This window comes from Advenella kashmirensis WT001 (genome assembly GCF_000219915.2).
Lineage (GTDB): Bacteria > Pseudomonadota > Gammaproteobacteria > Burkholderiales > Burkholderiaceae_B > Advenella > Advenella kashmirensis.
Genome location: NC_017964.1, coordinates 2418074 through 2475744, shown reverse-complemented (window position 1 = coordinate 2475744; position 57671 = coordinate 2418074). Strand labels below are relative to the sequence as shown.

Below are 57671 nucleotides of genomic sequence, written 5' to 3'. Positions count from 1 at the left end.
ACAGAGTTACCGGCAAGCCGATCAAGCGGGTAACGACCGGCGAGATCTACAAGGGTTCCATCCCGTTCATTGTCATTCAGTTGCTGATGGTGGCATCGGTCATGGCATTCCCGGGCATGGTCATGCATTACAAGGGCACCGGTACCGGTATTGATCCGAGTCAGGTTACGTTTGACACCGGCAACTCCTACGGTACTGACCTTACGGGTCCGATAGCGGCGCTGACAAGAGTGAAGGCAGTTCCAGCGACGCATACGACGATCCGGCTAACGCATTCAAATAAGGGCTTGCCGGGGCAGGGGCGATTTTTTCCTGCTCGGGCGCGCCGGTAACGGTATTTTCAGGGTATTGTTCCTGAAATTTCGTTAAACTCAAAACCCTGGCATCTTTTTTGCCGGGGTTTTTTTATGGGACTGAAAATGAGAACCCGCGTTAAATTCTGTGGACTATCATCAGAAAAAGATATACACGATGCGGTTGCCGCCGGAGCTGATGCCATCGGACTGGTGCTCTACGAGAAGAGCAAACGTTATGTGCCCCTGGCACAGGCGGCGGCGTTGCGTCGCACGGTGCCTGCGTTTGTCAATGCCGTCACCCTGACCGTCAATGCCGATGTGCAATCCATCGAACAAATCATGGGTACGGTGGCCCCGGATTTCATACAGTTTCACGGTGATGAGACGGGCGCTTTCTGTGAGCAGTTTTCCTATCCCTATATCCGGGCCATCAGAGTTGGTGCTCCAGGGCTGACCTCCCCAGAGGAGATCGCCACGGCGGTCAGTGACTATCCGAGCGCCCGGGCGTTTCTATTTGATGCCTATTCGCCCGCTTATGGTGGCGCGGGTATTTCGTTTGATATTGGTTTGCTGTCGCAAGCCAGGCAGATCCTGCCGGCGCACAAAATAATCATTGCCGGCGGCCTGAACGCATCCAATATTGCAGCGCTGGTGAGCAGCTATCGTCCTTACGCGGTAGATTTGAGTAGCGGCATTGAAATTGCGCCTGGCGAAAAAAGCGCCGGAAAAATGCGTTCTTTTATGCTGGCGCTGTCCGAAGTAGACAAGCTGCACTGGCCAGTGCAGCTCTAAAGCACTCAACTACAGTTGTCGGCGGAGCCGGCAATGGCTGGTGTCAGGCAACGGGTAGCGTTTGCCCGACCGAGTGTCCTGCCTAGGTTCGCTATTCGATTTGCGCCTGAGTTGTCAGCGCTTCAATCGACTCATGCAATTGCAGCCATTCTTCTTCCAGCGTTTCGGCCGTCGCAGTCAGTTCGCCATGTTCAGCCAGCACGGCGACACGTTCATCTCGGCGCGCATCGGAATAAAAATTTTCGTCGGCAATCAGCACATTAATCTGGGCAATTCTGGCCTGCGCAGCTTCCATGGCCTTTTCAACTTGCGCAAGCCGTTTGTCCAGCGGTTTACGCAGTTGTGCAACGCGCTGGCGTTCTTCAGCCTGCTGGCGTCGCACTGCCTTGCGATCGGGTGCGGCGCTCAATCCATCGGCCGCAAGTGAGGCATCGCGCTCTTCCTGGCGCATGGACAGGGCACGCTGGGCAAGCCAGTCGCGATAGTCGTCCAGATCTCCATCAAATTCAATGACCTGACCGTCTGCCACAATCCAGAAACTGTCCACGGTAGTGCGCAGCAGATGCCGATCGTGCGAAACCATGAGCATGCTGCCGTCGAATTCGGCCAGTGCGGTGGCCAACGCCTCGCGGGTATCAACATCCAGGTGATTACTGGGTTCGTCAAGCAACAGCAAATTGGGCTTTTGCCAAACGATCAGCGAGAGGGCCAGCCTGGCTTTTTCGCCACCGGAAAAGGGCGCCACTTTGTCATTGACCTTATCACCACCAAAGCCGAAGCCGCCCAGATAATTGCGCAATTCCTGTTCGCGTGCTTCGGGCGCAATACGCTGCAAATGCTGCAGCGGGCTCGCGTCCACATCCAGCATATCAAGCTGGTGCTGCGCAAAATAGCCAATTTCCAGGCCCTTTGATGGTTTGTAATTGCCCGCCAGAGGCGCCAGTTCGCGCGCAATGGTTTTGATCAGGGTACTTTTACCGGCGCCATTGACCCCCAGTACGCCAATCCGCGCGCCAGAGCGAATCATCAACTCTATATTGCTCAGAATGACGGTCTGATTGGCCTGCTCGTCAATATAGCCGTAGCCACCTTATCCAGACGAAGCAGCGGATCCGGCATGGAAGGCGGCGAGGGGATATGAATATAGATGCCAGACTCGGCTTGCAGCGGCGCCAGTTTCTCCATACGAGCCAGCGCCTTGACCCGACTTTGCGCCTGCTTGGCCTTAGTGGCTTTGGCCTTGAAGCGGTCAATGAACGACTGCAGCCTGGCAGATTCCCGGCTTTGGCGATCAATTGCGACCTGAAGTTGTCGCACCCGTTCGGCACGCTGGGTCAGAAAATCATCGTAGCCGCCCTTATAGCGCACGAGTTTTTGATGATCCACATGCAAAATGGTTCGGGCAACCGCATTCAGAAATTCGGTATCGTGGGAAATCAGAATAACCGTTCCCTCATAAGCGGCCAGCCATTTTTCCAGCCAAAGCATGGCATCCAGGTCCAGGTGGTTGGTCGGCTCGTCCAGGAGCAACAATTCCGACGGGGCCATCAGGCGCGGGCCAGCGCCAGGCGCATTTGCCAGCCTCCGGAGAAACTGTTGACCGGCTGGGTCCATTGTTCGGGCGTAAAGCCCAGCCCGGCGAGCAGTTGCTCGGCTCGTGACGGTGCGCTCCAGGCGTCAGCCTCTACCAGCGCCGCTTCCAGCTCTGCAATGCGAGTGCCGTCTGTATCGGGGGTGGTAGCGCGCGCCTGCTGCAGCTCACGCAGATGCCTGTCGCCGTCGATGACAAATTCCCGGGCCGGCTGGGTAGTGGCGTGGATTTCCTGTTCAACGGTGGCTATTCGCCATGAATCGGGAATGAACAGATCGCCGGCGTCGGCATCGATCCGGCCTTGCAGCAGGGCAAATAGCGTCGTTTTGCCTGAGCCGTTTTTGCCGACAACGCCAACACGCTCTTTGGGATGCACCACGAAGTCGGCATTTTCCAGCAGCACCTTGGTGCCGCGACGTAAAGTAAGGCCAGAAGAACGAATCAAAGCGAAAAATCCGAGGAAAAATAATAATTAGAACATGAAGGGCGGTGCCAGTCAGAATATGACAAGTGATACCAATTATCAAGCGCCGACACCCATCAGCCCCCAGGTATGCAGGCCGCACCCAGGTGCTTATTCATCATGGTTGCCGGCGCATTGTATGCGCCAGCCTGGCGCCAGGCAGTGGCGCTCAATGGTGCGATGTTGCAGTCGTCCTGAAGGCCAGGGTTGGTGCGCTTGCCTGCCGGATTGCGCAACAAGCCTTTGACGGTCTGCAGGATAACGTCAGCGTGGCTGCAACTGCTCCCGCGTCAATAGCAGGACGGAGTCGTCGCCCTCGGCCGTTTCAAGAAATACCGGATTCAGTGCGGGGAAGGCATTCATGAAATTCTCATATTCGTTACCGATTTCAAGAATGATAAAACCGTCGTCGCTCAGATGGGCGGCAGCCTGATCCAGAATCGTTCGAATAATGTCCATGCCATCGTCCCCGCCAGCGAGGGCCAGCGCCGGCTCGTGCTGGTACTCACTGGGCAGTTGCGCCATGGTGGTGCTATTGACGTAAGGTGGATTGCATACGATGACATCGTACCGCTGCTTTTCCAGCGGCGCGTACAGATCGCCCTGCAACACATTTACGCGTTCGCCCAGTTGGTACATGTCCACATTTCTTTGCGCCAGGCGAATGGCATGATCAGACAGATCGACGGCGTCAACCTGCGCATTCGGAAAAGCCAGCGCGGCAAGAATGGCCAGGCAGCCCGAGCCGGTACACAGATCTAGTACGTTCTGCACGTTCTCAGGATCGTCTACCCATGGCTCAAGATGTTCAGCCAGCAGTTCTGAAATGGGCGAGCGCGGCACAATCACCCGCTTGTCTGTCAGGAAACGATGACCCTGCAGCCAGGCTTCGCCAGTCAGGTATGCCAGGGGGACGCGTTTTTTGACCCGCAGTTCGATCAGGCTGACGCACTTCTTTTTCTCGTCCTCCAGCAATCGGGCATCCAGAAATGGATCCAGCGTATCCAGCGGCAAATGCAGTGTCGAGAGGACCAGATAGACGGCTTCGTCCCAGGCATTGTCACTGCCGTGGCCAAAGGCTAGCTGTGCGTCATTGAAGCGGGAAACTGCGTAGCGAATCACATCGCGCACTGTTTTGAGCTCATTGTGGATTTTTGAAGCCATAAAGTATCCGATATTGAATGTTTGATATGCAGCTGCGTTGTGGCAGTTTATAGCAGAAGGTTTTCAAGTGTTTTACGATAAATGGCGGCCAGCGGCTCCAGGCTGTCGACCTCGATGTGCTCGTTAATCTGATGGATAGTGGCATTGATCGGCCCAAATTCAATCACTTGCGGACAGATTTTCGCAATGAACCGACCGTCCGACGTTCCACCCGTAGTCGACAGTGCTGTTTGCACACCCGTCACATCCTTGATCGCGGCCGACAAGGCTTCTGATAGTTCGCCTCGTGGCGTCAGAAATGGTTCGCCGCCAAGCGTCCATTCAATGCTGCTGTCCAGCTGGTGTGCATCCAAAATGGCCTGCACACGCGACTTGAGCGATTCAACGGTACTGGCTGTCGAAAACCGGATATTGAACAGAAATTGCGCGCTGCCAGGGACAACGTTGGTAGCGCCCGTACCCGCATGGAAATTGGAAATCTGGAAAGTGGTGGGCGGAAAGTACTCATTGCCCTGATCCCATTCGGTGCTCGCCAGTTCATGTAAGGCCGGCGCACACAAATGAATCGGATTGCGGGCAAGATGGGGGTAGGCCACATGGCCCTGCAAGCCTTTGACCACAACCTTGCCTGATAGCGACCCCCGTCGGCCATTCTTGATGACATCACCCAATACGGCTGTCGACGTGGGTTCGCCCACGATACAGTAATCCGGCTGCACGCCCTGTTGCTTCAGGTATTCGCATACCTTGACGGTACCATTGACGGAGGGGCCTTCTTCGTCTGAGGTGATCAGCATGGCGATGGAACCCCGATGCTCGGGATGCGCCTGCACGAACGCTTTGGCGGCAACAGTAAACGCGGCGATGGAGCTTTTCATATCAGCAGCACCACGGCCATACAGCTTGCCGTCGCGAATCGTGGGTACAAAAGGATCGCTGTCCCACTGTTCCAGCGGACCAGTGGGGACCACATCCGTATGACCGGCAAAAATAAGCAGCGGCGACGCGGTGTTGCGTCGCAGCCAGAGGTTTTGCACTTCTTCGAAAGGCAGATGCTCTGCAACAAAGCCCGAATCGGCCAGTTCAGCGGCCAGCGTCTGCTGGCAATCCCGGTCGTCTGGCGTGACCGACTGGCGGGCGATCAGCGTTTGTGTCAGGGCCAGCACCGGTGAAGAAATTGCATCACTCATGATCAGGCACGCAGCAGATCGTTGATGCTGGTCTTGGCGCGGGTTTTCGCATCCACGCGTTTGACGATGACAGCGCACGCCAGGCTGTGTGAGCCATCAGCAGCGGGCAGGGAGCCGGGAACCACGACTGAACCGGAAGGCACGCGACCATAGGTCACTTCGCCGGTTTCGCGATTATAGATTTTGGTACTTTGGGAAATGAAGACGCCCATGGCGAGAACTGAGTTTTCTTCAACGATCACGCCTTCGACCACTTCAGAGCGCGCGCCAATAAAGCAATTGTCTTCAATAATTGTCGGGTTGGCCTGCAGCGGTTCCAGCACGCCGCCAATACCCACACCACCGGACAGATGAACATTTTTGCCGATCTGGGCGCAGGAGCCGACGGTCGCCCAGGTATCGACCATGGTGTTTTCATCTACATAGGCGCCAATATTGACGTAGGAAGGCATCAGCACCACGTTCTTACCGATAAAAGCGCCACGACGCGCGACGGCGTTTGGCACGACACGATAGCCGCCAGCCTTGAATTCTGCTTCGGTAAAGTCCTGAAATTTGAGCGGTACTTTATCGAAAAACTGCATCGGTGCGTTGTTCATGACCACGTTATCATTCAGGCGGAAAGACAACAGCACTGCTTTTTTTAACCACTGGTACACTACCCAGTCTCCGTCCTTTTTCTCGGCAACACGCAGCGTGCCATTGTCCAGTCCGGCCAGGGCGGTGCCTACGGCATCGCGCACTTGGGCTGAAACAGTAGAGGAAGACAAATTGGCGCGGTCATCCCACGCTTTTTCCAGAACGGTTTGAAGGTCAGTAGTCATAAGATTTGGATAGTTTTAAAAAATAAACACAATTGTGAAAGTTAGGCCATCTTCCGGATGGGACGCGCCCATGGCCGGCTAATGCGCTTTTCCTTCTCGGGATACCGAAGCTTAACAAAATCCCCGGCGTTACAGTGAAACTGGACGCTTGCGCGGCCCTTTACCTGGGCTGCTGAAGGGTCCGGATCGCGAACGACCCGGGTTGCAGTCAGCTAGGGTAGCGATCGCGGACAAACCGGGCGATACGCTGGGCACCTTCCACACACTGATCCAGCGGTGCGACCAGCGCCAGTCTGATGCGGTTGGCGCCCGGATTGATCCCATGCGCCTCACGCGCCAGATAACTGCCAGGCAGCACCGTTACATGCTGTGCGCCAAATAAATCACGAACGAAATCAGGATCGGAGACCGGCGTTCCGGCCCAGAGATAGAACGAAGCATCGGGCATTCTTACGTCCAGCACCTCGGCCAGAATCGGGTAGACCGCATCAAACTTGGCTTTATACAGGGCACGGTTTTGTTCAACATGGGTTTCATCGTTCCATGCTGCTGTGCTGGCGGCGCTAAAGACCGGACTCATGGCGCTGCCGTGATACGTCCGATAAAGGAGAAACGATTCAAGCAGGCTTGCATCGCCGGCGACAAAACCCGAGCGCATGCCGGGCACATTCGAGCGCTTGGACAGGCTGGAGAAGCAGACGCAGTTTTTGAAATCGGTCCGACCCAGCCTGTATGCAGCCTGCAAGACACCTACCGGCGGGTGCGCATCGTCGAAATAGATTTCGGAATAACACTCATCGGAGGCAATCACAAAGCCGTAGCGATCTGACAGTTCGAACAATAATGCCCACTCGGCTTCGGGCATGACATTGCCTGCCGGATTGCCGGGAGAACACACAAATAGCAATTGTGTTTTCTCCCAAACGTATGCGGGTACGGCCGACCAATCAGGACTGAAGTTGCGTTCAGGCACTGCGTTGACGTAGTAGGGCTGTGCGCCTCCCAGCAGCGTAGCACCTTCATATATCTGATAAAACGGATTGGGGCAGATGACCAGGCTGTCGCTTGCGCCGTCGAGCACCGTTTGGGCAAAGGCAAACAGCGCTTCGCGGGACCCCAGGCAAGGCAGCACCTGGCTTTGTGGATCTGGCGCGGGCATGTCATAACGGCGGCCGATCCAGGCGGCAATCGTTTCGCGCAGCAGGGCATCACCCTTGGTCGGCGGATAGGCGGACAGGCCGGACAAGTGCTCGGCGATTGCCTCATTAACCAGTGCCGGCGTGGCATGCTTGGGCTCACCGATAGACAGATTTACATGGGTTAGTCCCGCAGCAGGGGTAGGGGCAGTGGCAAGAAGTGCCCGTAATTTTTCAAACGGATAGGGTTGCAGCAGACGTAGTTTAGGATTCATGACAGACCTTGCGTAGATGCGCAAGTTTACCATTTATAGGGCGCGATCAGCGTTGACGCGCCGCCCAGTCGCTCTATGGCGGGGCAGCTTATTTCAGGTGGTGGTTATTGAGCAAATCGGAGGTTGTCTTGAGCAAATCGAAGGTGATCTCGCACGCGATGGGCTATTTGTTTGATAATGGTTTTTTGGGTAATCTGGGTACAAATGGGCGCAGACCGGCATCATTTTACGTGGGGAGTTTGTCAGTGCAGACTTATTACATTACATAGAGATCCAGCACGCCAGTACGTGACCTCCAAACTGGGGCACTTTTGGACTGACGATAAGACGTTTTGTAGGTTTTTTATCGCTATTTACGGTTATTTCAACGGTAATAATCATCGAATTGACATAATTTCTTTACGCGGGACGTCAATCCCTACTATAATCCCCGTTCTTTGATGCGAGCGTGGCGGAATTGGTAGACGCACTGGATTTAGGTTCCAGCGCCGAAAGGTGTAAGAGTTCGAGTCTCTTCGCTCGCACCACAGTATTTAAACCTGTTGATTATATAGAATCAATAATCATCAAAATCAACAGGTTATCGGGTACACTTGCAATTGTTTGATCGCATAGAATCAAATAATTTCAACAAAACTCCCCAGAAATTCCCCAGGTACTCCCCACAAATGGCAAGTATCCAGAAAACCAAAAATGGCTATCGAGTTCAGGTCTCTGTCAAGGGCGTGCGCACGTCCGCAAGCTTCCCAACCAAGCGAGAATGCGTCGAATGGGCAGGCAATCAGGTAAATGCGGTTGTGGCGCCGGCCGCACACAAAACGTTTCGCGATTTGCTGGAGAAATACCGGGACGAAGTGAGCGCTAAGAAAAAGGGCGCTCGATGGGAAGAGATTCGGATCAACAAGTTATTGGCCGAGGAGGCCGATGGACTTGCTGGGAAGATGGTGGGGAGTATTGGGAAGGCTGATATTGCACAATGGCGTGACAAGAAAATCCAGTCAGGGCTGTCCGGAGCGTCAATCGTCAGGGAATGGGCGATTATTTCCAATGCTTTCAATGTTGCTATCAGAGAATGGGATTGGCTCACCGTCAATCCCATGGCACAGGTCAAGAAGCCCCCAGGCAATCCGCCCAGGGAACGCCTGATAACCGACAAGGAAATTGAGCTGCTGGACCACGTGACTGGGTACAGCCCGGAATCAAGCTTGGAAACCGTGACTCAAAGAGTAGGGGCCGCGCTGCACTTTGCCCTTGAAACGGCCATGCGTGCGCAGGAAATCTGCCTGTTGCGATGGGATGATATCTCTGGCCGGGTGGCCAAGGTGAATACGTCAAAGACCAGATCTGGTATCCGGCAGGTGCCTTTATCACGCACCGCGGCTGGTATTGTCGAGCGCTTGGCCAAGGTGAACGGGAAGAAGGAAACGGTTTTTGAGGTGAGCACCACTCAGCTGGATGCGCTGTTCCGAAAAGCCAGGGCAGCTGCGGGCCTGGAAGGTTTCACCTTTCACGATAGCAGGCGACGGCCATTACCAGGCTTGCCAAGAAACTCGATATTCTGGATCTGGCCAAGATGATAGGGCACAAGAACCTGTCCATGCTGATGGTGTATTACCGAGAAGGTGCGGAAGAACTCGCTGCAAAATTGGATTGACACCTAAGCGTCGATTCTAAGCGTTACGTCGGTAGGGTAACTTTTGCTCTGGAACCATTTCCGACTTTAACTTCTTTTCGCACATACCAATCAAAATAGAACCACTTCACAATCATTCCCCACTCTTGACCGTTCCGGGTTTGGTTCGGAGCAGCGTATAAATTGCCGTCGTAATTTAGCAGAAAATTCCGCTCGGCGATCTGCTCCATTTTGTCTATCTAAAGCTGCCAAGCATCGATACCACCGTCACATTTGCCATAGTTTGTCAGGTATGGCAATACTGATTCTAGTTGCCGCGAGCATAAGGAAACTCAACGAGACATGTTAGTAGTAGCCAATAAAACACCAAACCCCACTAGCACCCCTCCAAATAGCCAGTCTATCCAGTGCCATACGGCCAAAAGCCGGACGCGTACTGATCCACTGGAGAAAAGCAACGCCACTAACGAAAACCAGAGTATGTGAGCTGCAGAAATAATAGCTCCATAACCGATCTGTACTGATAATGGAGTCATCGGCTGCACCACTTGCATAAACAGGCTTACTATAAAAATTGTTGTTTTGGGATTGAGCGCATTGGTGAAAAATCCCACCCGTAGCGCCGAGAAATCAGACGCTGCGGCAGGGCTAGATGTCTCGACTGTGTCACTTGGTTTTGTGCGAAGCATCTTGATGCCAAGATAAATCAAATATGCTGCGCCAGCAAGCTTGATGCTGTTGAACAGCAAGAGCGACTGCTGAATGAGCATACCCACGCCTAAAATTGTATAGGTTACGTGAAACAACACGCCTAAACCTATGCCCAGTGCGGTTAGGACGCCTGCCCGACGCGACAGTAGCAGACTGTTGCGCGTAACCATGGCAAAATCGGGGCCAGGGCTGATGGCAGCAAGGATGGATATAGTAATTACAGCTAGCAGTTCTGTCATGTTAGTAATCTTCGGTATTAGAATATCGCTAAGTATATTGAAAATGAAGAGAACTGAATAACGATGAGTTCTGACAATGACAGTGAGGTCTACTCACAGATATTGACCAACCGTCTCCCTTCGTTGGTGGCATTGCGTTGCTTTGAAGCTGCAGCGCGATCGGAGAATTTTAGTCGCGCGGCAGCGGAGCTGTATGTGACTCACGGTGCGATCAGTCGGGCAGTGCGAGTCTTGGAAGACGACTTGGGTCTTGAGCTATTTGAAAGGCGTAATCGGCGCGTCTTTTTGACGGATGCTGGTCGTAGACTATTTAGCGCCGTTCATGACGGCCTGGGTATGATTCAACAGGCAGTAAGCGATCTACGTATTAGTGTCCGACAAACCCCGTTAGTCCTTTCGTGTGAGCCAACTTTGCTTATGCGCTGGTTAATTCCGCGGTGGCCGTTGTTCCAGGCATTGCACCCTGATATCCCGGTGCATCTTGTTGCGGGAGGCGGCCCGATCTTGTTTGACAGCGGCATTGATTTGGCTATACGCCGCAACGACTTCGAATGGCCATCCAATGTGAACGCCGAGCATTTATTCACCGAAAAGACCGGACCGGTGTGCCGCCCAGGCCAGGAGGGCACTTATTTCGAACTGGCTGAAGACACCAATAGTATCCGCCGCGGTTCGATGCGACTGCAAACCAAGACCCGGATTCAAGCCTGGCAAGAATGGGCTAAAGCCAGTGGTAAATCGTTACCTTCGGGTAAAGAGCAGCTATTTGAACATTTTTATTTCAGCTTGCAAGCTGCCGTTGCAGGACTCGGAGTTGCCATTGGTCCATGGCATCTGGTTCGTGATGATATCAACAATGGGGTACTGAGTGCGCCATTGGGTTTTGTTGAAGATGGCTCAAGCTATTATCTGCTGTCGTCACAGGTTCGTAACATGGGCGAGCCATATTCATTGTTGGTGGCATGGCTACGTTCTATGGATGAAAACTGAGTTTGATGTGAATTTGAAGTCTTCATGAAGGTGTGAAATTTGGTGCGCTTGGCCGTCTCCAATTGCTATCCCATAAGTTCTTGAGCGGTCTGTCCGTCAATGTCGGCTCGTGTCGTTCAATTGTCCACGCTGGCGGTTTTGGCGTCTTTGGCGGTATAAACGGGCTGCTTGCCATGGATGGACAACGGCGCCACTGTGCTGGTGGGCATATTCGGGCAAGTGGTGTTGGAATTGGGCGGGGAAGTTGAAGTGTGGGGGCAGGATATGTACGTTAATGTCCCGCCTGGCAGTAAGCCGCTTGTCATTCACGCGCTAACCGGTGAGCCAGATATATCGCGCTGGCACTGGCAATACCTGCCACACTGGGCTGAACGGAAATTTGTCAGCCCGAATGCCACGATCAAGAAGATCCTGTCCGGCGATAACTGGTGGGCGGGTCCGCTCAAGCATGGCCGCATGATCGTTCCGGCGGACGGTTGGTACGAGTGGACCGGGGAAAAGCCCAATAAGCAGCCCTGGTACATCAGGCCGCATGGCCAGAAACCGCTATGGATGGCCGCCGTGTCTGGCTGGCGTCCCGATCTCAACTGGAAAGAGTCCGAAATGACGACCGGCTTTGCGATTGTGACTGACGCAGCGGCGAAGGGCATGGTGGATGTGCACGACCGCCGGCCCATCATCTTGACCGCCGAGCACGCCCGAGAATGGCTGGATCCGGCTACCACGGTCGACCAGGCTATGGAATTATTGTCTGTGGCCCGGCCAGAATCGGCGTTTGAGTGGTATGAGGTGACGAAGAAGGTGGGGAATTCGGGATATCAGGGCGAGGATTGGACGGCGCAACTGAAAAGGTAAGGGATGTTGCTTTTTATAACATTTATCGTGTATAAGTAACTAAATATATTTTCTTACAACTAAATGAATTGGGAATTTTATGGCGACCTATACCACAGGATATTGGTATTTTTTAACTCCGCAAGATCCAGAACTCAAAACGTTTAGTGTCGATCCTGCGGCGAGTGGGGAAGTGCAACCTTTTATTGCAAGAGAATCAGTTAACGACGGCGTGCTCAAAGTCGGTGAGACTATCGAAATTGAGTATGTTGGCGATGACCCAGGTGGACCGCCAGCGTCATATAAAATCGAAGGGTTCTTCGGAGACGGATATGTGCTCAACCAAAGTTTTGGGTATGCCCTTTATTCAAATACCCGTGATATAAAAGGGCCGATCACTTTGGAAACTGAAGAGACGGGTTATCCAGGCCTTCCGATTGTGCCGCCAGTATGCTTCACAAAAGGGACTTTAATAGAAACAGCTGAGGGGCACACACCCATCGAGAATCTGAAAGCGGGGGACATGGTTGTTGGTTCGAAAGGGTTGGGACGTGTGAAATGGGTTGGTTGGCGCAACTTTACGCTGAGCTCATTCAGAGCATCGGTGGCGATGCACAAACAATCGGCCCCCGTTCGAATTAAGCGGGGTGCTCTAGATGAAGGTATACCACACGCTGACCTGATAGTTTCCCCTTGGCACCATATTTTTATTGACGGTGTGTTAGTGCGGGCAAATAACCTCATCAATGGTCAAACTATTGTCCAAGACCTTAATGTGAAACACGTCGAGTACTTTCATGTTGAACTAGATCAATTTGACGTTATTCGCACGCATGGCGTTTTTTCTGAATCTTGGGCAGATGGGGGAAACCGCAGTTTCTTTGAGAATGTCGAAATAACTTCTTTACGTCCCGAGGAGACTCAACGAAAAATGGCTGAGCGTCCTGGATTTGCAGTTCTTAGGGATCGAAACGAAATCAACGCAATAAAGATCCGTATGTTGCTGCGTGCGAATTCCTTGATCGCCGAGGAAAAAGCTGCGTAATCTAGATTGACGAGCAATTGTCCGGGAAAACCGGATAGTTGCCCACCCCACTCGGCAATTATTAAATATCAAAGCTTTGGGTTACTCACCACCCGAAGGCGGTATGCGAAACTTCCCAAAACGACAGACCCAGTGCGAGTTTCGTAAAACGGGAATTTTCCTTAAAAAAGTTTCGTTTTGCACAAATCGATTGAGCTCTGGAAGAGTTTGTCAAAATCGACAGTCTGCGAAATTTGGCTAACTATGGTCATTTTTTGATCACCACTGCTTGACCACAAAGTCGTGCTTCACTTTGCACTCATAGAATCGGGTGATTGCATCCCCCAGCGCCATAGCCACCGAATCATAAGCGGCATCGCTCGGCGGCTTTGGCGCAGTGGAAAAGTAATTACTACCCAACTCGCTTCTGGGGTTGTGGAGCCTGCATCCAATTGGCGCGCTCAAGCAGCTTGGCGCGGATAGCTTCTAGTACTGGCCCCTTTTTAACGACTGTAATGCCTGGAATGTCAGGACGACCTTCGGCGGGTCCGAAATCCGGATTCATGGCTACCTCATGTGCGTTCTGGAACATGTTGCGATTGCCGGTATCGACATACGATTCTGCCGGCACCCCTTCGGCCAGAAGAATATCGAACTGCTCAAGCTCCACATGGAAATACTGAAATGACGGAAGGTCGAATAACTGTACGATGGATTTTCCATTGACTAGATTCATGGCCGAAACCAGATTGCCATCAAAGCTGACATGGTGACCCGGAGACATGAACAGGTCACGATGAGGCACGTTGTCGGCGACACATCCTTTCTTAAATAGGATTGGGAAAGCTCGTTTAGCATCTTTTTCCGGAATGCGCTTTTTGAACAGTGTGCGGTAACCTAGCCATTTGACGTTGACAGTGCCACCGCTAGCAGTAAGAACTTTATCGCCTGCTTTTAAGTCCTCGACCTTGGTTTCACCATCAGGGGTGGCAATGTGCGTACCCTTTAAATAACATGCGTAGTAGGATACAGTGCCCGCTCCGAATTGAAAATGAGAAAAGTTATCTCTATCTATATAAGTACGTACTCTACCAACAATCTCTCCTGCATCATTTTTGAAAACCAAGTTACTATACCAAGTATTGGCATATAGGGGATCTACTTCCGTACCATATTCGCTAGTTGTTGCGCCCACGAATGTTATTTCCCCTCCATCAATTGGGGTATATTCTATTCTTCCTCCTTTTAAATCTTCGGCATTAAGACCTGTAGTATCTACAATAACATCTCCAGCGCCCTTAATCACCAGCAGTCCAGTGAGACGATAGTCTTCATATCGATTCGGGTTAATTGGAATTTCTTTATTGTTAATATTTTGGGAAACAAACTCGGGCGTAAGTTCTAGAGTTGAACCTTCGTTCACCGTAATGTTGTATTGTTCAAATAGATTCACAGGATTTTGTGAAGCTATTAACTTTACATGTGTGCCACTATTTAATTCCATGCCGAGATATGGGTGCATATCAGGCTCAGTATTAATGGGATGGGTAAACTGCATCTCTAATGCGTCCGTTTTAGAAGTAACATTCGAGACTTCAATAGATCCCCCTGTTACTGCCGGGTGAGTTTGAGCGGTAACAATATTTAGAACAGTGTCACCTTCGTACGCTTGTTGATCTATCGGAACCACTACTTCTGGTCCGACTTCTATATCTACTATAGACATGTGTCACCTATCTTGTTAATTGATTTTTCTATGGTAGGTGAGCCATCAGATTCACCCTCACTTTGTAATAATTTAATATGTTTTTGTAGAATGGTTTTTAATACAAATTCCACTATAGATCAAGATGTTTTTGACAGATGCACGCACTTATAAGATAAAACTATTAGGGCCAGAGAGATCGAATCATATGCAGCATCGGTCTGAGGCTCTGGCGCTGAAAAATATCCACTACCCAACACGTTCTCGGGCTTCTGGCGCCTGCATCCAATTGGCGCGTTCAAGCAGCTTGGCGCGGACAGCTTCAAGTATGGGACCTTTGCGTACCACCGTAATACCCGGGATATTCGGCCTGCCTTCAGCCGGCCCAAAGTCAGGATTCATTGCTACTTCGTGTGCATTCTGGAACATATTTCGGTTGCCAGTATCCACGTACGATTCTGCCGGAATACCTTCGGCCAGCAGGATATCGAACTGCTCAAGCTCTACATGGAAGTACTGGAAAGAAGACATATCAAAAAGTTGCACGATTGATTTGCCATTGACCAGATTCATAGCGGAGACTAAATTGCCGCCAAAGCTGACGTGATGGCCAGGGGACAAAATCAGGTCGCGGTGCGGCAAGTTGTCCGCAATGCAGCCCTTCTTGAACAAGATCGGAAACGCACGCTTGGCGTCTTTTTTTGGGATGCGGTTCTTATAGAGGGTCCGGTAGCCAAGCCATTTGACCTTGGCGATGCCGCCTGATGCTGTTAGAACCTTGTCACCTGCTTTCAGGTCTTCTACTTTTGTTTCGCCTTCAGGTGTGGCGATGCGCGTACCTTTCAAATAGCAGGCATAGCTAACCCGATCTCCGTCGATTTGAAGCTTAGCGGGATCAATGTCCGCACCAACTTTAAACCGCGCTACGACATTGTCCTGGCCATCAGTTACGAATTGCAGCTCTCTGTTTACCGGATCATATTTACCAATAAAAAATTCGTTGTTATATGAACTATCAAATACTTGAATGAAGCTGTTGGCCGACATAGACGTTATTGTCGGGATGTTATCTAGATTAGAAATATCAGCCGAATAGTTTGAAACGCCATACCCAAAGCTAGCACCGTCTTCTAAGCTCAAATTAATTTGCAAATTGTCATGTGCATAAAGTTCAGTGTCATAAATATTCAGTTTGCTCTCGTTCTTTAAATTTATGTTATAGATTTGCGATGATGCCTCATCCTGTGACAGGAAACGTGCGCCATCAACGCTAATATCGTTTTCTAAGTTCAGCGTGGTAGTACTTGCGCCAGACACTTCATTGTTTAATGTCAGATTGACAAAGTACGGATAGTTATCATAAGTTGTTAGTGTCAGCTCGGAATTAGCAGCTTTGGAGTTGGCTAACACATCGAACGGCAGACCATCTTCTACCGGAACATGCTCATCTCTATTTAAAGCCACGACCTCGGGGTCTGCATTCAAATCGATGCTTATTGACATAGTTCTCTCCTATTTAAGAGCCGAAGAATGAACTATGATTAGATTACATTTCCCTTAATTTGTAAACAATTCATAACGTTATGCACGTTTCACGATTGGCGGGAACTGGTGAGCGGGTATTTTTGAGATTGGCCTACGTTGGTTTTTTTTCGGTCTTCCACACCAGTTTGCCTGCATACTAGCTTCGAATGCGATTATTAGCATAATGGAACAGACCTGCTTCATATTTGTGTTGTTTTCATTTTGCTATTAATTCCGCCCAGTCCTGCAGCGCATTGAGCTGCAGGATCGCCTGGTCTCCCTCAATAACTATTCCGATAAGATCTTGAGCATCCTGTCCGTCAATGTCGGCTCGTGCCGTTCCATTGTCCAGGCGGGAGGCTTCGGCGTCTTTGGAGGCACATATGGGCTGCTTGACACGGATTGACAACCGGCGCTTGCCATCAGCAACGTCAGTGCGCAGCTGAGCAATAGTTTTCTGAGCATTTTGATATTCCTGATAGTGTTTGGTGTCCAGATCATTGACCTGCGCCTGCAATGCCTGCTCTTTCTGTCTTGCGGCCTCATTCAGTATGGCAGTCTGAAGTTTGGCAAACGTCTCATGATCCCGGTATCCCTGCCGGTACTCGCTCCAGCCATAGAGCAGCCCCGCAGATACCGCGACGAGCGCCAGGATCAGATAACCCCGGATGCCATTGATAAATGAAAGGATGGCAGTCATGGGCATGGGTCCCCGTAAATATCCTTGCCACGGCAGCGGAGCTTGGCTGGCTTTGATGGCACCATGCGTATTGCACTGATCGGCTCGCGCGATTTGCGTACGGCTTGGCCAGCCTGTGTCGCAGCTTTGCTGGCAGTAGTGGCCGCATGCTTTGTCTTGGTAGCTACACTATCCACTGCAACAGCCAATTGTCCGAGCTGATCGGTGTTCTGGTCCTGTTGGGCCACGATCAGAGGTAGGCGTTTCTCAATTGTGTCTGTCAAACGCGTAACCTGGGCCCGGCTCGTGTCTAGTTCTTTCTGCTTGTCCTGTAGCTGTTTTTCGTATTTTTTCTCCTGGGTGACCAGATAGCCCTCGTATTTATTGACAATTCCATTCACTCGATCATTTGCTGAACTGTTGGCGTTGTTAAGTAGAATCTGGAAATAGAACGAAACAGCACCGCCAGCGACGAGCGCCCCACACAAAACAAGGGCAGCGAAGGCCAAACCGACTTTGAACCGATCAATAAATGAATAAATGTACTTTGTCATTTTGCCCCCTTGAGCAGTTTGATTTCAGCGGTTAGCTCTGCTATGCGTTCGTTCGCCTGTTTTAGCTGGTATTCGATGAGTTCCATTTTTCCCGCCATCTTGATGTATCCTGCTTCGCGCGCTCGATACCCGTCGTTTTCAGCTTGCAGTCGCGCGATCTCACCTTGTTGGCGTTCGATCATGTCTTTTTCGGCGCGGTTGTTGGCGGTTGCCGATTCCCAAGCAGACTTCAGCGCGGGGAGCACGGGCTTTGCCAACGCATACACTCCGCCAGCGCCCAGCAAAGTGACAATCCCGGACAACACCATTTGCCATGGATTCATTTCGGGCATCATTTACCCCTGAACGAATTTCAGGGCTTGCTGGTAGAACTTCGGCCAGGTCTCCGGATGGGGTTGTCCCGGCCGCCAGTTCCAGTCATAACAATCCCAAGCACCTGACTGGTCACCCAGCGCAGGAAGGCGGCGAGCGTCAGTCCACAACAGTAGCCGAGCAAAGGCACAGGCAAACACCTGGTCGGTCTCGATCGCATCAAAGATAGCCGGGCGCTCCCATGGCACGCTCAGGGCATTACAAACGCTTCTGGCGTGCTCACGGCTGGCCGGATGGGTCATAACGCCTTGGTGCCTCCACCCGATTCGAATTGCCAGTAACCGTGGGCTGGCCCGCCGATCTGGTGCGTATGCGTGAAACGGCTTTCCTGCAAACCGATGGCCAGGAGCATCACTCGAGCCTGAGCGCTGTCCATCCGGGCAGGCAATAGTTGCATCGACGTGTCGATCAGTTGATCTGATACCTGTTGTAAATTCATCTTTGCTCCGTGCAAAAGAAAACCCCAGCCAAGGGCCGGGGTCGTTAAGATTTGTGAACTGGTTAAATACTTCATTTTGCTGTCAGCAATATGACACTACACTGTAAAAGTACGAATGATATTCACCTATCCAACGTACGTTTCGCCTCGGCTGTAATGGCCGGGGCTTTTTTATGAATACGTTGTTCGTGCGTGTTTCCCCTTATAAGCAATCCGGTAACAAACGGGTAATATTTCAATACGCAATGATATAAGAGAAGTGCAAAAATACGGGATAGGTGAATCCATTGCGTCGCCTGGCTTCGGTCGGGGCGTTTTCATTTCGTGGGAGTCAAAATCCAGACTAACCCGGGGTTAGAATATTTTTTTGTACTAAACCACAATCGCGAATATAGTCATTGCAATTATTTAAGGTAGGCGTAATATTGGAATCGCAATCTGACGACAAATGAAAATTATGCGCAGATCGCAGGGCAAAACAATTATTAAAATCTTCCCGGAAATATAGGTGAATCAAGATAGTCTGGCACAAATGGTTGTGCGAGGCGTTTGCGAAGATACTCATTACATCGTCCCCTTAGTGCGCTTTCGGGACGATTCTTTACCTGCCGCTGCCGACTGCACCAAGGGTTTTCCCGTATTGGTCGTTTACTGCTCAGTTTTATAAAATTTCATTCGCAAGCAAGTTATTTCGAGTAACGATCTTGCAACGCCCCTGCCCAATTCATCCAGGGGCGTTCCACATCCGGGTTATCCATAAATATTATTGAATTGACCCGCTCAAACTTGGCCTGTTAATGTTCAGTCGTGCCTGCGAGGACCCTCAAGAGCACCGCCCCGATAATGTCCTTTTCGGGGCGTTTTTGTTTCTAGGTTATGGTTTCGCCATCGGGCAATGGTTCCTCATTTGCCGGAATTTCTGCAGCGCGAATTGCCTCCTCGCTGATTTCAGGCCTTGTGTCGATTTCGTCCGCGATCTGTTTCATAGCATCAGCTCCTTGCTTTTCCAACCGTGCAATGTCTGCATCCCGCGCTGCTTGCTCCTCCGGTGTAACAATGGGCGGCTCGGGCTGCCTGGCGTCATGCTGAGGGTACTGCTCATAGAATGCAGATTCTGGCGACTGACCATTCATCCACGCTTCTTTCCAAGGCTCCGTGTCATTAGCAATTTCGCCAACCGCGCGGGCCAGGCATTGGATTTCGATAAACCAATTTGAAAAGTCAAAATTATTCATTTCATAATCCTTATGATTTTTCTACAGTGACATATGTGCCAGTTGGCTTAACCAGGGCGTAGACCATGCTGGTTTCCTGCACCGTATCGTTACCAGCGGTGATGGTCGGCATACCCCAGTAGTAGCCACCGCGCCATTTATAAGATTCTCCTTTGGCAAAGGGGATACCGCTGCCATCAGGGACACTGAACAGTCGCGGATAGATCTTTGCGCCGTTGACGTTTGAATGATCCCAAAGCGTCCTGGTAGGATCAACATAGCGTCGATCGCCGATGCCGTAATTCAGATCAACCCAGGCAGAGAACTCTCCGGCAACGACATGACGAATGCTGACGCCCAGGACATTTGGATATTGCGATTTTGGTCCGCTGGTAAACTGACCTTCTGGCATTGTTACGCGGGCCGGGGTGTTACCACCCCAGAAAATATAGCTATTGACCGTGATCGGCGTGAATCCGGCCATATACGTCTGTACCGCATTATCGGCATACATCAGCACATCTTCTTGCGGATCGTTTACGCACGTAATGACAAACCCATTTGCAGACAAGTCATAAACGTAGTTCTGATGCATGGCGATGCGCTTCTGCTTGATCGTGTTGGACGCCATGGCGCCGATCGCTCCAACGGCGCGAACAGAACTTTTCCGGTACCGCTGGGAGAGTGCCTTCGTCAGGTCAAGATGCACATCATCGATCAGAATAAGCAGTTCAAGCTGTTGCGCAGTGGCTTCGCCACCGCCCAGGCTATCTGATCCATGAGATCCGGATGTATATTGCCGGTTCGGCGCAGATACCACATAGTCAGCAATTGCAGTTGAACCTACCTGTACCTGCAATGTGTCGCCAATAACAGCAAAGCCATTCACACCGACTGCCCAGCCACCCACCGGATTGACGGTATCGCTTGCTATTGCGTCGCCATTCTGGAATACAGTAACGATGTCCCCGGCGGTAGCCCCAGAGCCTTTGACGACGACGTCAGGATTATTTACGACCTCGAACGTCAGGGGCGCATGGAAATCGCTGTCGGCCAACGCCTGAGCGTCCAATCATTGACCTTATCCAGCGGGATCAGCTCGTTCAGAGCTGAATAGGCAGGCGCATAACTGAATCCGAGTGGGGTAAATGTTTGGTTCACCGCCTTCTTGGAGGCATGCATGCGATACCATTTTGACCCAGACTTATACGCAACCATCAGCATGTTTGGGTAAGTGCGAGTACCATCAGTCCAAGACGGGATATATTCGACCTGAACGTCACCGTCATCCCATTCGTAGGGATCGGCATATTCATATAGTTCGGGGCGAATTATGGCGTTGTAGCCGTAAGTCACATTGGATGTGATACTAAAAGCCGTGCCAGCTGGCGGCATCTTATCAACATCGAAAGTCAGTTCGACAGTGGTCTGAGGGTCCAGTGAACATCGAATTTCGAAAGTTTGAATTCCACCCTTTACCCTGTCTGGGATCAGCGTTACATCGGTATTCAAGTACGTTACGACGTTCTGCTCGTATCCTTCGGCCAGGCGCGCAACGGGGATTCGGGTAATAGACACGCCATTATTGGGATTCTGGCCGCCGGCATTCGAACCATTGCCAATAAATGCGATGCGGTAGTAGTAGCCTTTCCTTGCTCCCTTTACCCTTGCCAGAAGCAGAGAATTATCCAGATAGGGGTGTGTTCGCATTGGCGCTGCAGGATCACGCAGTATCACCACGTTCGGATAGGACTTGTATGCGTTGATGCTCAATGAATCGATTCCATCAAGAGTCGGGACTTTGGACGTGTCGGGGTAAGGCTCGGTCCTATACTCGACAGGATCAGTTACCCAGTTGTAGCCAAGCGATGAATTGGTTGCTGCCGCTATGCCAGTAATCACCCGGACGCTCAACACGTATGCCAGGACTTACACCAAGCCGACTGGACGCAGGTGCCGGCGCACGACCTTTTAATGGCTTCGCCTGCCTGCCAAGGGCATACTCACGCCCGAGGTAAGGAGCGGTCGCACCACGACGCAACCAGATCCACAGCCTGGGCGGTGGTATCCGCTGCCGAATATCATCGGCCTGCGTACGTCATGGTTGAAAACGTCCCTGAATTTGCACGGTGGGCACTATATCCGGCATGGTGCGCGGCAATGTCTGCACTTGGCTATGCTTTGTCTCCGATAATTCTGGATGCTGCCGATCTTGGAGTTCCACAGCATCGCAAACGATTGTTTATCGTCGGCACACGCAGCAAGCACCCAGTCGAACTGGCCCTACCTGTGTTCGCGCACGTGCCTGCTTTGTCATTCGTAGACTTCGGTGCAGGCAAGTGGGCGCCGGTCAATCGTCCGGGCCGAAGCCCGCGCACGTTAACTAGGGTTGCGGCAGGTCGCCGTCAGTATGGTTCCCGGTTCCTGGCTCCTTATTACGGTAGTGGCAGCGGCGAAACCGGACGTTGCCTGTCTCGTCCTATAGGAACGATCACCACGCGCGACCGCTGGTCAGTAATCGATGGTGATTGCATGCGAATGCTGACAGCTGACGAAAACCGAGCCGCAATGGCATTCCCGGCAGAATATCGACTCCCCGAAAATCACAGGTTAGCTGTGCATATGCTTGGAAATGCTGTTCCGCCACCTATGACACGGGAAGTGATCAACGCATTGAGGAAAGCAGCATGACCGAAGTAATGACAATCGACGCAGTCGTGTTGCAGGAGATCCGGCGCAAGTGGCCACGCCACACGCTGGACACGATCCTGGACGATCGCACAGGCCTGGCGCCAGTGCTGGAGCACATCGGGCAGCGCTGCGGCGTTGCTGTTTATGGGAAATTTTATACGGGCCGCTGCATTGTGCGGGCTGTGGAAGGGGCGAGGGGATGACACTACCCTACGAAAACGCGACCAGCGGCGGCAAGGCGCTGTCAGACCTGAACGCCATTCTCACCAAATTCGGCTGCACTCGTTTCGGCACCATGACGGATATAGAAAAGGGCGAGCTGCTGGTTCAGTTCTCATATAAAGGTCGGGATGTTAGCGCCCGGGCCAGCTATCGGGGCTACGCGGCCGCATGGCTCAAAGAGCACCCCTACACGGTCCGCACGCGGATCACCCGCCAGAAGCATGAGGAGAAGGCGCTACGGCAGGCCGAAATTAGCGTGTGCTCGATCCTGCGGGATTGGATCAAGGGTCAAGTCATGGCCATTGAAACAGGCATTCTGACGTTCGAGGGTGCTTTCCTTGGGCAGATCATGCTGGGCAATGGACGCACGTTATTAGAGGCCGTACAAGATCAGAACTTATTGCCGGCGCCGGAGGCAGTCAAATGACCGACGCCATCCGTCACATGCTGGAAAAGACAGCTATTTATTGGGATCTGCCAGGCGCAGCGTCCAAATTGTTGGAGAAATAAAAATGGTAGTGACACTTGAGAAAACCGAACTTCAGGCAATGCTGGACCAGGCAGGAAAGAATGGCGCCATGCAGATGTTTAACGACATCACGCTGTACCACTTGAAGGATGCCGCCAATTTGTTGGGTATCAGCTACAATACTTTGCAGCAGCGGATCCGCGAAGGCAAGATCAAGCCGGTGGACGGACGCATCACAGGGGCGGAGATATCCCGGTACCTGAAAGTAAAATAAATCTCCCCATTCTTTACCCACAATGCGGCTATAGGCCGCATAAATACGTTATGTTCGAGTCTCTTCGCTCGCACCACAGTATTTAAACCTGTTGATTGCATAGAATCAATAATCATCAAAATCAACAGCTTATCGGGTGTAGGTGCACACATGTGACCTTATAAGGTCAATTGGGGGTGCGCACGGCGATAGAGCTCCCATTCTTCGATTTCCAGTCCATCGGGAAATACGCAAATGCCAATCTGACCATTGTCGCCGTCTTTGAGGGTGATTTTTCCGCCCAATTGTTCACAATACAACGACGCCGGATTGGGCATGTTTACGGATTGATGGGCGCAGGCTGCAAGAAAGATGCCGGGAATCAGCAATACAAGTAGTCGTTTCATTTAGACCTCCAAAATCACGGATTCTGAGCGTACAGACACTCATTTCAATCAGAAACAGTATCTTTGACTGACGCAATTGGACAAGTTCCACATATGGTGTGCAGCAGCAGAACCACTAAATGGCATTTGCATTTTCGCAAAATGGGCCTGAAAATTACTCGTCCCACACCGCGCCAGCCGGGAGCACACCTATCGCAGCGTGACAGCTTTTAGATTCGCACGTGACAATTGCAATATCTTTGCCTGCATTGACTATCGCATTCTCGCGAAGCACGATAAATCCGCGATGGCCGCATCTCGGGCATATTGGGCGGATTCCTGCAGAAAAGAATTTGTCAAAAAATTGCGTTTGGGTTCTTCATTCATTGCACGCTCCTTTTTCGCAACTGAATTTATTTTCTAATCGTTCTTGAACCGATATATGGGGTGCGCGTGCAACCGTATTTGAGAAGTGTCAAAAATGGCATATCGCTACAAAAACTGAGTCCCGGGTAAACCCGATATTGTTAACAAACGTTAACTTTTGTAATATTCAGGATGCATGCGTTTCATCCTAAGTGTCGTATGCATTTTCGCCTATCGGCACACCTGCCTGGGCGTTTTTTTACGCTGCATCTAGCCGTCGTACTGCGCTATGCCGCATCAAGCCGCATTTGTCATTACACCTTTGCCAATGTTGCATTTGAACATCTGGTTTATTAACTACGGCCGTCGCCTGCAATTTCGATATGGTTCATTTGGAATTTAAGCCGTTCTCATTGTCGTATGGGGACGTCACTATTGATTGCCTTACGGCCTGCAGTGGCACATTCCTTACATTTCAAGCTCCCCTGCGTTATCACAATCGTTATACTTAAGAGCAATAACATTTGAATCAGAAGTTCGTTCAAATTATATAAGGCCTTTTATACACTGGGTCATTTGGGAGACATATATTGAAGCGTTCGACATTCATGGCAATGACGTTGTGCCTGGCGTGTACGCCGACGCTGGCCGCTTATCCGGAACGGCCAATGACATGGGTCATTCCCAGCCCGCCGGGCGACGGTTCTGATTCTATCGGTCGCCTGCTGGCCGATAAGGTAGGAAAGGCGCTTGGGCAAACAATTGTGATACAGAACAAACCGGGAGCAGGGGGAGTGATTGGGTCGGAGTCGGTTGCCAATGCCAAACCCGATGGTTATACCATGATTGTTGGTAATGCCGGCTCACATGGAATTAATGCTGCCATCTATAGCAAGTTGCGCTATGACGTTGTCAAGAGCTTCCGGCCCGTGGGTCTGTTCTGCACGGCAGCTAATGTGCTGGCGGTTCGGCAGGATCTGCCGGTTAGCAATCTGAAAGAATTTGTGACCTACATAAAAAACAGCAAAACCTCGCTCAATTATGCCTCGGGTGGTATCGGCAGTTCAGCTCACCTTTCTGCAGAGTTGTTCAAGAGTCTTGCCAACGTGCCGCTGGTGCATATTCCTTACCGGGGTGCTACGCCGGCAGTGCAGGCCGTGCTCTCTGATGAAGTGGTTACCATGATCGGCAATTTGCCGCCGTGGCTAAGCCAGATCAAGTCAGGCAAGGCAAAGGCGTTGGCAGTAACCACAAGGGAGCGTGTACCGGAGTTGCCCGATGTACCGACACTTGCAGAAACCTATCCGGGATTTGAAACGGTTGCGTGGTTTGGCTTGCTGGCGCCGGCTGGAACTCCAAATGAAATAATAGAAAGCGTGAACAAGCAAATCAACGTCGCACTGGCCTCTGCGGAAATTCAGGAGCGGCTCAAGGCAGTCAGTTGCGCGCCGGCTGGCGGCACGCCCGAGGAGTTTGCAGCGCGCATCCGCAATGATGTCAGCCGTTGGACAAAACTGGCTCAGGAAAAGAATATCAAGGCAGATTGAGACGATGCAGGCGGTCTGCCAGCCATCGTGTGTCTAGACTGCCAGCAGGGTTTCTATTCCAAAAGGCACGGGCTTGAAAGGATGGCGTTCATCAATTGTCTGTCTGGCTCTACACCCAGGCCGGTGCGATTGGGAACATGGTACTTGCCTTTTTCCAGTGTCGGGTGCTGTTGCCCGACCAGCGCATCATAGAGCGGACTTTCTTCAAATTGCAATTCGAGCATATGTGCCTTGCTGGCAACGCACGCCACATGCAGTGACGCGACGGTGCACACCGGACCGGTCGGGTTGTGTGGGGCGAACAGGATATCGTGCGCAGCGGCCATTTCGGCAATCGCCAGCATATGGGCCGGGCCACCACAATACTTGATATCCGGCATGATCACATCAAGCAGTTTTTCACGAATCTGCATCTCGAAGGAAGTGACGCCAACCTGGGTTTCCGCTGCTGCAATAAGCACGTTCTGTTCGTTGGCGTGAGCCTTGATTTTACGCAGGGAATCCCAGTTGTCATAGGTTTCCGCCAGCGGACACTCCAACCAGTGCAGATCAACCTGCTGCAGTTGATCCAGCACATTAAGTGCGCGTTTCTCGTCAAAACGCCAATGACAATCCACCATTAACCTGGCTTGCGGTCCAACCACTTCACGGATGGCATACAGGCATTCGACACCGTGTCGGATCAACTGGTCAGCTTCTCCGGCAGCGCACGCAGCGGGTGTGACGCCGTCAAAAGGCGCTGCCTTAAATCCCAGGAATCCCGCCGCGGCCGCACGTTGGGCTGTGGCGGCAAAGCCTGCCGGAGTTCGATCCACCGTAGCGCGATTAATGTTTGCGTAGACTGAAATGGCTTTTCTTTGCAGAGGGGCAAGTACGGTATGTAGTGGCACCGCCTCCTGCCCGGCGCGAATGGTCCAGAGCGCCTGGGCCAGGGCGCTGAGAACTGCCATTGGACACCAGCCCACCGGGTAGCGAGGCAGAGGGCGCAATTGTGCAATGGCCGCTTCTGCCGTCAGGCCAACCAGCGGCTGGCCATGCAGCAGGGTCGCTGTCTGAAGAGCGGTTTCCCAGCCATTGAGCGATGCTTCTCCCCAGGCCTGACTGCCATCGCTCATTTGAACGAGAATGAAAAACCAGTTTGTCTTCGGGGAAACGTTGAACGGAACAGCAGTAACGGAGGCGATCGTACTCATATTTGCTCAGGCAGGCCAGTAGGGTGGATTTGAATCTTCAGTGGGTACCAGGACAGGATATTTTCGGGAACTTGTTATTTCAAATGTTATCAACGTGGACGTCCTGGATGCATAATCATAATGCAGTTCGACGTGCGATGGCGCAGGATTATAAGTATGTCAATGTGAAACATCAGGGTTGTGATTTTCCGGTAAGCTATGATTCAGTAGCGATGCACCGTTAATATAAAAAGGAGTATTCAAATGAAAATGATGACATATGTGGCAGGCGCAATTTGCGCCGTGGCATCCTTGCAAGCTTATGCGGCAGAACCGGTCAAACCGGCGCATAAGCATGCCGCTTCAGTATGCACGCAAGTTCAGGACATGGCAGAGGCGACATTGCAGGCGCGCAAGGGTGGTCACAATGACAGGGCCGGGGACAAGGCCAAGCTGGGTAGCAAGCGTAATGATCCGATGTTTACGTATGCCATTGACGTTGCGTACGATAGCGACATTAACAAAACCGGTATCGGCAAGGAAGCATACGACTATTGCATGTTGCACAAGGCCGGCGCCTGATGGGCTGCGGCTTGCAGATATGCGAAAGCTCTGACTCTGGCATTTGTTGTAGAGGTCAGTAGTGCTGCGGGTCCTTCAATGGCGCTTCGGTTTGGTGCGGATGTCGCACCAAACAGGTGCCGCCATTTCATTTTCTCCTTGCCGTTCATGTAGCGGCCTTGATCCTGTCGCGAGTCCTGACCCATTGGCGTGTCACGATCCTTCAATACGCCGCCGGTGCGGGTCTGCAGTGGTACCGGCGCGGGCCCGCTGTCTGCCTTCTGGATCCATATCGCCGTTTAAACAACAGCAGCCAGAACAATAACGCTAACGCAGTAACCGTGTTGGCTAGCGAATTCTGTAATTGACTTTTTAACGGCCATACAGCGCTTTTACCCTTGCACAAACTCATTGCCTGCAGTCTTTGGCGTTCTGTCAATGAAACGGGCACAAGTTTTGCTATATCACAGGTGAGATACGTCCAGCACTGCGCCCGCGTGCGAGCAGGCTGGTCGATCCCGGACACAGGTGTTTAACACATATGTGAATGCTTTGGGCGCCGCCGCAAAGCCTGTCTGTAACTGGAGAAATAAGTATGAACAAGAGTCTGTTGTCGGGATTGGTGCTGACCGCTTTCGCGGGCCTGGCGCAAGCCGAAACATCGGTGCAACTGTACGGATTGGTTGATGCCGGTGTGGGATATTCACAAAGGAAGGTCAGCTATGGTGACAGTTGGGTCAAGACCCGTGACATCGGCCTGGTCGATGGCATTGGCGGCACCAATAACTGGGGCTTGAAAGGCAATGAAGATCTGGGCAATGGCACCAGCGCCATTTTTCAGTTGGAAAGCGGCTTTAGCCTTGGGACAGGCCGTTCTCTATCTGAAGATACGCTGTTTAGCAGGCGCGCGCTGGTGGGGTTAACAGGATCAGACTGGGGTACCGTGACCCTGGGCCGCCAGTTTAACGTGGCCGATGATCTGCTATCCCCCCTGGATCCCTTTGGTACCAATTTCGGACAGGCCGGTGTCACAGGCGGTGCGTTTGGTGATGCTGTCTCGGCCAACATGTCCGATTCGGTAAAATACATGAGCCCGGTATGGAGCGGCTTTCAATTCGGACTGGGATTTTCCGGGCGTAATCAAAAAACGGAGTACAGCAGCGGCGCCGGGCGCAGCGTGGATAGAGACACTTCTAACTGGATTACCGCGGGGCTGTCCTATACTAATGGTCCCTTGACCGCAGCCGCAGCTTATGACCGGTTTCGCAGCGACCTGACATTGGGGGATCAACACGAAAAATCAACCACCAACATGTGGAATGTGGGTCTTACCTATGATTTCAATGTACTCAAGGCACACTTGATGTATGGGCAGACTCGTGGTGTACTGCCGGCAACGGGCTTGTCCTCGGGATTGATCTATTCGCTGGATACGGCTCTTGCCGATAGCGGTTATCCTGCGCTGCTCAGCAGCACCAGTGGTTATCGCCAGCAGGCGTGGCTGGCCGGGCTGACCATTCCGGTTGGTGACGCTGGTAAATTCATGTTGTCCTATCAGGGCAATCATGTGAAAAACTCGGACAGTGTGTTCGATAAGGCGCGCGGCAGCCTGCATATTGGCAGCATTGGGTACAGCCAGGATTTGTCCAAACGGACTACGCTCTATGCAGTAGCGTCTTACGGCAGTGGCAGTGTGCGGTTTGATGCGCTGGACGATAAGATCAAGCTTAAATCCACACTAATTGCTGCAGGAATGCAACACCGCTTCTAAACGTCCATCCAAAATGTCGTAAAAATGCCTGATTGATGCGTAAAAGCGACATCTTTCAGGCTTTTGCTATTGCCGTATTTTCTTGGCGTCACAGGCCGTTTCTACACTGAGTGCGGCGTCATGCCTGCTATCGCGCCAGTTGCGCGCGACAACTCCATATACATGTTTTCCAAGCTTTTTTCCTTTACATGGATCAAGGCGATGAACAGCCCCTCAAAAATACAATACTCCTCAAGCTGCTTCCGTAACCCTTTGATTCGAAAAGATAAGCGGGCCCGTATGCAGTGGTTTGTCAACATGGTTGGCGTGTTTGCTCTTTACGTACAGGCAAACCCGACAATCATGGTGTCGAGCTACCGGTTAATCCGGTGAAGCTGGCCGGTGTCATACCGCTAGCCCAAAGGTGTTGAAGTAATCCGGTACGCCGGAATGAAATTTGTAAATGGAGTATTCAATATGAAAAAGGCATTGCAATCTATCGTGCTGCTCGGTGCAGCTACCGGTGTGGCGCAAGCTGCAACTTCTGTCACGCTGTACGGTCTGGTTGACGGCGGTATCGGTTATACCAAGACCAAAATTACGCAAGACGCAACCAAGTTCAAAGGTGAAAGCTGGAAAGAAAAACGCACCGTTGGCATGATTAACGGTATTCTGAATGGCAACCGTTGGGGCCTGAAAGGTACTGAAGACCTGGGTAACGGCACTAGCGCCATTTTCCAGCTGGAAAGCGGCTTTGATCTGGGTACGGGCGAATCTAAACAAAGTAAACGTCTGTTCGGTCGCAAAGCCATTATCGGTCTGACCGGAGATAGTTGGGGTACCTTGACCCTGGGGCGCCAGTACAACGTGGCCGACGACGTGGTTTCTGGAATTGATCCTTTCGGCACCGGTGTTCTTCAGGCTGGTGTTGTTAACGGTGCATTCGGTGATTCTCCTTCTGCTCGTATGGACAACTCCTTTAAGTATATGTCCCCTGATTTCGGCGGCTTCAAATTCGGTATTGCTTATTCCGGCTCTCACGAAAAATCGTCATCTGAAATAGACGAGAAAGAGACTGAAAAGCGTGACACCTCCAATTGGTTATCAATGGGCCTGGGCTTTGACAATGGTCCGGTTTCAGTCGGACTTGCCTATGACCGTTTCCGCACCGATGTTCGTAATCGCGGCTACAATCTTGATAAAAAAACGGGTGAAGAGGTACCTTTCGATACAACAACCAAAGGCACCACTCACATGTGGAACCTGTTTGGCGCCTATGACTTTGACGTCGTCAAACTGCACCTTGGCTATGGTCAGATCCGCGGTGCAGTTACCAATGCGAAAGATGTGAGTGGCGTTGGCTTGAACGGGAATCTGGCTGACTATACTAGCGTATATATTCCAGGCGACGCTGGCAAGCCTGGAGCCAACTGGGACTACACACAAACCAACGGCTTCCGTCAACAGTCCTGGATGGTTGGTCTGAGTGCACCTGTGAGCGACACTGGTACCGTCCTGTTCTCATACCAGGGCAATACGTCTAAAAATAAAGCTGACGCATTTGATGGTATGAAAGGCAAGCTGAATATTTTCAGCGTGGGCTATGTACAAGGCCTGTCCAAGCGTACCCGCGTTTATGCTGCCGCCTCTTATGGTGTAGGCAAAATGAAGTTTGACGAATCACTCCACAGGGGTAACGTTAAACTGAAATCCACACTGATTGGCGTTGGTCTGCAACACCGCTTCTAATGACATGCATCGCCTGGCGATGTTTTCATAGAGCAGAAAAAACACCCTTTGGGGTGGTTTTTTTGTTGTTGTTACGCGAAATGTGGAGTTTCCTGCTCCAATGAATCCGCATCGTCATCCATTATCCTTTGGGCTTGTCTTTTGATGACGCTGCTGGCTTTGAAGATGCGCCTTCAGAGGACGGCTTGCCAGTCTGTTGATCTGCCGAGCCTTTCAGTTTTGTAAATGCCTCGTCCAGCGTTTTGTCTGCCTGCGCCAGTTTGTCTCGCGTCGACTGCATCCAGGCCTTATCGTCACTCAAGCGTTTGTTGCTTTCGGTTAGCATGCGTTCCACTTCTGCCGGTTGCGGCCCGCCAGTACCCACTCTGGTCTTGACCATGAACTCGGGCGACAGTACTTCCCGGAAATGGGCTTCATTGATAGGAAATGTGGCCTCAGGCAATTTATATTTCTGTAGTGCCTTCGTATACAGTTCAGCGGCTTGGCATACGGAAAGTCTTTGGGCTTGAAGCCGTTGGCGCGCGCTTCGGTCACAATGGCTGAAGCAAAGCTGTGGCCTACACGGAAGGGGATCTGATGTTCCTTTTGCAGGGCTTCAGCCAGTTCCATGGACGTCGTCCAGTCGTCTTCCAGTTCCTCAAGAGACCGTTTTGCGTTCACATTGAGGGCGTTCAGCACGGTATTGACATTGTCGACCATTTTGATCGCCTGTGGAAAAAGGCTCAGGTCGTCCCATGACGATTTATAGTCGGTCATGCCCGTGGTTACGTTGTGCGCCCGGAATATGACAGTTTGCGCCAGGCCGACCACATTGGATGCCGCTTCGCGGGCACGCATGATCACGCCGGGATTGCGTTTTTGCGGCATGGCGCTACTGGTATAGGTGCTGCCTTCATCCAGCAACAGCCATGGGCGAGTCTGGTGGTACTGTGTATGAATGTCCTGCAGCAGGACGCCCAGGCGAATGGCCGAAGACGACGGAATGCTCGTAGCTTCCAGGGATACATCGGAAGGGGCGACCTGACTGGAGTCCAGGGAATTTTCAATAATGCCGTCAAAGCCCAGCAGGGCAGCCATACGTTCACGGTTCAGCGGCCAGCTCGAATTGGCAAGCACAGCGGTGCCCATGGCAGACAGGTTCATGCGTTTGTACAGTTCGTGAATACGTTGCGCGTCCCTGGCAAAAGAGGCCTCGTAAGCCAGCAGGTAATGCGCATAGCTAATGGGCATGGCCTGCACACCATTGGTATAGGCCGGCACAATGGTGTTGACGTTTTTGGCTGCGGCCGCAAGCAACGCGGTCCGTAATTTGTTCAGCGCGTCCGAATAGTCCAGCACCTGATTGCGCAGTTTGGCCATCCGGTAGGTTGCGTACATATCCTGGCGACTGCGCCCGGTATGGATCAGAGAGGCATCCGGGCCGATTTCATCTGTGATGATTTTTTCAATTTGCAGCACATCTTTGGGCCGCTTGCCGTCAGACTTTTCTGATTGCGCCAGCGAATAGGCAACGCCGCTGGCAAGCTTTGCGCCCATTTCAGGCTCAACAATTTTCTCCTCGGTCAGCATCACAGCGGAGGCCTTGTTGATCTTGCCAATCCAGTAGAACTGGTCTTCCTTTTCATCATTCTTGCTGGTCGCCTTGCTGGAAATCGGCTTGGCTATGGCGCCTGCCTTGATGGCCTGCTGCTCGCATTCGGCCGTTGTCTTGCAGGGCAGTTCGCCCGTATTGGCCGCATGGGCCAGCGTGGCAGCCAGGCTGAGCGCCACGATCGCCAGTGCATGGGGCTTTAAACGAAATAGGTCATGATTCACTCTACTGTCTCCTTGTTTTGATATTGATTGCTACTGGCTCTTGTGGCCATTGTGAAACGCTTGCCCGGGTATCGGCAGACAGAACTAGAGATTGCACTTGTCATTCTGTCCAGCCTTGTCCAGGGCCTTGCATCGCTTGCCTGTTGTTACTCAGGCAAAAAACCGTTGACCGAAAGATACCGCTCGCCGGTATCATAATTGATCCCCATTATTTTGGCGTTGGCGGGCAAGCTGGGTAAGGTTTTTGCAATTGCCGCCAGTGTTGCGCCGCTGCTGATACCAACCAGCAGCCCTTCCTGCGTAGCTGCGCGGCGGGCATAATCCAGCGATTCGGGGACCTCAACAGAAATTGTGCCGTCCAGCAGGCTCATGTCCAGATTGACGGGAATGAAGCCGGCTCCAATGCCCTGCAGGGCATGCGGGCCGGGTTCGCCGCCCGCGATGACCGCAGAGGCGGCAGGTTCAACAGCCAGTACTTTCAATTGCGGCCAATGTTTTTTCAGGGTACGGGCGATGCCGGTAATATGGCCGCCGGTACCAACAGCGGTAATCAGAAAGTCCAGTCCTTCAGGAAAATCGTCGAGAATTTCCTTCGCTGTACGCTCGGCATGCACCAGTGGATTAGCCGGATTGTCAAACTGCTGAGGAATCCATGCGCCAGGTGTTTGTTCAGCCAGTTCGACAGCGCGCGCAATGGCGCCTTTCATTCCTTTTTCTTTGGGGGTCAGGTCAAACTGGGCGCCATAGGCTTTGATCAGGCGACGTCGTTCTATACTCATGCTTTCAGGCATGACAAGAATAAGCTTATAACCTTTGATTGCTGCCACCATGGCCAGGCCAACGCCGGTGTTGCCGGAGGTTGGTTCGATAATGGTCGCGCCTGGCTTGAGTTGGCCGGACCGTTCGGCCGCTTCAATCATGGAAAGGGCAGCGCGGTCTTTTAGCGAACCACCAGGATTGAACCGCTCTGCCTTGATCCAGACTTGCTGCTGGCCGGGGAACATACGGGAAAAACGGATATGTGGAGTTTGACCAATAGTGTCAAGTACGGATTCTGCTTTCATGAGGTAGGATGTGTGGTTAGGGGAAAAAGCCGAATATAGCATACTGTCTGTGCAGGGCAACAGAAGGTTTTTTTCTGAGAAGGCGGGGCTATATTACAGCGTTACAGCGCTCGCCCTGAACGTTCGCCTTGCAGCAAGGGGAGCGCAATTTGCAGCGTTAAACCGGGCGCTGCAGGCGGGTAAAGGACGGCGCACCCTGTAAAAAATCGATAAACCTGCTCACTGCAGGCCGATAGCATGCACAGGTTACGCCGCTGCCGTACGAAACGGCTGCTGTTTGAAGACAGGATGATCCTGCTATACTGCAAGCGGAATAAAAAAATAAAAAAACAGTATTGCCAGGAAAGCGTATTAAGAAAAAGGGTAACGCGGGCGATCCCGGCTGCCTGAAAGCGAATGTCGCGGCGTATCACAATCGTATCGATGGTGGATCGTGCATCGGTTGACCGGTTGCGGGTACAACTGAAACGAACGAGGAAATCGGCAATGGCGTCAGAACTGGAACTGGTAGGAAGGCTGGTCATGTCAGCGGTGCTGGGCAGTGTTATCGGATTCGAACGAGAGCGATTGTCCTGGGCGGCGGGGCTACGAACCCATATGCTTGTGTGCGTAGGATCTGCACTGATCATGATTGTTTCCATATATGGTTTTTCGGATGCGCTGGGTGAGCATGTCACCCTGGATCCATCGCGGGTCGCTGCACAAGTAGTATCGGGTATCGGTTTTCTGGGCGCAGGCGCCATTCTTGCGCGCGGGCAGGTTATTCGCGGCCTGACAACCGCAGCCAGCGTTTGGTCGGTTGCCGGCGTCGGGCTTGCCGTAGGCGGCGGATTGTATATTCCGTCCATTTCGGCAACGATTATCATTTTGCTGATATTGGCCGGCATCAAGCCACTGGAAAAACGCTTTATCGCCTACCATCAGCGGCGTCATGTCACTATCAAGGTCAGGCGCGGGCAATTAACCCTGGGTATCTTCAACCAGGCGCTTGGTGTGAGTGCGAATCGGGTCAAGCAGTTTATTGTGCAGCCGTCTGAAAAAGAAGAATACGATAGCGTGTATGTTGTCTTTTCCCGAATGTCACCGCAGGAATACGGCGTGATTCGCAGCAAATTCAAGGACATTCCGGGTCTTGAATCCATTTCAGAACGGGCTTCCGACGAGGACATTGACCCGTACTCGTGGTAGGGATGTGCGCAGCCAATCAGAAGTACCCCCGAACACAGTGCACGCCAATTCAAATGTGAAAGGTGTCAGGCGGCGACCGGCACCGGCCTGGAACGCAGTTCATACAGCGTAATACCGATACCGCTGGCGCAGATAACACCGATGCCAAGCCAGGTGATGCCGTCGGGAAACTGGTTCCATATCAGCCAGCCCAATGCGGTTGCGCTGATAATTTGCAGATAAACAAAGGGTGACAAAAGCGATGCCGGCGCCTGGCGATATGCCTGAATCTGCAACAGATGGCCCAAGCCGCCTGTAATGCCGGTAGACAGCAGCAACAGCCATTGCTTCAGATCCAGCACGGCGAGCACCTGCACGACTTGGTCGATTGTAAACAGCGTATATACGGTTAGCACCACGGTGCCAAACAGTCCGCTCCAGATCAGCGTGGTAAATGGGTTGTCGCCGGCCAGTCTCCTGTTGGCGATAAACTGCAAGGAAAAAATCACCGCATTGGATAACCCGAAAAATACCCCGGTAGGATCAAGCCCACCTGACGGACGGATCACAATCAGAATACCAAGAAACCCCACGATCGCGGCAACCCACCGTGATAGCATCGCTTTTTCCTTGAGTATCCACGGCGCGACCGCCAGAAGAATAAGCGGAGCAATAAAATTGATCGCGGTGGCCTGGGCCTGGGGCAGGTAGCGTAACGTCGTGAAAAACACCATGGTGGACGTGAGCATGAACACGCCACGCAGCAATTGTTCCACCGGTTTTTTGGTTTTCAGGATCTGCCAGCCTCTGGCCGGTATGACAATTGACGCCACCAGAATCAGATGCACCGAATAGCGCACCCAACATAGTACAAGGAGTGGAACGCCGACAGACATCAACCATTTGCCGGTGGCATCCAGTGTGGACAGCACCGACATCGCCACCAGCAGGGAAAGGATTCCGGGCAGGGGGCTGGATATTGGCGAAGTCGGCTGAGTCATGTGATTCCGAAGGCTGCAGGCCGGGGCTGTCACGGGTGCAGTGTCCGGCAAAAGGTACTGGGGTAAATCCTGGCTCTTATGGTAGAGGATTTACCCTGACAACACCAGCGTATGTGGTTGCTGGTTGAGCTTTCCAACGCCGAGTGTTGTCATTATCACAACTGTTGAGCTGCGCAGGCGATATGTTCACCCGCTCAGGCGATAGAAACCGGACGATATAAACGCGGTATAAAGTGCGATAGAAGTACGCAACTTTGCGCCCGTTTATGTGCCGGTCGCTGTTTGCTGATCAGGTATTGCCCTGAACAGCCAGTCGTGTCCGGCTGCGCGTGCGCAGGAAATACCAGATTGATACGGCCATCAAAGCGCCCAATAGCACCATTTCAAGCTGTACGCTGGCATTGAAGGCGTGTTGGTAGTTACGGCCTTGCAGCAGCGATTGCGAAAACACGACGCCCAGCAGCGCCGGTCCAAAGCCCATAGACGCCTGTTGTATTGTCGATAACATTGCGCTGCCAGAACCGGCCTGGTCTGGCGGGATCTGCGACATGCCGATGCGGTAAAAGGCACCCACAATAAACGCCTGGCCGATACCGATGAACAGAGAAGGAATAGTCAGCGACAGAAGGTTTGGGGCGGGCCATACCTGTTGCAAGACCCATAGCAGGATGAGCAGACCCGGAATGACCATGGCGCAACCCAGGATGAGCGTTGGGAGCAGTCCTATCCGGGCCACCACGCGGGTGCTCAGCAGCGAGCCCGCAAAAAAGAAGACGCCCAGCGCAATAAAAGAATTACCCGATTGCAAGGGTGTCAGACCGGCGCCTGCCTGTAGCGTGAGCGCGAGCACGAACATGAAGCCGCTCCAGCAAGCGAAAAAAAGGATGGCGGTGAAAAAACCGAAACGCACGGTGGGCAGCCGCAGCAGGGAAGGCGGCAATAAGGGCAGGACGCCCCTGCGCTCCTGACGGACCTCTGTTTTCCAGAGCGCAATGGCCAGCGGTACTGCGCAAGCGAGCGCGGCCAGGCATAGCCAGTGCCAGTGCATGGACGGGCCCAGTGCGACAGGTAGCAAAATACTGATAATGAGCAAGGCCAGCAAGAGCGTGCCCGGACCATCGATGCCTGCCGGGTTCTCCCGGCGGGTTTCGGGGATATGGCGTGATGATAAGAACAAGACGGCAGCACACACCGGCAAATTGATCAGAAAAATGCTGCGCCATTCCGACCCGGCGATATTGGCATGGACCAGGAAGCCTCCCAGTACTTGCCCAATAATGAATGACAGGCCACCTATCGAACTATAGAGGCCAATGGCGCGGGAGTGTGAGTGGCCCTTGAGGCAAACGTGGATCGTCGCCAATATTTGCGGCACCAGCAGGCAGCCGCGACCCCTTGCAGTGTACGGGCCAGCAAAAGGAGAGAAATGCTGGGTGCAATACCACAAAGCAGCGATGAAATACCAAAGAGCAATACGCCGATATTGAAAAGGCGCCGTCGTCCGTACATATCGCCCAGCCTGCCTCCCATTGCCAGCATCACGGCGAAAGCCACGCCGTATACCGCGACCATCAGCTCAAGCTCATACTCGGTTGCGTGCAGGGAGCGAGCAACGGAGTCCAGTGCCACGTTGATAATGGAAAAGTCTATTTGCGGCAAAAACATGCCCGCCAGCAGGACAGACAGGCCGGCATTGTCAAGGCGGCGGGTATCCTGCGGTGCATCTGACATCATAAAAAATCCTGGAAAAATATCATCGATGAAGTATTATGAGTATGTTTTTAGACGGGTACCAGAGCCTGTTTAGCCTGGTATAAATAGTGTTGGTCTGATACGCTAGCGTGGCCGTGTTACCGATGCGGCGGCCCTGGTCACAATAATGCAATCGTGATCGCAACAGGATGTGGATGAATGCAGGCAGGCAACAAATGCGCTTGCCTGGTGCCATCACGTTTGTAAAGACCGTTGCAACAGTGCTGCCCCACCGGCAGGAGTGAAAATGAAATTGACTGACAACATGACCGCCGTTATAACGCATACGGCACAGGAGAGCCAAAAAACACCTGTTGACGATAGGGTAGATCGGGCGATGGAGTTGGGCATGTTTCTGCGCGCCCGACGTGAAAGCCTTGATCCGCGCCGCCTGGAGACTGCCAAGGGTATGGGCGTACCCGCACGCCCGGGCTGCGCCGCGAAGAAGTAGCGCAACTGGCTGAAATCGGTATCACCTGGTATACCAAACTCGAACAGGGACGCCCCATACGCGTGTCACCCAAAGTGTTGCAGGCTGTGGCATCTGCACTACAGTGCACCGAGACGGAAACGCGCTATATCTTTACGCTGGCAGGACTGGCCAGCCCGGCTTCAGCCGTGTCCGGGAAAATCTGCCGCATGATGCCAAATGCAATACAGACCATATTGGACCAATTGCGCCCTTTACCGGCGATTGTGCAAAATGCCAGATACGATATCGTTGCCTTTAACGATGCATTCTGCCGCATGATCGATCGCGACCTGAATCAGATCTCCCCCGAAGATCGCAATTGTATTTATCTGGTGCTGACCGATCCGCAGATCAGGCAGGTCACTCAGGATCTGCCAGATACGATCGCGCACATGGCGGCAAGGCTGCGTGCGCAGATGGCCGCGCATCTGGGCGATCCCGCCTGGGAACGCTATTTGCAGCGTTTGCTTGGCTGTTCTTCGGAATTTGCCGATATCTGGCACCAGAACCGCGTGTGCGCCACCATGGATCATATCGTGCGCTACAACTACGCCGGCCTTGGTACGCTGGAGGTACTGCAGACCAATTGGTGGAGTATGCCGATGGCTGGTGAGCGCCTGCTTGTGTATGTGCCCGTCGATCAGGCGAATCGCGACATTTTGTCCAGAAGGATGCAAACCCATGCTGCCTGAACCCGTGAATTTGTCGCGCTTCGATCCACAGACACTCAGATTGTTTTTGCTGGCGGCACGTTCGCTGAACCTGACCCGGGCATCGCAGGACGCACATATGACGCTGTCGGCGCTTAGCAAGCGAATTTCGGAGCTGGAAAAGCAGATCGGCTGTGAACTGTTTATCCGGCGGGCCAGGGGGCTGGAGCTGACGCCGGCAGGTCATGCGTTGGTTGAGCATGCGCAATTGGTTATTGCCGCTGTCACGCGGCTCACTTCAGACATGAGCGCGTATTCTGCCGGTTTGCGTGGACAGGTGCGAATCTGGGCCAATACTTCATCTGTGATTCAGTTTCTGCCTCGCGATCTGGCTGCATTTTCCAGAACGCACCCGGCGATCAGGCTAAGCCTTGACGAAAAGCTAAGTCATGAAATTATTACAGCGCTCACCCAGGAAAGAATTGATATCGGTATTTTTGCTGACAATATTCCCAGTGGTCAGGTAGAAAAATACTTCTACCGTCATGATCAACTGGTGGTGCTGGTGCCGCGCGGACATCCACTGGGAAAACACAAGCGGATTCGTTTTGCTCAGGTGCTGGACAATGATTTTGTCGGCCTCTCGGATGGCAGTTCTTTGCAAGTGCGCATGCAGGATGCTGCTCTGGCTGCCGGTAAAACGCTGCGGTTGCGCGTTCAGGTCAGCAGCTTTGATGCAATCTGCCGGATGATTGAAGCAGGGTTGGGGGTTGGTTTATTACCGCTGGAAGCCGTCCGTCCTGAAATTATCGGCAAGGGGCTTCACGCGCTGGCGCTGGATGACGACTGGGGCCAGCGCACCTTGTATGTCGGCGTGCGTAATGCGGTTGGTCTCAAGCCCGACGCGCAGCGATTGCTCGACTTTCTGAAGCAGGCCCATCAAACGGGATGATGGCTAACGGGGGCGTTTGCCTGCGGCACCGGCAGGCGGGTTTGCTTGCGCATATTCCATAATGAAAATCGGCACATGAGTAATTGCACATGAATATCCGCCAAATAGCGCACTATCGAAGTGCTCATTCGCACTGCATTACGGGTCGATAGTACGTCCTGTCAGGCTTTGATTGGTGGAAAAAAGAGCGCTTGACTCACGGCGAGCAGATTTCCAGCCTTGAAAATATGGAAAGGGTCGTCATAAAAATAGCAATTTTCAAACAGGCATAATCCGGTCATGATGGCAAATACCCATTTTGAATAAACAGGTAATGCATGTCGAAACCGCTGGATGGAATCAGAGTACTGGAACTGGGGCAGCTTATTGCCGGACCCTTTGCCACCAAAATGCTGGCCGAGTTTGGCGCAGAAGTCATCAAGATAGAACCGCCCGGTACCGGTGATCCGTTAAGAAAATGGCGCCTGTTGCACGAAGGCACGTCTGTCTGGTGGGCGTCGCAGTCGCGCAATAAGAAATCGGTTACGCTCAATCTGCACGAACCAGAGGGCCAGGATGTCATACGCCGGCTGGTGGCCGATGTCGATGTGATTGTGGAGAATTTTCGCCCCGGCACGCTGGAAAAGTGGAATCTGGGTTTTGAAGCGCTCAAGCAAATCAATCCGCGGCTGATCATGCTGCGTGTATCGGGTTACGGGCAGACGGGTCCCTATAAAGACCTCCCGGGGTTTGGCGTGGTGGGCGAGGCGATGGGTGGCCTGCGTCACTTGAGCGGCGAACCGGACCGGCCCCCGGTGCGCGTGGGTATTTCGATTGGCGATTCGCTGTCGGCCTTGCATGGCGTGATTGGGGTGCTGCTGGCCTTGCGGCATCGCGACCAGTTCAATGGCGCCGGCCAGATGGTGGATGTGGCTCTGTATGAATCAGTATTCAATATGATGGAAAGCACCATCGCCGAATATTCTGTATTCGGACAGGTGCGTCAGCCGGCGGGCAGCAGCCTGCCGGGAATAACGCCAAGCAATGCCTATCGCTGTGCCGACGATAAATATGCACTGATTGCAGGAAATGGAGATAGCATATTCAAACGGCTAATGTCCCTGATCGGGCGCGATGACATCGGCGAGGATCCGGCATTCCAATATAACGACGGGCGTTCAAAACAGGCCGGGTATATCGACGATGTTATCGGACAATGGACGGCGCAGCATACACTGGATCAGGTGCTTGAACAATTGCATGCGCATCGCATACCTGGCGGACGCATTTATGATGCGGCCGATATCGCTAAAGATCCGCATTATCACGCACGGCAAATGTTGATTGACGGTGAGCTTGAAGATGGCACGCCGGTAACCTTGCCAGGGATTCTGCCCAAATTGAGCGAAACGCCGGGCGATGTGCGACGTCGGGCGCCGGTGCTGGGACAGGACACCGAGCAGGTCCTGGATCAGCTGGGCGTTGACGCCGCGACTCGTGCAGACTGGAAAACGCGGGGCATTATCTGAGATGCAGCCTGTGCCGCGGCCCAATAAACATTTTCACAGCCATTCCGGCGTCGCCGGGCACGGGATTTATTGACGCGCAGCGCGTCAGGAGCAAGATATGAAAAAACTGTTTATCCAGGAAGTCGCCCCAAGGGACGGCTTTCAGAACGAAGCGCGGTTTATTGAAACGGACGACAAGATTGCTTTTATTGACCAGCTGAGCCAATGCGGCTACGCCAAAATAGAAGTGACCTCGTTTACTTCTCCCAAGGCCATTCCGGCCCTTAAGGATGCGGAGGCGGTGATGCACCGGATCCGTCGCAATCCGGATGTCGTCTATACCGTGCTGGTGCCAAATCTGCGCGGTGCCGAAAGAGCCATGTCCTGCGGTGTGGACGAAGTCAATCTGGTTATGTCGGTGAGCGAGACCCACAATCTGTCGAATCTGCGCATGAGCCGCGAGCGCTCATTTGAACAGCTCGCGGCGGTAATCGGTGAAGTAAGGCCCACCAGCACAGCGATCAACGTGTCCTTGTCTACGGTTTTTGGCTGTCCGATGCAGGGCGATGTTGCGCTGGATGAGGTAGTGGCCTGGGTGGATCGATTCGCACAGCTGGGTGTGGATGGCGTAACGCTATGCGATACCACGGGCATGGCCTATCCAACACAAGTCGGCAGCTTGTTTGGCGCTGTCCTGGCACGTTTCCCGAATTTACAGGTGACCGCACATTTTCATAATACACGTGGCATGGCGTTGGCCAATACCGTGACCGCTCTGCAGGCCGGGGTCGTGCGTTTTGATAGCTCTTTGGGCGGTCTGGGCGGTTGCCCCTATGCGCCGGGCGCGTCTGGAAACGTCACGACCGAAGACATGGTTCATATGCTCGAACTGATGGGCTATGACACTGGCATCAATCTGGAGGGCATTCTGGCGATCAGTCGCTCGCTCGTACCGCTAATCGGACATGACGTGAACAGTCAGACGCTTGCCGCAGGTACCCGCATGGCTTTGCATCCGGTCCCGGATTACGTCAGGCAATTGCAGCAGGCGCAATGAAACATCGGGCGCAGGAAGGTTCGACCAGCATAAAAAATCAATTGCAATAATTGGAACAAGGATAGTTTATTCTGATTCCCGGAAAAAACGATGAGTACTCATACAAAACAACGGAGACACACATGAAACACAAATTATTGAAACCCGCGCTGCTGACACTGGCTGCCAGTACGATTGCTATAACGAATGCAACGGCACAGGAAGCGGCATATCCACAGCGCCCCATTTCACTGATCGTTTCGGCCGCCCCGGGTGGCACGACCGATCTGGCGGCGCGTATGATTGCCGATCCGCTTAGCAAGGAACTGGGACAGCCGGTGGTGGTGGAAAACAAACCCGGCGCCTCGGGTGGTATTGCTGCGCAGCAGGTATTGCGTGCCAAGCCCGATGGTTACACGCTGTTGTTGCAGTACTCGGGCTATCAGGTTATTACACCCAGCATAGAAAAAGTCAGCTGGGATCCGGTCAAGGACTTTACGCCCATCGCAAATGTGTTGTCGGCTCCTCAATTGCTGGTGGTTAAAAAAGACTTGCCGGTCAACAGCCTGAAGGAACTGGTGCAGTACGCCAAAGATAATCCGGGCAAACTCAATTACGCGTCTTCCGGCACCGGTGCGCTTCAGCATGTGGCGACTGAACAGTTAAACCAGATGGCTGGCATCAAGACAACTCATGTTCCCTACAAAGGAACCGGGCCTGCGCTGACTGACTTGCTGGCCGGTGTGGTTGACCTGACGATTACGACGCCACCGCCGCTGTTGCCGCACGTCAAATCCGGTGCGCTCAAGGCGCTGGCCGTCACGAGTAAGGAGCCGTTGCCTTCGCTTCCAAACGTGCCCACAGCCGCCGCCGCAGGCTATCCTGACTGGCTGGTATCTTCCTGGTTTGCCATGTACGGACCAAAGGGCGTACCCAGCGACGTAGTGCAACGGCTGAACGCGGCAATTGAGAAAATCATGCAACGCCGGAGTATAAAAAGAAAGCCGAAGGGCTGGGAGCAACCGCTGAATACATGGGTCCGGAGCAATTGGGCAAATATACCGGCGAAGAGTTGGCTCGGTGGAAAAAGGTGATTGATGCGGCTGGTATCAAGGGTGGTAATTGAGCTATTGAGCGATTTAACCTGAGCGCGCAGTGAGCGTGTCAGGCAAAAATAGCTATTACGATTGCAATGAAATTTCCAGTGGCCGGGCCTGTGTTTGCAGCCTCGGCCATTATTGCATATATGATAGCGGCATATTTTTTACTGATGGGGAGACAGAGTTGAAAAAATCCATACTGGCCATTATGGCGGCATTGGTGTCGGGCAGTGCGCTGGCCGCATATCCGGAAAAACCAATTACCATGATCATTCCGTTCCCACCGGGACAGGCGACCGATACCTTTGCCCGTGCGCTTGCCGATGAATTGGGTAAAGCGATGGGGCAACCTGTTATCACGGAAAACAAGGCAGGCGCCGGCAGCAATATCGGCATGCAACAGGCCGTAAGAGCCAAACCCGACGGCTATACGATCGTGGTCGGTGGCAGTGCAGCGGCTGTTAACCAGACCCTTTACACAAAACCCGGATATAGTCTGCAGGGCGATCTGCAGGCCGTATCGGGTGTATTTTCCGTACCGCTGATTTTTCTGGCCAATCCCAAGTCCGGGATTCATTCGCTGCAGGACGTTGTAGACAAATCCAAGGCCGAGCCCGAGTCGCTGGCTTATGCCAGTGCCGGCATTGGTGGCACTCAACACTTGTCGGCAGAAATGTTCCAGGCAGGTACGGATATTTCGCTCAGGCATATACCCTATAAAGGTAGTGGTCCTGCACAAGCGGATTTTATCGGCAATCAGGTACCGCTCATGGTCGATTCGGTGACCGCGGCATTGCCTTATATCAAGGACAAGAAAGCCGTGCCTTTGGGTGTGACGACGGCCACTCGCTTAAAGGCGTTGCCCGGTGTACCGACGGTGGGTGAGATGGTTCCCGGCTTTGAGGCCATTGGCTGGGCTGCCGTATTTGTACCCCGGCAAACACCCGCAGACGTGGTTGAAAAATTGAACAGTGAAATCGTCAAGGCGCTCAACAGCCCTAAATTGTCGGCCTTTATTGCCGATCGCGGGGCGATGCCGATGCCGCAAACGACGCAACAGGCCAATGACTTTATCAGGCTGAAGTTGCCAAATGGGGCAAGGCCGTGAAGGATTCGGGCGCTACGGTCGATTGAGGCGCTGCGTTGTTAGCAAAGGCCTTGTTATATAGCGAGAAGGCGCTTAAATTGTTCGGCAGCGCCGACTGTACCAAACACACTTGCAATCAGGCGGTCTTGCGAAATGTCAGGTTAATGCGGTTTGAGCCGAGCAATGGGTGCGGATTGTCTTTGAGTGCCATGACACCGTGGTAACGCAAACGATCGGGACCGCCCCAGACCACAATATCGCCATGGAACAGCGGTATTTTCTCGGGACGATCACTGCGTTTGAGGCCGCCGAATTGAAACATGGCGGGCATTCCCAGTGAGACTGACACAATGGGCGCTGAAAAGTCAGTTTCATCCTTGTCCTGATGCAGGCTGAGCCGAGCGCCCGGCACGTAGCGGTTGATCAGGCAGGAGTCTGGTGTGAAGCCAGCATAACCACACTGGTCGGCTGCCTGTCGGGCGAGAGCGAGGAATACGTCTGGCATAGCCGGCCATGGCTGACCGGTTTGCGGATCAATCGCAGCATAACGATAGCCCTTGCGATCAGCGGTCCAGCCGGCGGTGCCACAGCAGGTGAGGGCTACGGACATGGTGTAGCCGCCTGGTGTGACCATATGCCGAAAGGGCGACTGCAGGCGAATCTGTCGCAGTTGCGCCAACACCCTGTCTACATATTCCAGCGCATACCCACGCAATACCCATGCGCCTGGCCCCAGGCGTACGTCTGGGGCGTGGCGTCCGGTGCAGGCATGGCATCAGGTGGAAAAAGGGAAATGGTACTCATAAGATTGAAGTTAAATATCACGTGGCCGGTAGCACGTCGCATGTCGCATGTCGCACGTCGCACGTCGCGTTACGGCGAGGCTTGTTGAAAATCTGTCCGCTCTGCACAAGGCACGGGTCAGTGCCGTCATGCAGGTGATCATTGTTTTACTGGGCGATGGTGTCGGTCCTCAGGCAATGCCAGTTGACATTGCCTGTTCGCCTGAGCACAACGACCTGTTCACAAATAAAAACTGACTATATATAAAAAACTGACTATATAAAAAATGCCTATATATGAAAATGCCTGCTTATAAAAATGCCGACATATAGCGTTTAGCGTAAAACCCGCGGCCTGTAAACAACGAAGCTGCCTGTTGTTGGTGCCGGCAGAACACGGTTATGCGGTCTGCGTGCGACATTGCGTTCTTACTGTGGTTTAATGTTTCATCTGCTGGAGCGCGGATAACGCTTTAGCGGGAACAACACAGTCGTGGGCCAATGTTGAGACCAGGTCGCCCGGATAACGGCCGGGCAAGGCTTTATGGCCGATGTGGCTGTAAGGTCGTTCAGGTTAATTGGATCAATAGACTCAATTAGATCAATAGCGCCATAAGCGCCACTATGGCCCGCTTGCCAGTCTGTTCCTGCCATGCTGTTATTTTATAATAATACTGTTTAAATATATAGTATTTTATTTTTGGTTACCCATGTCTGAGCAATCGTCACATCCGTCATATCTGACAACGCCCGTACTGTTTTTGATGGCCATCGCTTGTGGCCTGTGTGCAGGGGGTAACTATTTCAACCAGCCGCTGCTGCATTCCATTTCCGTCAGCCTGGGTATTACAGAGACCCGCGCGGCACTCACGGTAACGGTCGCGCAGGTCAGCTATGCGCTGGGTCTGCTGTTCATCGTACCGCTGGGCGACAAGTTCGAGCGCCGACAGCTAGCTGTCGGCCTGATGGTGCTGGCGGCAATCGGACAGTTTATCAGCGGCCTGGCACTTAACAGTACCATGTTGTTTGTGGGCGTCGGCATGGCGGGCCTGTTTTCCGTTGCGGCACAGGTCCTGGTGCCGATGGCTGCCATTCTGTCGGCGCCATCGCGTAGCGGTCGCGCAGTGGGCATGGTCATGAGCGGTCTGCTTACAGGTATTTTGCTGGCCCGAAGTGTTGCCGGGCTACTGTCCGGCATTGGTGGATGGTCGACCGTTTATCTGGTGTCAGGCGTCATCATGCTTGGCATTGCAACTGTTCTCTGGCTCAAACTGCCATCCTCCAAAAATCCGCAAACTCACGGCTATCTGTCTATTCTTGCGTCACTGTTTACGTTGCTGCGTGAGCAGCCGCGCTTGCGTACGCGCGCACTTATGGGTGGACTCGGTTTTGCATCGGTCAGCGCGTTGTTTTCAACCATGGCGCTCCTCTTGGCCGGACCTGCACACGGTTTAAATGATGTACCATTGGCCTGGTGGGACTGGCCGGCGTCATGGGAGCCTTGATGGCATCATTGGGAGGCCGTTTGGCCGATCGCGGCCTGGGTGATACGGTTACAGCCGTCAGCGTTGTACTGTTGCTGCTTAGCTGGGGCTTGCTATGGCTGGGACACGATAATCTGTGGTGGTTTATTGCAGGTATGCTGGTGATTGATCTGGCTCTGCAGGGCGTGCACATCAATAATCAAACCACTATATTTGCCTTGCTGCCCCATGCACGGTCACGTTTGAATGCCGTGTACATGACCAGTTATTTCATTGGCGGTGCCTCTGGCTCAACACTCGGTACCATCGCCTGGACCTACGGTGGATGGGCCGGCACCTGTCTTTTAGGGAGTCTGTTGGCGATCATGACCGGTCTGGCCACCTGGGCTGACCGCAAGGTCAAGTCAGCCAGCCAGCGCTCTGACCACACCGCTGTAACAGTAACCGGACAGTAGAAATCAATTTTTAATTTTTTATCAAGGGAGACACAAATGAAAATTTTTTATTCCGCCGCTTCGCCTTTCGTGCGCAAGACAATGATCGTGGCCGATGAACTTGGCGTCGTGGACCGAATTGAACGCCTGCCGGCCGCTGCCAATCCTGTGAATCGCGATCGCAATATTATTCCATTCAATCCGCTGGGCCAGGTGCCAACGTTTATCACGGACGACGAGCAGGTACTGTTCGATAGCAAAGTCATTTGTGAGTACCTGAACACCACTTTCAAGGGCAAGCTGTTTGGCGACGACAATACACGCTTCAAGCTGCTGACGGATCACGCTGTAGCAGATGGCGCCATTGCTGCGTCATTGTTGGTCCGCTATGAACTACTGGCGCGTCCCGAAGCATTGCGCTGGAACGAATGGCTGGAGGGCCAGACCGATAAGATCACAACGGCATTGCAGTACTTCGAAGACAAGGCGCAGGAGCTGTATGACCGAATCGATATTGTCACTATCACGCTGGCGTGTGCTTTTGATTATCTGGATTTTCGGCTGCCGGACTATAACTGGCAGAAGCGTTTCCCAGGCCTGAAAGCCTGGTATGACAAGTTTTCTGTACGTGAAAGCATTGCCAAAACCAAGCCTCAGTAAAATGACTGCAGATTCGCAGTAACCAGCTCCAAGAGGGCTGCGAATCTCGATGTGAATCGGTATAGCAGATTGGCTTACTATACCGGTGAAGGATACAGGGGGCGATGCATATCAAAGACAGAAGGGCTTTTCTTCAGTTGATGGCGGCAGCGAGTGCTGGCATGCTTGCACCCGCTGTGTTGCGTGCGCAGCAGGGGATGGAGCAGTTTTATGATCTGCCGGCGTTTGGCAACGTCAGTTTCATGCACATCTCAGACGTGCAGGCCCAATGGAAACCTGTGTATTATCGCGAACCTGCTGGTCAGATGGCAATTGCCGCACTGGGCGCAACACCACCCAATGTGAGTGGCGATGCGTTGCTGCAATATTACAACTTGATGATCGGCTCGGCCCAGGCCTATGCATTCAGCAGCGCGGATTATGCGGCCGCGGCAGCCGACTACGGGATGCTGGGCGGAATTGCTCACCTTGCTTCATTAATTGGGATCGTTAAGCGTTCCCGCAAGCACGCTTGGTTGCTGGACGGCGGTAATGGCAATCTGCACTCGTCGGCCCCCTGGGCAACAGCGGATGGAGCAAATGCCGTGCATCATGCCCTGGGTGTAAACCTGGGCTTGCCAGAAACAATGCATATTCAGATAGCCCTTGCTGCAGAAGATCCCGATTCAGCGGCACCTACACAGGTGCGAGGCGCGCAATATCCATGCATTGCACACAATGTATTCGATCCGGTTAAGGAGAAGCCGTTATTTGCGCCCTATATACTGCACAAGCACAACGAAATCACGGTTGCCATTATTGGCCAGGCAGCGCATAACGAATTATTTACCAGGGATCGCTGCGACCCAAACGCCATGCTGAACGCAAGCACTGGCGTCACCGAGCGACCGATTATGCGTTTGGGTGAACGCGAGCTGCAGCGCAGTGTCAATGAAGTACGGAAAAAAGGTGCGCAAGTCGTGCTATTGCTTTCCCGGGCCGGTGTGGATGCCGATTTGCAACTTGCCGCAAGTGTCACTGGTATTGACGTGATACTGGGCGGTCGTTCGGCGACCCCCTTGCCTGAACCCATTCTTGTTTCCAATAACAAGGGTAAAACCGCGGTCACCAACGCCGGCGCGCAAGGGCGATTTCTGGCCGTGCTGGACCTGGATGTGGGCAAAGGTGGATTGGTGGATTTTCGCTATAACCTGCTGCCCGTCGTAGCTGCCTTCGTACAGGCCGACAGCCGTATGACAAAACGGGTTGATGAGGCTTACGCCACAGCCAATGCCAATTTGTCAGAAAAAATCGCTGTTACCGAAGGGCTGCTTTACCGCAGGGGTACGTTCAACGGTACCTGGGACGAACTGCTGCTGCAAGCTATGCTGCAGCATAGCGGGGCGCAGATCGCACTTTATCCCGGATACCGCTGGGGCCCGACGCTATTGCCTGGCGCTACAATTACCCGCGAGGATATCATCAACCAGCTTGCGTTGGGCGATACACAAATGTGCTCGGGAGCGATGCGCGGCAGGGATATACATGTCTTGCTGGAGAGCGCTGCCCAGGCGCTTTTCAGCCCTGATGCATATATGCGCTCGGAACAGGATATGTTGCGAACCGGTGGCCTGCAATACCGAGTCGACCCCGATCAGGAGCAAGGCAAGCGTATTACAAACGTCATGGTTGGCAATCAGCCACTGCAGGCAGATGAAAAATATGATGTCGCCACCTGGGGGTTGGCCGTGCCATTTGAGTCTGAACAGGCGGTGCCCGCAGATGCGACTGGAGCGAACGATGAAACGAAAACGACCAGGAGTGTTGAAAGTAACGATACGGTGCAGGACGGTGTGACCACCGGTAAATCCGAAGATATGCCGGCGAAGACGACAGATATTATGCTGGATGTGCTGTTAAGTTATTTGCGGCAGCAAAACACGATACCGGGGATAGAAACCTATCAGCCGCAGATTGTAAGGCGGAAACCGCAGGCTTAGCGTTTACTGCGCGTGTAAAAAATTATCTGATATTTTTATTCTTCAATCTTGTTATGCGATTCTTGCAATGCCTTGTTCTTGGCCCTGGTATCCCAAACCACCAGCCCAAAGATAAGATTGCAAATGACCCATATCAAAATAATCATGGTCACACCCATACCTTCAGCATTTTCGGTACCACGAGGCAAGGCACTGGACTGCGATCCGCGATCAAATACCCCCATTCCGACCATGACCCAGCCAATCATGGCCAGGTTAAAAGCGATAAAAAGCCACTTGATGACCTTGCCGGTCAGGGTTCGCTGTGGTTCTTCCAGTTGAAAACCGCAAGAGACGCACTTGGTTGCCGCGTCTTCAAGTTCGGTAGTGCACTTAGGGCATGTTTTCATCGGACAGCTCCTGTCTCTATTTTTCTGGCACGTACAACAATCCATGTGGTTGTGGCTCTGTCTGCAGTCTGGCCGGCTTTGGTTTTTTACACCGTTTCCGGTCATTTACAGATGCCCTCTCATGTGCAGCAATATAGCAGTCTCGGGAGCGCCAGTGAACAAATTTCTTTTGCACGATGTCAATACCTGGCTCCTATACCCGGGAGCCGGCACTGTTAAATTACGAGGCGACCGCGACTCAAGGCACTGCTTGCACGTATTACATTTGCAAGTATATGCGCTGGTTCATGTATAGAGAATCGGTTTGTTACAAACTAGATCCGGATCAGTCGCTTGCCCAGGTTTTCACCGCGATACAGCTCGGCAATGGCACCGGGCGCGTGAGCAGGCCATCGGTGATGTGCTCACGGTAAGTTAGTTTTTTGTCCCTGACCAGTTGCTCGAGCTGCTCAACATAAGAAGCATAGGTGTCCTTGTGGTCGAACAGAATAAAACCCTGCATTCGGGCCCGCCGGGTCAGCAAAATACGGTTCACGCGAGGGCCCATGGGTGGCGGATCCCAGCTCGGTATTGAGGCTGTGCCGCATACAATCACACGGGCGCCGATAGCCAGATGCGGCATGACTGAATCTGAAATGGTTCCTGCCGTGTTATCAAAATAAACATCCACGCCGTCCGGGCAGGCATTTTTGAGAGCTTGATCAATATCGTCGGTTTTGTAGTTAATGACATGATCGTAGCCAAATGCTTCATAACATGCTTTGACTTTTTCAGGTGAACTGGTCAGGCCGACCGTACGACAGCCCATTGTTTTGGCCAACTGCCCCACGCAAGAGCCCACGCCCCCGGCAGCGGTGGATACAACGACAGTATCACCTGGTTCGGGGGATCCCAGTTTGTCCAGTGCCGTGGCGGCCGTGATGCCATTCAAGCCCAATACACCCAGGTACAAAGATGGGGGAAGATCGCTGGCGGTTATTTTCTGGACAATCGCCTCGGGTTTGACTGTGGCGCAGGTTTGCCAGCCAAACCAGCCCATCAGGCGTTCGCCTTCGCTGACTGTCGATACGTTGGATTCGACGACTGTTCCTACACAAAGCGAACGCATCACGTCGCCCACGTTTACGCTGGCGTAGTTGTTGGCATCGGCCAGCCAGCCACGCATCGCCGGATCAACCGACAACCATTCATTGCGCACCCGAATTTGCCCAGGTTGCAACTCAGGAACCGGCTCCTTTTCCAGTCGGAAGTTTTCTGCGGCGGGAATGCCTGTGGGTTTGGAGATGACCCGGATGACTTCGTTTTCAAGCGTATTCATATTTCCCTCTACATGTGTACAATCGTCTGTCAGACGATTAAGAATCAGGTCCAACCGTACTCAGAATCGAGTCTCGCATATTTGCCTGGGGGGCCAGTGCTATAACGTTAAAGACCGGGAGGAGGTGACACCTGTCAATGTGTACGGTGTCAACTTCGCTGGCCTGGCAGGACTCAACGCGGTTCGTCGTGTATTTCAGCTGATATGGGTTTCGGCTGTCCTGCCAATATTCTACCTAGGGAAACGATAGGCAGTGCAGGGAAAGGGAGCCAGGCAGAATCATTTGGGTAAAGGGCCCCAGCGTCAAGGCTTGTAAGCAAGTGCTGCGTCTTGGCGCAAGCGGGTCACGGCCATGTCGATGAATGTGCGTACTTTTGCTGCTGCCTGCCGGTTTTCACGGTGAATGACATGGATAGGCAGGGGGCTGGCTCGTAATCCTGCAGTACGATTTCCAGTTTTCCACAAGCAAGGTAGGGCGCTATCTGATACGACAGCAGGCGCGTGATTCCGAATCCGGCGAGCACGGCCTCGATGGCGGCATCATTCGTGGTGAGGGTTAGCCGTGGCGTCATGCGAATAGCGCTGGTTTTGTTCTGATGAACAAACCGCCATTCCGGCACGGGTGAAATACCACTGGTCGTAATAATGGTATGCGCATGCAATTGATCGGGTGTTACCGGCGCACCATGGGCAGACAGGTAGGCCGGAGTAGCGCACACCACGGTACGAACCTGTCCGACCCGGATGGCTTTCATGCTTGAATCGGGCAGATGGCCAATGCGCAGGCCGAGGTCCAATCCTTCTTCGATCATATTGACAACCCGGTCGACAAACAGGGAGGCCGCATTTACCGCTGGGTAACGTTGCAGATACTCAACAATAATTGGCGTTACAAACATTCGACCAAACAGGGCGGGTGCGGTAATGGCCAGGCGCCCTCGGGGTTCGGTCGTGATGCCCGATACTGCCTCATCCGCTTCATCCGCTTCGGTAATCACCCGTCGTGCATCTTCAAGATAACGGATACCTGCTTCGGTAGCCCGGACAATACGGGTGGTGCGGGTCAGCAAACGTACGCCCAGATACGTTTCCAATTCGGAAATGGCACGCGTGACCGCCGGTGCGGACATGCCCAGCTACGGGCTGCAGCAGAAAAGCTTTCTGCTTGCGCTACCGCCACAAAGATTGACATGGCACGCAGACGATCCATATATTATTCCGATATATGCAAGAGTGAAATACATTGTACGACTATTCTTCAATATAAAGAAATACTGCATAGTGATGGTGTCTGCAATAACCTTGCAGTATCCAGTCAAGACACAACAGCCGGAGCGAGCATCATGTCACGCGCATTTTCAACCATCACGTTCACACCTGCCGTCCGTGCAGCGCAAGAGCAATATGGCAGTCGTCAAAGAAATATCCTTTTTGAAGAAGATCCGCAAGAGCGCAATGAAATAACCGAGCGGGAACAGGCGTTCATTCCCGATATTGATACCTTCTTTATGTCCAGTGTCGGCGCTAACGGCTGGCCTTATGTGCAGCACAGGGGCGGCCCCAAGGGTTTTTTGAAAATTCTGGATGAACATACATTGGGATTTGCTGATTACACCGGCAACCGGCAATATATTTCTGCCGGCAATCTGATGCACGATGACCGTGTCATGCTCATTGTGATGGATTTTGCCCATCGCCGGCGCCTGAAGATATGGGGCCGCGCGCGCATCATTCACGATGCCGATGAGCCGCAATTGCTTGCCCGCCTGCACACGCTAGCCTATCGCGCCCGGGTGGAGCGCGGATATATCATTACGGTACAGGCGCTGGATTTTAACTGTCCGCAACATATTACGGCGCGCTACACCGCAGATGAGTTTGCGGCCATGAACACGACAAAGGAGCCCCAATGATTACGCTCTATGACCTTGCCGCTTCTGGCAATTGCCACAAAGTACGCCTGCTGTTGTCCTTGCTGGGCGTCCAATATCACAGTCGTGCTGTCAATTTTCCGGACAGTGAACATAAATCTGCGCAGTTTTTACAAATGAACCCGTTTGGCCAGGTGCCGGTGCTGGTTGATGGCAATGTGATGTTGCGCGACAGCCAGGCGATCCTGGTTTACCTCGCGAAACAGTATGGCGATCACGGCTGGCTTGCCGCAGATGATTCCAAAACCTTGGCGCAGATAATGGCGTGGCTGTCTACTGCGGCCAATGAAGTTGCGCGCGGGCCCAATGACCTGCGCTTGCACTACAAGTTTGGCCGGCAACTGGATCTTGTTGCGGCCCGGCAGATAACCGAGAGGCTGTATGGTATCGTTGAGCAGCAGCTTCAGGTATCAGACTGGCTTGTCGGCAACCATATAACCATTGCCGATATCGCAATCTATCCATATATTGCATTGTCGCCTGAAGGCCAGATTAGCCTGGCGCCTTATCCGGCGATACGGCAGTGGGTCGGGCGTATACAGGCATTGCCAGGATATGTGGGCATGCCCGGTATGTATAGGCTTGCCGAAGAATGACTTTGCCAGACATTTACTATTGCGCTTACTTTACAAAAAAAGGACATTGTTTATGGAAATGACACCTGAAATACGCCAGCCGGTACCGCCGTTTACATCGGAATCGGCCGTCCAGAAAGTGCGTCTGGCCGAAGACGGCTGGAATTCACGTGATCCGCAGCGTGTATCTCTTGCCTATACCGTAGATAGCAAATGGCGGAACAGGGCAGAGTTTATTAATGGCAGGGAACAAATTGTTTCCTTTCTGACGCGCAAATGGATCAGGGAGCTGGACTACCGTCTGATCAAGGAATTATGGGCTTTTGATGGTGTCCGCATCGCCGTGCGGTTTGCCTATGAATGGCACGATGATTCGGGGCAGTGGTTCCGGTCGTATGGCAATGAAAACTGGGAATTTGATGGTAATGGATTGATGTTGCAGCGTCATGCTTCCATTAACGATCTTCCCATCGCCGAAAACGAGCGCAAATTCCGGTGGCCACTGGGACGACGTCCCGATGACCATCCGGGCCTGAGCCAGCTGGGCTTGTAATGTGCCAGCCTAGTCGTGGGGAATGATGGTTACCGGACATATGGCCGAATGGATGACAGCATAGCTAACGCTGCCGAGCAATCCGGAGAACAGTGGGTTGGTACCGCGCGAACCCATCACAATCATTGCTACCGGCGAGTTGCTGTTCTGCCTGTCGGTAATTTCCTGAACAATGCAGTTTTTGGCGTCGCCAATCAGCAGTTTGACTTCATGTTGCGCGTCCGACTGCTGTAGCGTGGCTCGGGCCGGTTCGGTTACTTCATTGAACAATTGTTGTTGGTATTGTTCAATATCTTCATGATTGAACAGTGCCTTGGCGTGTACTGTGTGAAAGCTTGGCTGCACATTTACCGCAAGCAGTTTCATGCCGGCCATTTTTGCCAGCGAGATGGCCCAGTCCAGGGCTTTGCTCGCGTTTTTCGATCCATCAATTGGGACTAAAATGGTTTTGCTCATCATATACCTCCCAGGAACAGAAAATAGGCGCCCCGTATGTGAATGTCGGGGATGTTAGTTAAGTGTATTACAACCACAACTGTAATTATTGATGTAAATCAATTTATATTCAGAATAATGTAAGAAATATTTTATTACGTTAATTGTCAAAACGGTTGATAGCCATGAGGACGCTGTTGTGGAAATTTGTATTGGGTTATTTGCAGGCTGAAGTGACGGACCGCACTGCAGGGGTCTGCTCCAGACTTTTTTTGTGCCTTGTAGATAAAAGAAGTCCCGGCCATTCATCGTATTTCATGTCCATCAACGGACTTGAATGGCTAGCCAAAAGATCTAGGAACAGATGCCGTTCAGTGGCCAGGCCTCCCTGGACAGCAGGCGTGGCCACTGAATGGGTTAAAGGCTATAGGCAACCCCATCACGTCCCGGGTCTGCCGCGCCGGATAACGCACCGGTCTGGTCGATATGAATGGCATGTACCCAGGCTATGGTGTGTCCAAATGGGTTCCTTGCTACCTGATATCCCATTGCCTCTACTGCACGGCTCACTGACCGCGGAATACGATTTGATATGTCGACGATATTGCTGGTCGACGAGAACCGGGCAGCCGAAACTGCGGCGTCAATTGGCATACCAAAATCGACGACATTCAGGATGGTTTGCAGAACACCCATCACGATTTGTGTGCCTCCTGGTGCACCCAGTATTATTTCCGGTTTATCGTTTCTAAAAACGATACTTGGGCAGGACGAAGTAAAGCGTGATTTTCCCGGAGCAATACTGCCCGCACGACCTGGGCGTGGATCAAACACCCCCATGCAGCCGTTATACATAAATCCCAGTCCTGGCGTAATAACGCCAGACGGCATACCCAGCGAATGCGTGATAGCGACACAATTGCCATCGGCATCGACAACAGATAAATGCGTGGTGTCTTTCGGTGGTGCAATTGCATCGTTAAACCGGGGCACGTCGATCTTTTGTCCTGCGCTGATCATCTGTGCAATTGCGGCGGCATATGGCTTGGACAATATTTGATCCAGGGGAACGTCGACAAACGCCGGGTCTGCGATATGGTGGTCTTTGTCAACCGTAGCCTGTTTCATTGCCTCACAGACCAGTTGTATATAATGAGCGCTATTGTGTTTGTAGCCCGGCAAATCGAAATGCTCAATGATATTAAGCATTTCGATGAGCATTGCGCCGCCTCCCGGTGGCTGATTGGTCGTGATACGGCGATCGCGGTACGTGCCGACCAGCGGCCGGTTCACGGTTGGTTCGTAAGCCGATAGATCGTCCAGTGACAGAATCCCGCCCTGATTGCTCAAGTCAGCGATCATTTGCTGCGCCATGTCTCCGCGGTAGAACGTATCTGCGCCATCGCGCGCGATCAACTCCAGCGTTGCAGCATAATCCCGGTTATACAGCGGTGTTCCAATAGTTTTGGGCGAACCGTCGGCACGGCAATATAAATCTCGTCCGGATTGCGTAAGCGCCAGCCGCTCGCGATTGGCTGCCCGGCCTGCCAAGGGCTCGTCGATCCAGAAGGCATACATGGCTGGACGCACAAAGTAGCCGCCGCGCGCCCATTCTATCGCCGGTGCAATTACGTCGCGCCAGGGCAGGCGACCATGGCGTTCATGCATGCGCTTCAGGCCCAGCAATGTGCCCGGTACGCCGATCGATTGCGCTCCCAAGTCATTGAGCCGTCCCTTGATTGAAAAACCAAATCCGTCGCGCGCTTCGCCCTGCAGAAGATGTTCCCACATATCAGCCCGAGCCAGGCCCGGTGCGGGCGCGTGAAAATCCACATACTCATGCGTTTGCTTGCTGGGCAGATAGAGCGCTGCCGTGCCAAACCCAGCAATTCCGCACATCAAGGGATCAACCACAGTCTGGGAAAAAGCACAGGCTACTGCTGCATCCACCGCATTGCCTCCCGCCTGCAGAATTTCGATGCCTGATTCTGCGGCCTCGGGTTGAGGGCAGACTACCATGCCATGTCTATTCATTTGTCATTCCTGATTATTTGACGTTCAGATTCAGGTCGCCCACGGCTTGTTGCCATTTGGCAGTATCGCGAACAGTGAAGTCGATCAAAGCGGACGATGGGCCAGGCATTGCCCGGACCTGAACGGCCGCGAATTTCTCCTGGGCTGCCGGATCATTCAGGAAAGTTTGTGTTGCTGCGTGCAGTTTCTTTATTACCGTGTCCGGTGTGCCCGCCTTGACAGCCACAGCGCTCCATCCAATGTTTTCAAAACCCTTCAGGCCTAATTCGCCCGCGGTAGGCACCTCAGGTAGTTCGGGAACACGACTGTCATTGAAAACCAGCAGAGGTTTTAGTTTGCCTTCCTTGATCAAAGGCAGGGCGCTGCTTAAGACCGGCGCTACAATCTGGGTGTTTCCTCCCACGGTAGAAACAATACTGTCCGGTTCGCCGCGATAAGGGATATGCAGCATCTTAAAACCCGCCTGCTTCATCAGCATTTCCACAACCAGGTGTGTGGAATTGCCATTGCCAGAGGACGCAAAAGTGATTTTTTCAGGATCTGACTTGGCCGCTTGTTGTAAATCGTCGTAATTGTTGAAACCGGATTGGGGGCTGGCTGCTAGGACAAACGGCACTGTGGTGAGCATGCCAACGCCGGCGAAATCCTCTTCAGGAGAATAAGACAGGGGTTTGTATACGAATTTGTTGAGCACCATCT

At 52.7% G+C, this 57671-nt stretch carries 52 protein-coding genes, 1 tRNA gene and 6 pseudogenes (2 of these 59 running past the window's edge); 29 read left to right on the top strand and 30 right to left on the bottom strand.

What is annotated here, in order from left to right:
* Both TKWG_RS11640 and TKWG_RS11635 read left to right on the top strand, forming a co-directional pair.
* A pseudogene (locus TKWG_RS11640) lies at nt 1–332 on the top strand (TRAP transporter large permease) (it extends 1422 nt beyond the left edge of the window).
* 87 nt (nt 333–419) lie between these two features.
* Nucleotides 420–1088 (top strand): phosphoribosylanthranilate isomerase, encoded by a 669-nt coding sequence (locus TKWG_RS11635; RefSeq protein ID WP_041710159.1) that lies wholly within the window; start codon nt 420–422, stop codon nt 1086–1088.
* Between the two features lie 91 nt (nt 1089–1179).
* Here TKWG_RS11635 and TKWG_RS11630 read toward each other — a convergent pair.
* From TKWG_RS11630 to dapC, 5 genes and pseudogenes are all read right to left on the bottom strand, one after another.
* Nucleotides 1180–3124: pseudogene (locus TKWG_RS11630) on the bottom strand (ABC-F family ATP-binding cassette domain-containing protein).
* A 282-nt stretch (nt 3125–3406) separates the two neighbouring features.
* Nucleotides 3407–4306: a 50S ribosomal protein L3 N(5)-glutamine methyltransferase gene (gene prmB, locus TKWG_RS11625; protein WP_014751024.1), complete on the bottom strand. Its 900-nt coding sequence runs from the start codon at nt 4304–4306 to the stop codon at nt 3407–3409.
* A 47-nt stretch (nt 4307–4353) separates the two neighbouring features.
* Nucleotides 4354–5496: a succinyl-diaminopimelate desuccinylase gene (dapE, locus tag TKWG_RS11620; RefSeq protein WP_014751023.1), complete on the bottom strand. Its 1143-nt coding sequence runs from the start codon at nt 5494–5496 to the stop codon at nt 4354–4356.
* A gap of 2 nt (nt 5497–5498) precedes the next feature.
* Nucleotides 5499–6320 (bottom strand): 2,3,4,5-tetrahydropyridine-2,6-dicarboxylate N-succinyltransferase, encoded by an 822-nt coding sequence (gene dapD, locus TKWG_RS11615; RefSeq protein WP_014751022.1) that lies wholly within the window; start codon nt 6318–6320, stop codon nt 5499–5501.
* Between the two features lie 208 nt (nt 6321–6528).
* Nucleotides 6529–7731: a succinyldiaminopimelate transaminase gene (dapC, locus tag TKWG_RS11610; RefSeq protein ID WP_014751021.1), complete on the bottom strand. Its 1203-nt coding sequence runs from the start codon at nt 7729–7731 to the stop codon at nt 6529–6531.
* Between the two features lie 442 nt (nt 7732–8173).
* Between dapC and TKWG_RS11605 the strand changes: the two genes are divergently transcribed.
* Nucleotides 8174–8258: transfer RNA gene (locus TKWG_RS11605), tRNA-Leu, on the top strand.
* A gap of 66 nt (nt 8259–8324) precedes the next feature.
* The gene (locus TKWG_RS11600; protein WP_148274533.1) at nt 8325–9308 is read left to right on the top strand and encodes a tyrosine-type recombinase/integrase; all 984 of its coding nucleotides are present in this window, start codon (nt 8325–8327) and stop codon (nt 9306–9308) included.
* 388 nt (nt 9309–9696) lie between these two features.
* On the opposite strand, the gene TKWG_RS11590 is transcribed toward TKWG_RS11600, so the two are convergent.
* Nucleotides 9697–10314, bottom strand: a complete 618-nt coding sequence (locus TKWG_RS11590; RefSeq protein WP_014751017.1) for a LysE family translocator — start codon at nt 10312–10314, stop codon at nt 9697–9699.
* 63 nt (nt 10315–10377) lie between these two features.
* Here TKWG_RS11590 and TKWG_RS11585 point away from each other — a divergent pair, with 63 nt between their 5' ends.
* The 3 genes from TKWG_RS11585 (at nt 10378) to TKWG_RS21560 (ending at nt 13183) form a co-directional block, all read left to right on the top strand.
* Complete coding sequence (locus tag TKWG_RS11585) at nt 10378–11304, top strand: LysR family transcriptional regulator (protein ID WP_041709439.1); 927 nt, start codon at nt 10378–10380, stop codon at nt 11302–11304.
* Nucleotides 11305–11481: 177 nt separating this feature from the next.
* Complete coding sequence (locus TKWG_RS11580) at nt 11482–12159, top strand: SOS response-associated peptidase (protein WP_014751015.1); 678 nt, start codon at nt 11482–11484, stop codon at nt 12157–12159.
* A 79-nt stretch (nt 12160–12238) separates the two neighbouring features.
* Nucleotides 12239–13183 (top strand): Hint domain-containing protein, encoded by a 945-nt coding sequence (locus TKWG_RS21560; RefSeq protein WP_014751014.1) that lies wholly within the window; start codon nt 12239–12241, stop codon nt 13181–13183.
* Nucleotides 13184–13574: 391 nt separating this feature from the next.
* Here the strand turns inward: TKWG_RS21560 and TKWG_RS21555 are convergent, their stop codons facing one another.
* The 9 genes from TKWG_RS21555 to TKWG_RS11530 form a co-directional block, all read right to left on the bottom strand.
* Nucleotides 13575–14888 (bottom strand): Hint domain-containing protein, encoded by a 1314-nt coding sequence (locus TKWG_RS21555; RefSeq protein ID WP_014751013.1) that lies wholly within the window; start codon nt 14886–14888, stop codon nt 13575–13577.
* 228 nt (nt 14889–15116) lie between these two features.
* On the bottom strand, nt 15117–16370 hold the full coding sequence (locus TKWG_RS24935; RefSeq protein ID WP_014751012.1) for a Hint domain-containing protein: 1254 nt from the start codon (nt 16368–16370) through the stop codon (nt 15117–15119).
* Nucleotides 16371–16608: 238 nt separating this feature from the next.
* A complete protein-coding gene (locus TKWG_RS21545; protein WP_050981600.1) occupies nt 16609–17091 on the bottom strand; it encodes a lysis system i-spanin subunit Rz in 483 nt (160 codons plus the stop codon).
* Nucleotides 17088–17624 carry a hypothetical protein gene (locus tag TKWG_RS11555; RefSeq protein WP_014751010.1) on the bottom strand — a complete coding sequence of 179 codons (537 nt, stop codon included), beginning with the start codon at nt 17622–17624 and terminating at the stop codon, nt 17088–17090. The genes TKWG_RS21545 and TKWG_RS11555 overlap by 4 nt, the downstream gene beginning before the upstream one ends.
* Nucleotides 17621–17959, bottom strand: coding sequence for a hypothetical protein (locus tag TKWG_RS11550; RefSeq protein ID WP_014751009.1), 339 nt, complete (start codon nt 17957–17959; stop codon nt 17621–17623). The genes TKWG_RS11555 and TKWG_RS11550 overlap by 4 nt, the downstream gene beginning before the upstream one ends.
* Before the next feature lie 275 nt (nt 17960–18234).
* Entirely contained in the window at nt 18235–18435 is a 201-nt protein-coding gene (locus tag TKWG_RS26560) for a hypothetical protein (RefSeq protein ID WP_322786536.1), read from the bottom strand.
* Nucleotides 18436–19304: 869 nt separating this feature from the next.
* Nucleotides 19305–19670, bottom strand: a complete 366-nt coding sequence (locus TKWG_RS11540) for a hypothetical protein (protein ID WP_014751006.1) — start codon at nt 19668–19670, stop codon at nt 19305–19307.
* Nucleotides 19671–19680: 10 nt separating this feature from the next.
* Nucleotides 19681–20721, bottom strand: a complete 1041-nt coding sequence (locus TKWG_RS11535; protein WP_014751005.1) for a hypothetical protein — start codon at nt 20719–20721, stop codon at nt 19681–19683.
* A complete protein-coding gene (locus TKWG_RS11530; RefSeq protein ID WP_014751004.1) occupies nt 20676–21422 on the bottom strand; it encodes a hypothetical protein in 747 nt (248 codons plus the stop codon). The genes TKWG_RS11535 and TKWG_RS11530 overlap by 46 nt, the downstream gene beginning before the upstream one ends.
* 99 nt (nt 21423–21521) lie before the next feature.
* Here TKWG_RS11530 and TKWG_RS11525 point away from each other — a divergent pair, with 99 nt between their 5' ends.
* From TKWG_RS11525 to TKWG_RS11510, 4 genes are all read left to right on the top strand, one after another.
* Nucleotides 21522–22340: a DNA cytosine methyltransferase gene (locus tag TKWG_RS11525; RefSeq protein WP_041709435.1), complete on the top strand. Its 819-nt coding sequence runs from the start codon at nt 21522–21524 to the stop codon at nt 22338–22340.
* A complete protein-coding gene (locus TKWG_RS11520) occupies nt 22337–22543 on the top strand; it encodes a hypothetical protein (RefSeq protein ID WP_014751002.1) in 207 nt (68 codons plus the stop codon). Before TKWG_RS11525 ends, TKWG_RS11520 begins: the two co-directional genes overlap by 4 nt.
* The gene (locus TKWG_RS11515) at nt 22540–22989 is read left to right on the top strand and encodes a hypothetical protein (protein ID WP_014751001.1); all 450 of its coding nucleotides are present in this window, start codon (nt 22540–22542) and stop codon (nt 22987–22989) included. The genes TKWG_RS11520 and TKWG_RS11515 overlap by 4 nt, the downstream gene beginning before the upstream one ends.
* 85 nt (nt 22990–23074) lie before the next feature.
* Nucleotides 23075–23305 carry a helix-turn-helix domain-containing protein gene (locus TKWG_RS11510; protein WP_014751000.1) on the top strand — a complete coding sequence of 77 codons (231 nt, stop codon included), beginning with the start codon at nt 23075–23077 and terminating at the stop codon, nt 23303–23305.
* A 158-nt stretch (nt 23306–23463) separates the two neighbouring features.
* On the opposite strand, the gene TKWG_RS11505 is transcribed toward TKWG_RS11510, so the two are convergent.
* The gene (locus tag TKWG_RS11505; protein ID WP_014750999.1) at nt 23464–23691 is read right to left on the bottom strand and encodes a putative hemolysin; all 228 of its coding nucleotides are present in this window, start codon (nt 23689–23691) and stop codon (nt 23464–23466) included.
* A 935-nt stretch (nt 23692–24626) separates the two neighbouring features.
* Between TKWG_RS11505 and TKWG_RS11495 the strand changes: the two genes are divergently transcribed.
* Entirely contained in the window at nt 24627–25583 is a 957-nt protein-coding gene (locus tag TKWG_RS11495; protein ID WP_148274532.1) for a Bug family tripartite tricarboxylate transporter substrate binding protein, read from the top strand.
* A 53-nt stretch (nt 25584–25636) separates the two neighbouring features.
* Here TKWG_RS11495 and TKWG_RS11490 read toward each other — a convergent pair whose 3' ends face one another.
* A complete protein-coding gene (locus TKWG_RS11490; protein ID WP_014750996.1) occupies nt 25637–26776 on the bottom strand; it encodes an enolase C-terminal domain-like protein in 1140 nt (379 codons plus the stop codon).
* Nucleotides 26777–27019: 243 nt separating this feature from the next.
* Here TKWG_RS11490 and TKWG_RS11485 point away from each other — a divergent pair, with 243 nt between their 5' ends.
* The 3 genes from TKWG_RS11485 (at nt 27020) to TKWG_RS11470 (ending at nt 30815) form a co-directional block, all read left to right on the top strand.
* Nucleotides 27020–27337 (top strand): hypothetical protein, encoded by a 318-nt coding sequence (locus tag TKWG_RS11485; protein ID WP_014750995.1) that lies wholly within the window; start codon nt 27020–27022, stop codon nt 27335–27337.
* A 574-nt stretch (nt 27338–27911) separates the two neighbouring features.
* Nucleotides 27912–29087 carry a porin gene (locus TKWG_RS11480; RefSeq protein ID WP_014750994.1) on the top strand — a complete coding sequence of 392 codons (1176 nt, stop codon included), beginning with the start codon at nt 27912–27914 and terminating at the stop codon, nt 29085–29087.
* 456 nt (nt 29088–29543) lie between these two features.
* Nucleotides 29544–30815, top strand: coding sequence for a porin (locus TKWG_RS11470; protein WP_014750992.1), 1272 nt, complete (start codon nt 29544–29546; stop codon nt 30813–30815).
* A gap of 121 nt (nt 30816–30936) precedes the next feature.
* Here the strand turns inward: TKWG_RS11470 and TKWG_RS24930 are convergent, their stop codons facing one another.
* The 3 genes from TKWG_RS24930 to cysK all read right to left on the bottom strand — a co-directional run bounded on the left by TKWG_RS24930 (nt 30937) and on the right by cysK (nt 33694).
* On the bottom strand, nt 30937–31140 hold the full coding sequence (locus TKWG_RS24930) for a hypothetical protein (RefSeq protein WP_014750991.1): 204 nt from the start codon (nt 31138–31140) through the stop codon (nt 30937–30939).
* Nucleotides 31134–32630 (bottom strand): lyase family protein, encoded by a 1497-nt coding sequence (locus TKWG_RS11465; protein WP_014750990.1) that lies wholly within the window; start codon nt 32628–32630, stop codon nt 31134–31136. The genes TKWG_RS24930 and TKWG_RS11465 overlap by 7 nt, the downstream gene beginning before the upstream one ends.
* A 146-nt stretch (nt 32631–32776) precedes the next feature.
* Nucleotides 32777–33694 (bottom strand): cysteine synthase A, encoded by a 918-nt coding sequence (cysK, locus tag TKWG_RS11460; RefSeq protein WP_014750989.1) that lies wholly within the window; start codon nt 33692–33694, stop codon nt 32777–32779.
* 486 nt (nt 33695–34180) lie between these two features.
* Between cysK and TKWG_RS11450 the strand changes: the two genes are divergently transcribed.
* Nucleotides 34181–34882: an MgtC/SapB family protein gene (locus tag TKWG_RS11450; protein WP_041709427.1), complete on the top strand. Its 702-nt coding sequence runs from the start codon at nt 34181–34183 to the stop codon at nt 34880–34882.
* Between the two features lie 65 nt (nt 34883–34947).
* Here TKWG_RS11450 and TKWG_RS11445 read toward each other — a convergent pair whose 3' ends face one another.
* From TKWG_RS11445 to TKWG_RS27130, 3 genes are all read right to left on the bottom strand, one after another.
* Nucleotides 34948–35862 (bottom strand): DMT family transporter, encoded by a 915-nt coding sequence (locus tag TKWG_RS11445; protein WP_014750986.1) that lies wholly within the window; start codon nt 35860–35862, stop codon nt 34948–34950.
* 289 nt (nt 35863–36151) lie between these two features.
* Nucleotides 36152–37237 (bottom strand): MFS transporter, encoded by a 1086-nt coding sequence (locus tag TKWG_RS24925; protein WP_407636845.1) that lies wholly within the window; start codon nt 37235–37237, stop codon nt 36152–36154.
* A complete protein-coding gene (locus tag TKWG_RS27130) occupies nt 37156–37596 on the bottom strand; it encodes an MFS transporter (RefSeq protein ID WP_238534157.1) in 441 nt (146 codons plus the stop codon). The genes TKWG_RS24925 and TKWG_RS27130 overlap by 82 nt, the downstream gene beginning before the upstream one ends.
* Before the next feature lie 265 nt (nt 37597–37861).
* Between TKWG_RS27130 and TKWG_RS24005 the strand changes: the two genes are divergently transcribed.
* The 7 genes and pseudogenes from TKWG_RS24005 to TKWG_RS11410 all read left to right on the top strand — a co-directional run bounded on the left by TKWG_RS24005 (nt 37862) and on the right by TKWG_RS11410 (nt 44445).
* Nucleotides 37862–38065, top strand: coding sequence for a hypothetical protein (locus TKWG_RS24005; protein WP_014750985.1), 204 nt, complete (start codon nt 37862–37864; stop codon nt 38063–38065).
* Nucleotides 38047–38778, top strand: a complete 732-nt coding sequence (locus TKWG_RS11435) for a helix-turn-helix transcriptional regulator (protein ID WP_322786630.1) — start codon at nt 38047–38049, stop codon at nt 38776–38778. The genes TKWG_RS24005 and TKWG_RS11435 overlap by 19 nt, the downstream gene beginning before the upstream one ends.
* Nucleotides 38768–39688, top strand: coding sequence for a LysR family transcriptional regulator (locus TKWG_RS11430; RefSeq protein ID WP_014750983.1), 921 nt, complete (start codon nt 38768–38770; stop codon nt 39686–39688). Before TKWG_RS11435 ends, TKWG_RS11430 begins: the two co-directional genes overlap by 11 nt.
* 317 nt (nt 39689–40005) lie before the next feature.
* A complete protein-coding gene (locus TKWG_RS11425) occupies nt 40006–41196 on the top strand; it encodes a CaiB/BaiF CoA transferase family protein (RefSeq protein ID WP_014750982.1) in 1191 nt (396 codons plus the stop codon).
* Between the two features lie 97 nt (nt 41197–41293).
* Nucleotides 41294–42232, top strand: coding sequence for a hydroxymethylglutaryl-CoA lyase (locus TKWG_RS11420; protein WP_014750981.1), 939 nt, complete (start codon nt 41294–41296; stop codon nt 42230–42232).
* A gap of 122 nt (nt 42233–42354) precedes the next feature.
* A pseudogene (locus TKWG_RS11415) lies at nt 42355–43337 on the top strand (Bug family tripartite tricarboxylate transporter substrate binding protein).
* Between the two features lie 170 nt (nt 43338–43507).
* Nucleotides 43508–44445, top strand: a pseudogene (locus TKWG_RS11410) (Bug family tripartite tricarboxylate transporter substrate binding protein).
* A gap of 89 nt (nt 44446–44534) precedes the next feature.
* Here the strand turns inward: TKWG_RS11410 and alkB are convergent.
* On the bottom strand, nt 44535–45134 hold the full coding sequence (gene alkB / locus TKWG_RS11405) for a DNA oxidative demethylase AlkB (RefSeq protein WP_148274531.1): 600 nt from the start codon (nt 45132–45134) through the stop codon (nt 44535–44537).
* A 756-nt stretch (nt 45135–45890) separates the two neighbouring features.
* Between alkB and TKWG_RS11395 the strand changes: the two are divergent.
* From TKWG_RS11395 to TKWG_RS11385, 3 genes and pseudogenes are all read left to right on the top strand, one after another.
* Nucleotides 45891–47119, top strand: a pseudogene (locus TKWG_RS11395) (MFS transporter).
* A gap of 36 nt (nt 47120–47155) precedes the next feature.
* On the top strand, nt 47156–47758 hold the full coding sequence (locus tag TKWG_RS11390) for a glutathione S-transferase (RefSeq protein ID WP_014750976.1): 603 nt from the start codon (nt 47156–47158) through the stop codon (nt 47756–47758).
* A 104-nt stretch (nt 47759–47862) separates the two neighbouring features.
* Entirely contained in the window at nt 47863–49737 is a 1875-nt protein-coding gene (locus TKWG_RS11385) for a bifunctional metallophosphatase/5'-nucleotidase (RefSeq protein WP_014750975.1), read from the top strand.
* 35 nt (nt 49738–49772) lie between these two features.
* Here TKWG_RS11385 and TKWG_RS11380 read toward each other — a convergent pair whose 3' ends face one another.
* The 3 genes and pseudogenes from TKWG_RS11380 to TKWG_RS11370 form a co-directional block, all read right to left on the bottom strand.
* Nucleotides 49773–50126: a zinc ribbon domain-containing protein gene (locus TKWG_RS11380; RefSeq protein WP_014750974.1), complete on the bottom strand. Its 354-nt coding sequence runs from the start codon at nt 50124–50126 to the stop codon at nt 49773–49775.
* Between the two features lie 325 nt (nt 50127–50451).
* The gene (locus tag TKWG_RS11375) at nt 50452–51444 is read right to left on the bottom strand and encodes an NADP-dependent oxidoreductase (RefSeq protein WP_014750973.1); all 993 of its coding nucleotides are present in this window, start codon (nt 51442–51444) and stop codon (nt 50452–50454) included.
* Between the two features lie 303 nt (nt 51445–51747).
* Nucleotides 51748–52654 (bottom strand): annotated as a pseudogene (locus tag TKWG_RS11370) (LysR family transcriptional regulator).
* A 133-nt stretch (nt 52655–52787) separates the two neighbouring features.
* Between TKWG_RS11370 and TKWG_RS11365 the strand changes: the two are divergent.
* The 3 genes from TKWG_RS11365 to TKWG_RS11355 are packed head-to-tail and all read left to right on the top strand — an operon-like array spanning nt 52788 to nt 54503.
* Nucleotides 52788–53357, top strand: coding sequence for a pyridoxamine 5'-phosphate oxidase family protein (locus TKWG_RS11365; protein WP_014750971.1), 570 nt, complete (start codon nt 52788–52790; stop codon nt 53355–53357).
* Nucleotides 53354–53971, top strand: a complete 618-nt coding sequence (locus tag TKWG_RS11360; RefSeq protein WP_014750970.1) for a glutathione S-transferase family protein — start codon at nt 53354–53356, stop codon at nt 53969–53971. The genes TKWG_RS11365 and TKWG_RS11360 overlap by 4 nt, the downstream gene beginning before the upstream one ends.
* Nucleotides 53972–54023: 52 nt before the next feature.
* Nucleotides 54024–54503, top strand: coding sequence for a nuclear transport factor 2 family protein (locus tag TKWG_RS11355; RefSeq protein WP_014750969.1), 480 nt, complete (start codon nt 54024–54026; stop codon nt 54501–54503).
* A 9-nt stretch (nt 54504–54512) separates the two neighbouring features.
* Here the strand turns inward: TKWG_RS11355 and TKWG_RS11350 are convergent, their stop codons facing one another.
* The 3 genes from TKWG_RS11350 to TKWG_RS11340 form a co-directional block, all read right to left on the bottom strand.
* Nucleotides 54513–54962, bottom strand: coding sequence for a universal stress protein (locus tag TKWG_RS11350; RefSeq protein WP_041709422.1), 450 nt, complete (start codon nt 54960–54962; stop codon nt 54513–54515).
* Nucleotides 54963–55355: 393 nt separating this feature from the next.
* A complete protein-coding gene (gene ggt, locus TKWG_RS11345; protein WP_014750967.1) occupies nt 55356–56972 on the bottom strand; it encodes a gamma-glutamyltransferase in 1617 nt (538 codons plus the stop codon).
* 13 nt (nt 56973–56985) lie between these two features.
* On the bottom strand, nt 56986–57671 hold the 3' portion of the coding sequence (locus TKWG_RS11340) for a Bug family tripartite tricarboxylate transporter substrate binding protein (protein ID WP_014750966.1). The gene runs 295 nt beyond the window's last position; 686 of the gene's 981 nt are visible here — the last part of the coding sequence; its start codon lies beyond the right edge, outside the window — the gene reads right to left on this strand; the stop codon is at nt 56986–56988.

Coding starts and splice junctions, on each gene's coding strand:
- TKWG_RS11485 (WP_014750995.1), top strand. CDS start 27,020: ATGAAAATGATGACATATGTGGCAGGCGCAATTTGCGCCGTGGCATCC.
- TKWG_RS11445 (WP_014750986.1), bottom strand. CDS start 35,862: ATGACTCAGCCGACTTCGCCAATATCCAGCCCCCTGCCCGGAATCCTT.
- TKWG_RS24005 (WP_014750985.1), top strand. CDS start 37,862: ATGAAATTGACTGACAACATGACCGCCGTTATAACGCATACGGCACAG.
- TKWG_RS11470 (WP_014750992.1), top strand. CDS start 29,544: ATGAAAAAGGCATTGCAATCTATCGTGCTGCTCGGTGCAGCTACCGGT.
- TKWG_RS11515 (WP_014751001.1), top strand. CDS start 22,540: ATGACACTACCCTACGAAAACGCGACCAGCGGCGGCAAGGCGCTGTCA.
- TKWG_RS11375 (WP_014750973.1), bottom strand. CDS start 51,444: ATGAATACGCTTGAAAACGAAGTCATCCGGGTCATCTCCAAACCCACA.
- dapE (WP_014751023.1), bottom strand. CDS start 5,496: ATGAGTGATGCAATTTCTTCACCGGTGCTGGCCCTGACACAAACGCTG.
- dapC (WP_014751021.1), bottom strand. CDS start 7,731: ATGAATCCTAAACTACGTCTGCTGCAACCCTATCCGTTTGAAAAATTA.
- TKWG_RS11540 (WP_014751006.1), bottom strand. CDS start 19,670: ATGAATAATTTTGACTTTTCAAATTGGTTTATCGAAATCCAATGCCTG.
- TKWG_RS11590 (WP_014751017.1), bottom strand. CDS start 10,314: ATGACAGAACTGCTAGCTGTAATTACTATATCCATCCTTGCTGCCATC.
- TKWG_RS11360 (WP_014750970.1), top strand. CDS start 53,354: ATGATTACGCTCTATGACCTTGCCGCTTCTGGCAATTGCCACAAAGTA.
- TKWG_RS11430 (WP_014750983.1), top strand. CDS start 38,768: ATGCTGCCTGAACCCGTGAATTTGTCGCGCTTCGATCCACAGACACTC.
- TKWG_RS11425 (WP_014750982.1), top strand. CDS start 40,006: ATGTCGAAACCGCTGGATGGAATCAGAGTACTGGAACTGGGGCAGCTT.
- dapD (WP_014751022.1), bottom strand. CDS start 6,320: ATGACTACTGACCTTCAAACCGTTCTGGAAAAAGCGTGGGATGACCGC.
- TKWG_RS11380 (WP_014750974.1), bottom strand. CDS start 50,126: ATGAAAACATGCCCTAAGTGCACTACCGAACTTGAAGACGCGGCAACC.
- ggt (WP_014750967.1), bottom strand. CDS start 56,972: ATGAATAGACATGGCATGGTAGTCTGCCCTCAACCCGAGGCCGCAGAA.
- TKWG_RS11585 (WP_041709439.1), top strand. CDS start 10,378: ATGAGTTCTGACAATGACAGTGAGGTCTACTCACAGATATTGACCAAC.
- TKWG_RS11490 (WP_014750996.1), bottom strand. CDS start 26,776: ATGAGTACGATCGCCTCCGTTACTGCTGTTCCGTTCAACGTTTCCCCG.
- TKWG_RS11520 (WP_014751002.1), top strand. CDS start 22,337: ATGACCGAAGTAATGACAATCGACGCAGTCGTGTTGCAGGAGATCCGG.
- TKWG_RS11355 (WP_014750969.1), top strand. CDS start 54,024: ATGGAAATGACACCTGAAATACGCCAGCCGGTACCGCCGTTTACATCG.
- TKWG_RS11390 (WP_014750976.1), top strand. CDS start 47,156: ATGAAAATTTTTTATTCCGCCGCTTCGCCTTTCGTGCGCAAGACAATG.
- TKWG_RS11510 (WP_014751000.1), top strand. CDS start 23,075: ATGGTAGTGACACTTGAGAAAACCGAACTTCAGGCAATGCTGGACCAG.
- TKWG_RS21555 (WP_014751013.1), bottom strand. CDS start 14,888: ATGTCTATAGTAGATATAGAAGTCGGACCAGAAGTAGTGGTTCCGATA.
- TKWG_RS11450 (WP_041709427.1), top strand. CDS start 34,181: ATGGCGTCAGAACTGGAACTGGTAGGAAGGCTGGTCATGTCAGCGGTG.
- TKWG_RS11480 (WP_014750994.1), top strand. CDS start 27,912: ATGAACAAGAGTCTGTTGTCGGGATTGGTGCTGACCGCTTTCGCGGGC.
- TKWG_RS11555 (WP_014751010.1), bottom strand. CDS start 17,624: ATGACAAAGTACATTTATTCATTTATTGATCGGTTCAAAGTCGGTTTG.
- TKWG_RS11385 (WP_014750975.1), top strand. CDS start 47,863: ATGCATATCAAAGACAGAAGGGCTTTTCTTCAGTTGATGGCGGCAGCG.
- TKWG_RS24930 (WP_014750991.1), bottom strand. CDS start 31,140: ATGCTAACCGAAAGCAACAAACGCTTGAGTGACGATAAGGCCTGGATG.
- TKWG_RS27130 (WP_238534157.1), bottom strand. CDS start 37,596: ATGATGTCAGATGCACCGCAGGATACCCGCCGCCTTGACAATGCCGGC.
- TKWG_RS21545 (WP_050981600.1), bottom strand. CDS start 17,091: ATGACTGCCATCCTTTCATTTATCAATGGCATCCGGGGTTATCTGATC.
- TKWG_RS11350 (WP_041709422.1), bottom strand. CDS start 54,962: ATGATGAGCAAAACCATTTTAGTCCCAATTGATGGATCGAAAAACGCG.
- TKWG_RS21560 (WP_014751014.1), top strand. CDS start 12,239: ATGGCGACCTATACCACAGGATATTGGTATTTTTTAACTCCGCAAGAT.
- cysK (WP_014750989.1), bottom strand. CDS start 33,694: ATGAAAGCAGAATCCGTACTTGACACTATTGGTCAAACTCCACATATC.
- prmB (WP_014751024.1), bottom strand. CDS start 4,306: ATGGCTTCAAAAATCCACAATGAGCTCAAAACAGTGCGCGATGTGATT.
- TKWG_RS24935 (WP_014751012.1), bottom strand. CDS start 16,370: ATGTCAATAAGCATCGATTTGAATGCAGACCCCGAGGTCGTGGCTTTA.
- TKWG_RS11420 (WP_014750981.1), top strand. CDS start 41,294: ATGAAAAAACTGTTTATCCAGGAAGTCGCCCCAAGGGACGGCTTTCAG.
- TKWG_RS11505 (WP_014750999.1), bottom strand. CDS start 23,691: ATGAAACGACTACTTGTATTGCTGATTCCCGGCATCTTTCTTGCAGCC.
- TKWG_RS11550 (WP_014751009.1), bottom strand. CDS start 17,959: ATGATGCCCGAAATGAATCCATGGCAAATGGTGTTGTCCGGGATTGTC.
- TKWG_RS11365 (WP_014750971.1), top strand. CDS start 52,788: ATGTCACGCGCATTTTCAACCATCACGTTCACACCTGCCGTCCGTGCA.
- TKWG_RS11635 (WP_041710159.1), top strand. CDS start 420: ATGAGAACCCGCGTTAAATTCTGTGGACTATCATCAGAAAAAGATATA.
- TKWG_RS26560 (WP_322786536.1), bottom strand. CDS start 18,435: ATGAATTTACAACAGGTATCAGATCAACTGATCGACACGTCGATGCAA.
- TKWG_RS11580 (WP_014751015.1), top strand. CDS start 11,482: ATGGACAACGGCGCCACTGTGCTGGTGGGCATATTCGGGCAAGTGGTG.